General features: G+C 69.4%; 54 protein-coding genes and 1 riboswitch (2 of these 55 cut by a window edge). Of the genes, 39 read left to right on the top strand and 15 right to left on the bottom strand.

Going from position 1 to position 56262, the window contains the following annotated elements:
- From BR31_RS0100575 to cofC, 3 genes are all read right to left on the bottom strand, one after another.
- On the bottom strand, positions 1–503 hold the 5' portion of the coding sequence (locus BR31_RS0100575; protein ID WP_027499222.1) for an NUDIX hydrolase. Its footprint begins 424 nt before the window's first position; the window shows 503 of its 927 coding nt (coding positions 1–503); its start codon is at positions 501–503; its stop codon lies off the left edge, out of view.
- Positions 504–536: 33 nt separating this feature from the next.
- The gene (locus BR31_RS0100580) at positions 537–2672 is read right to left on the bottom strand and encodes an RNA degradosome polyphosphate kinase (protein ID WP_442970182.1); all 2136 of its coding nucleotides are present in this window, start codon (positions 2670–2672) and stop codon (positions 537–539) included.
- A gap of 128 nt (positions 2673–2800) precedes the next feature.
- A complete protein-coding gene (gene cofC / locus BR31_RS0100585; RefSeq protein WP_027499224.1) occupies positions 2801–3508 on the bottom strand; it encodes a 2-phospho-L-lactate guanylyltransferase in 708 nt (235 codons plus the stop codon).
- A gap of 108 nt (positions 3509–3616) precedes the next feature.
- Between cofC and BR31_RS0100590 the strand changes: the two genes are divergently transcribed.
- Positions 3617–4615, top strand: coding sequence for an NAD(P)H-dependent glycerol-3-phosphate dehydrogenase (locus BR31_RS0100590; protein ID WP_027499225.1), 999 nt, complete (start codon positions 3617–3619; stop codon positions 4613–4615).
- Between the two features lie 82 nt (positions 4616–4697).
- On the top strand, positions 4698–5804 hold the full coding sequence (locus BR31_RS0100595; protein ID WP_027499226.1) for a D-alanine--D-alanine ligase family protein: 1107 nt from the start codon (positions 4698–4700) through the stop codon (positions 5802–5804).
- A gap of 22 nt (positions 5805–5826) precedes the next feature.
- Here BR31_RS0100595 and BR31_RS0100600 read toward each other — a convergent pair whose 3' ends face one another.
- Positions 5827–6450 (bottom strand): DUF3515 domain-containing protein, encoded by a 624-nt coding sequence (locus tag BR31_RS0100600; RefSeq protein WP_081830255.1) that lies wholly within the window; start codon positions 6448–6450, stop codon positions 5827–5829.
- Positions 6429–6656, bottom strand: coding sequence for an Lrp/AsnC ligand binding domain-containing protein (locus tag BR31_RS0100605; protein WP_037175158.1), 228 nt, complete (start codon positions 6654–6656; stop codon positions 6429–6431). Before BR31_RS0100605 ends, BR31_RS0100600 begins: the two co-directional genes overlap by 22 nt.
- Positions 6657–6788: 132 nt before the next feature.
- Here BR31_RS0100605 and BR31_RS0100610 point away from each other — a divergent pair, with 132 nt between their 5' ends.
- Genes BR31_RS0100610 through BR31_RS0100620 form a run of 3 tightly spaced genes read left to right on the top strand, consistent with a single transcriptional unit; the run spans position 6789 to position 8987 of the window.
- Positions 6789–7760 carry a thiamine-phosphate kinase gene (locus tag BR31_RS0100610; protein WP_081830256.1) on the top strand — a complete coding sequence of 324 codons (972 nt, stop codon included), beginning with the start codon at positions 6789–6791 and terminating at the stop codon, positions 7758–7760.
- Positions 7761–7773: 13 nt separating this feature from the next.
- The gene (locus tag BR31_RS0100615) at positions 7774–8295 is read left to right on the top strand and encodes a gamma carbonic anhydrase family protein (protein WP_027499230.1); all 522 of its coding nucleotides are present in this window, start codon (positions 7774–7776) and stop codon (positions 8293–8295) included.
- Positions 8295–8987, top strand: coding sequence for a uracil-DNA glycosylase (locus BR31_RS0100620; protein ID WP_027499231.1), 693 nt, complete (start codon positions 8295–8297; stop codon positions 8985–8987). Before BR31_RS0100615 ends, BR31_RS0100620 begins: the two co-directional genes overlap by 1 nt.
- Before the next feature lie 16 nt (positions 8988–9003).
- Here BR31_RS0100620 and BR31_RS27065 read toward each other — a convergent pair whose 3' ends face one another.
- On the bottom strand, positions 9004–10524 hold the full coding sequence (locus BR31_RS27065) for an HNH endonuclease signature motif containing protein (protein WP_051636846.1): 1521 nt from the start codon (positions 10522–10524) through the stop codon (positions 9004–9006).
- Between the two features lie 415 nt (positions 10525–10939).
- On the opposite strand from BR31_RS27065, the gene BR31_RS32065 reads away from it, so the two are divergent.
- A complete protein-coding gene (locus BR31_RS32065) occupies positions 10940–11248 on the top strand; it encodes a hypothetical protein (RefSeq protein ID WP_231496321.1) in 309 nt (102 codons plus the stop codon).
- 65 nt (positions 11249–11313) lie between these two features.
- On the opposite strand, the gene BR31_RS0100635 is transcribed toward BR31_RS32065, so the two are convergent.
- Together BR31_RS0100635 and rpmB are read right to left on the bottom strand one after the other, a co-directional pair.
- Positions 11314–12111, bottom strand: a complete 798-nt coding sequence (locus BR31_RS0100635; protein WP_027499233.1) for an enoyl-CoA hydratase/isomerase family protein — start codon at positions 12109–12111, stop codon at positions 11314–11316.
- Positions 12112–12193: 82 nt separating this feature from the next.
- The gene (rpmB, locus tag BR31_RS30860) at positions 12194–12385 is read right to left on the bottom strand and encodes a 50S ribosomal protein L28 (RefSeq protein WP_072750141.1); all 192 of its coding nucleotides are present in this window, start codon (positions 12383–12385) and stop codon (positions 12194–12196) included.
- Positions 12386–12611: 226 nt separating this feature from the next.
- Here rpmB and BR31_RS0100640 point away from each other — a divergent pair, with 226 nt between their 5' ends.
- The 3 genes from BR31_RS0100640 to BR31_RS0100650 all read left to right on the top strand — a co-directional run bounded on the left by BR31_RS0100640 (position 12612) and on the right by BR31_RS0100650 (position 17193).
- Positions 12612–14246, top strand: a complete 1635-nt coding sequence (locus tag BR31_RS0100640; RefSeq protein ID WP_027499234.1) for a DAK2 domain-containing protein — start codon at positions 12612–12614, stop codon at positions 14244–14246.
- A gap of 9 nt (positions 14247–14255) precedes the next feature.
- The gene (gene recG, locus BR31_RS0100645; RefSeq protein WP_027499235.1) at positions 14256–16496 is read left to right on the top strand and encodes an ATP-dependent DNA helicase RecG; all 2241 of its coding nucleotides are present in this window, start codon (positions 14256–14258) and stop codon (positions 16494–16496) included.
- 187 nt (positions 16497–16683) lie between these two features.
- Entirely contained in the window at positions 16684–17193 is a 510-nt protein-coding gene (locus BR31_RS0100650) for a hypothetical protein (RefSeq protein ID WP_027499236.1), read from the top strand.
- A gap of 363 nt (positions 17194–17556) precedes the next feature.
- On the opposite strand, the gene BR31_RS0100655 is transcribed toward BR31_RS0100650, so the two are convergent.
- On the bottom strand, positions 17557–18522 hold the full coding sequence (locus BR31_RS0100655; protein ID WP_027499237.1) for a M23 family metallopeptidase: 966 nt from the start codon (positions 18520–18522) through the stop codon (positions 17557–17559).
- 139 nt (positions 18523–18661) lie between these two features.
- On the opposite strand from BR31_RS0100655, the gene BR31_RS0100660 reads away from it, so the two are divergent.
- The 7 genes from BR31_RS0100660 to BR31_RS0100690 all read left to right on the top strand — a co-directional run bounded on the left by BR31_RS0100660 (position 18662) and on the right by BR31_RS0100690 (position 24538).
- Positions 18662–19036: a BlaI/MecI/CopY family transcriptional regulator gene (locus BR31_RS0100660; protein WP_027499238.1), complete on the top strand. Its 375-nt coding sequence runs from the start codon at positions 18662–18664 to the stop codon at positions 19034–19036.
- Positions 19036–19980, top strand: a complete 945-nt coding sequence (locus BR31_RS0100665) for a M56 family metallopeptidase (protein ID WP_027499239.1) — start codon at positions 19036–19038, stop codon at positions 19978–19980. Before BR31_RS0100660 ends, BR31_RS0100665 begins: the two co-directional genes overlap by 1 nt.
- Positions 19977–20372 carry a putative copper homeostasis (lipo)protein LpqS gene (locus BR31_RS0100670; protein ID WP_231496322.1) on the top strand — a complete coding sequence of 132 codons (396 nt, stop codon included), beginning with the start codon at positions 19977–19979 and terminating at the stop codon, positions 20370–20372. Before BR31_RS0100665 ends, BR31_RS0100670 begins: the two co-directional genes overlap by 4 nt.
- A 135-nt stretch (positions 20373–20507) precedes the next feature.
- On the top strand, positions 20508–21611 hold the full coding sequence (locus tag BR31_RS0100675; RefSeq protein ID WP_197023536.1) for a PLP-dependent cysteine synthase family protein: 1104 nt from the start codon (positions 20508–20510) through the stop codon (positions 21609–21611).
- On the top strand, positions 21608–22876 hold the full coding sequence (locus BR31_RS0100680; protein ID WP_027499242.1) for an MFS transporter: 1269 nt from the start codon (positions 21608–21610) through the stop codon (positions 22874–22876). The genes BR31_RS0100675 and BR31_RS0100680 overlap by 4 nt, the downstream gene beginning before the upstream one ends.
- Before the next feature lie 68 nt (positions 22877–22944).
- Complete coding sequence (locus BR31_RS0100685; RefSeq protein WP_027499243.1) at positions 22945–23751, top strand: F510_1955 family glycosylhydrolase; 807 nt, start codon at positions 22945–22947, stop codon at positions 23749–23751.
- A gap of 64 nt (positions 23752–23815) precedes the next feature.
- The gene (locus tag BR31_RS0100690) at positions 23816–24538 is read left to right on the top strand and encodes an HNH endonuclease family protein (protein ID WP_051636849.1); all 723 of its coding nucleotides are present in this window, start codon (positions 23816–23818) and stop codon (positions 24536–24538) included.
- Positions 24539–24545: 7 nt separating this feature from the next.
- On the opposite strand, the gene BR31_RS0100695 is transcribed toward BR31_RS0100690, so the two are convergent.
- The 3 genes from BR31_RS0100695 to prpD are packed head-to-tail and all read right to left on the bottom strand — an operon-like array spanning position 24546 to position 28083.
- On the bottom strand, positions 24546–25667 hold the full coding sequence (locus tag BR31_RS0100695; RefSeq protein WP_027499245.1) for a bifunctional 2-methylcitrate synthase/citrate synthase: 1122 nt from the start codon (positions 25665–25667) through the stop codon (positions 24546–24548).
- Positions 25664–26581, bottom strand: a complete 918-nt coding sequence (gene prpB, locus BR31_RS0100700) for a methylisocitrate lyase (RefSeq protein ID WP_027499246.1) — start codon at positions 26579–26581, stop codon at positions 25664–25666. The genes BR31_RS0100695 and prpB overlap by 4 nt, the downstream gene beginning before the upstream one ends.
- On the bottom strand, positions 26581–28083 hold the full coding sequence (gene prpD / locus BR31_RS0100705; RefSeq protein ID WP_027499247.1) for a 2-methylcitrate dehydratase PrpD: 1503 nt from the start codon (positions 28081–28083) through the stop codon (positions 26581–26583). Before prpD ends, prpB begins: the two co-directional genes overlap by 1 nt.
- A 166-nt stretch (positions 28084–28249) precedes the next feature.
- Between prpD and BR31_RS0100710 the strand changes: the two genes are divergently transcribed.
- On the top strand, positions 28250–29671 hold the full coding sequence (locus BR31_RS0100710) for a short-chain fatty acyl-CoA regulator family protein (RefSeq protein WP_027499248.1): 1422 nt from the start codon (positions 28250–28252) through the stop codon (positions 29669–29671).
- A 43-nt stretch (positions 29672–29714) separates the two neighbouring features.
- Here BR31_RS0100710 and metE read toward each other — a convergent pair whose 3' ends face one another.
- The gene (gene metE / locus BR31_RS0100715) at positions 29715–31982 is read right to left on the bottom strand and encodes a 5-methyltetrahydropteroyltriglutamate--homocysteine S-methyltransferase (protein WP_027499249.1); all 2268 of its coding nucleotides are present in this window, start codon (positions 31980–31982) and stop codon (positions 29715–29717) included.
- Positions 31983–32129: 147 nt separating this feature from the next.
- Positions 32130–32340: riboswitch (cobalamin riboswitch) on the bottom strand.
- A 300-nt stretch (positions 32341–32640) separates the two neighbouring features.
- Between metE and BR31_RS0100725 the strand changes: the two genes are divergently transcribed.
- From BR31_RS0100725 to BR31_RS0100760, 9 genes are all read left to right on the top strand, one after another.
- Complete coding sequence (locus BR31_RS0100725; RefSeq protein WP_027499250.1) at positions 32641–36054, top strand: pyruvate carboxylase; 3414 nt, start codon at positions 32641–32643, stop codon at positions 36052–36054.
- Positions 36051–36614, top strand: coding sequence for a 16S rRNA (guanine(966)-N(2))-methyltransferase RsmD (gene rsmD, locus BR31_RS0100730; RefSeq protein WP_027499251.1), 564 nt, complete (start codon positions 36051–36053; stop codon positions 36612–36614). The genes BR31_RS0100725 and rsmD overlap by 4 nt, the downstream gene beginning before the upstream one ends.
- Entirely contained in the window at positions 36611–37108 is a 498-nt protein-coding gene (gene coaD / locus BR31_RS0100735) for a pantetheine-phosphate adenylyltransferase (protein WP_027499252.1), read from the top strand. Before rsmD ends, coaD begins: the two co-directional genes overlap by 4 nt.
- A 97-nt stretch (positions 37109–37205) precedes the next feature.
- Positions 37206–37976 (top strand): DivIVA domain-containing protein, encoded by a 771-nt coding sequence (locus BR31_RS0100740; RefSeq protein ID WP_027499253.1) that lies wholly within the window; start codon positions 37206–37208, stop codon positions 37974–37976.
- Positions 37977–38112: 136 nt separating this feature from the next.
- Positions 38113–38682, top strand: a complete 570-nt coding sequence (locus BR31_RS0100745) for a YceD family protein (protein WP_051636919.1) — start codon at positions 38113–38115, stop codon at positions 38680–38682.
- A gap of 2 nt (positions 38683–38684) precedes the next feature.
- Positions 38685–38867: a 50S ribosomal protein L32 gene (rpmF, locus tag BR31_RS30865; RefSeq protein WP_072750124.1), complete on the top strand. Its 183-nt coding sequence runs from the start codon at positions 38685–38687 to the stop codon at positions 38865–38867.
- Between the two features lie 7 nt (positions 38868–38874).
- Positions 38875–39618: a ribonuclease III gene (gene rnc / locus BR31_RS0100750; protein ID WP_027499255.1), complete on the top strand. Its 744-nt coding sequence runs from the start codon at positions 38875–38877 to the stop codon at positions 39616–39618.
- A gap of 4 nt (positions 39619–39622) precedes the next feature.
- A complete protein-coding gene (gene mutM / locus BR31_RS0100755; protein WP_027499256.1) occupies positions 39623–40483 on the top strand; it encodes a bifunctional DNA-formamidopyrimidine glycosylase/DNA-(apurinic or apyrimidinic site) lyase in 861 nt (286 codons plus the stop codon).
- A gap of 52 nt (positions 40484–40535) precedes the next feature.
- Entirely contained in the window at positions 40536–41036 is a 501-nt protein-coding gene (locus BR31_RS0100760; protein ID WP_027499257.1) for a hypothetical protein, read from the top strand.
- A 7-nt stretch (positions 41037–41043) separates the two neighbouring features.
- Here BR31_RS0100760 and pdxR read toward each other — a convergent pair whose 3' ends face one another.
- A complete protein-coding gene (gene pdxR / locus BR31_RS0100765) occupies positions 41044–42492 on the bottom strand; it encodes a MocR-like pyridoxine biosynthesis transcription factor PdxR (protein ID WP_027499258.1) in 1449 nt (482 codons plus the stop codon).
- Positions 42493–42569: 77 nt separating this feature from the next.
- Here pdxR and BR31_RS0100770 point away from each other — a divergent pair, with 77 nt between their 5' ends.
- The 9 genes from BR31_RS0100770 to BR31_RS0100815 all read left to right on the top strand — a co-directional run bounded on the left by BR31_RS0100770 (position 42570) and on the right by BR31_RS0100815 (position 53298).
- Entirely contained in the window at positions 42570–43223 is a 654-nt protein-coding gene (locus BR31_RS0100770) for a pyridoxamine 5'-phosphate oxidase family protein (RefSeq protein ID WP_027499259.1), read from the top strand.
- Between the two features lie 239 nt (positions 43224–43462).
- A complete protein-coding gene (gene kdpF / locus BR31_RS0100780) occupies positions 43463–43561 on the top strand; it encodes a K(+)-transporting ATPase subunit F (protein ID WP_027499260.1) in 99 nt (32 codons plus the stop codon).
- Positions 43562–43564: 3 nt separating this feature from the next.
- Positions 43565–45265, top strand: coding sequence for a potassium-transporting ATPase subunit KdpA (gene kdpA / locus BR31_RS0100785; RefSeq protein ID WP_027499261.1), 1701 nt, complete (start codon positions 43565–43567; stop codon positions 45263–45265).
- Positions 45262–47373, top strand: coding sequence for a potassium-transporting ATPase subunit KdpB (gene kdpB, locus BR31_RS0100790; RefSeq protein ID WP_027499262.1), 2112 nt, complete (start codon positions 45262–45264; stop codon positions 47371–47373). Before kdpA ends, kdpB begins: the two co-directional genes overlap by 4 nt.
- Positions 47374–47379: 6 nt before the next feature.
- Positions 47380–48012, top strand: a complete 633-nt coding sequence (locus BR31_RS0100795; RefSeq protein WP_027499263.1) for a potassium-transporting ATPase subunit C — start codon at positions 47380–47382, stop codon at positions 48010–48012.
- A gap of 26 nt (positions 48013–48038) precedes the next feature.
- Positions 48039–50564 (top strand): sensor histidine kinase, encoded by a 2526-nt coding sequence (locus BR31_RS0100800; RefSeq protein WP_027499264.1) that lies wholly within the window; start codon positions 48039–48041, stop codon positions 50562–50564.
- Positions 50561–51241, top strand: a complete 681-nt coding sequence (locus tag BR31_RS0100805; RefSeq protein ID WP_027499265.1) for a response regulator — start codon at positions 50561–50563, stop codon at positions 51239–51241. The genes BR31_RS0100800 and BR31_RS0100805 overlap by 4 nt, the downstream gene beginning before the upstream one ends.
- Before the next feature lie 92 nt (positions 51242–51333).
- On the top strand, positions 51334–52800 hold the full coding sequence (locus BR31_RS27070) for an alanine/glycine:cation symporter family protein (protein ID WP_051636920.1): 1467 nt from the start codon (positions 51334–51336) through the stop codon (positions 52798–52800).
- 51 nt (positions 52801–52851) lie between these two features.
- On the top strand, positions 52852–53298 hold the full coding sequence (locus BR31_RS0100815) for an OsmC family protein (protein ID WP_027499266.1): 447 nt from the start codon (positions 52852–52854) through the stop codon (positions 53296–53298).
- A gap of 105 nt (positions 53299–53403) precedes the next feature.
- Here the strand turns inward: BR31_RS0100815 and BR31_RS32070 are convergent, their stop codons facing one another.
- Complete coding sequence (locus tag BR31_RS32070) at positions 53404–53691, bottom strand: hypothetical protein (RefSeq protein WP_231496324.1); 288 nt, start codon at positions 53689–53691, stop codon at positions 53404–53406.
- A gap of 49 nt (positions 53692–53740) precedes the next feature.
- Here BR31_RS32070 and BR31_RS32075 point away from each other — a divergent pair, with 49 nt between their 5' ends.
- The 4 genes from BR31_RS32075 to BR31_RS0100840 all read left to right on the top strand — a co-directional run.
- Positions 53741–54550 carry an SMP-30/gluconolactonase/LRE family protein gene (locus BR31_RS32075; protein ID WP_231496325.1) on the top strand — a complete coding sequence of 270 codons (810 nt, stop codon included), beginning with the start codon at positions 53741–53743 and terminating at the stop codon, positions 54548–54550.
- A 15-nt stretch (positions 54551–54565) separates the two neighbouring features.
- Positions 54566–54850 carry an acylphosphatase gene (locus BR31_RS0100830; RefSeq protein WP_027499268.1) on the top strand — a complete coding sequence of 95 codons (285 nt, stop codon included), beginning with the start codon at positions 54566–54568 and terminating at the stop codon, positions 54848–54850.
- A gap of 148 nt (positions 54851–54998) precedes the next feature.
- Positions 54999–55511 carry a hypothetical protein gene (locus tag BR31_RS0100835; protein WP_027499269.1) on the top strand — a complete coding sequence of 171 codons (513 nt, stop codon included), beginning with the start codon at positions 54999–55001 and terminating at the stop codon, positions 55509–55511.
- 1 nt (position 55512) lies between these two features.
- On the top strand, positions 55513–56262 hold the 5' portion of the coding sequence (locus tag BR31_RS0100840) for a glutathionylspermidine synthase family protein (protein WP_027499270.1). The gene runs 417 nt beyond the window's last position; the window shows 750 of its 1167 coding nt (coding positions 1–750); its start codon is at positions 55513–55515; its stop codon lies beyond the right edge, outside the window.

A 56262-nucleotide genomic window follows, 5' to 3' on the forward strand; every position in this document is an offset into this window, starting at 1 on the left:
GTGTCGTCCGGTGAGTCCTTTCGGCGTCCGGCCTTGCCGTGCCGGACGACCAGCATGGTGGTGGTGTCGGCGGGAATCTTCATGAACCGGCGCATCACCTTGCCGTCCACCGAGTACGAGAGCTCGCCCGCGACGTCCTCGGGCGCCACCCACCGGAGCTCGTCGACCTCGGTGTTCGGTACGAACTCGCCGCCGACTGCCTCGGCGGCCCAGTAGTCGACCCGCTTGCGCTTGCGATGGCCCGGGATCTCGTAGGCGACCCGGGTCACCCGCCGGTCCAGGCGCGCCTGTAGCCCGGTCTCCTCCTGCACCTCTCGCAGCGCCGCGACGATCGGCGTCTCCCCGGGGTCGAGCTTGCCTTTGGGGAAGGACCAGTCGTCGTACTTGGGGCGGTGGATCAGCGCGATCTCGATCTCGTAGGGATTGGTCGGTGACTTACGCCAGAGCACGGCGCCTGCCGCGAAGATATTGGCCTTGATGGGTCGATCCGACTTCGAGCTCACGAGCTGCCTTCCTGTGGTGGCTGGAAAACGTACCTACGAGCCGATCGCACGGCGGCCGCGCATCAGCTCCTGCTGGTGCTCACGGACGCGTTCACCCCTGGCGGGCGAGGCCGCCCAGTGCCCGTCGGACTGGAGTACCCAGCACCGGGTGGTCGGATCAAGAGCGGAGTCGAAGATGTCGCCGAGCTGACGAGCCAGCCGGGGATCCTTCACCTGGGCCATCACCTCCACCCGCCGGTCGAGGTTGCGGTGCATCATGTCGGCGCTGCCGATCCAGAATTCCTCCGCGCCGACGAAATGCAGGATGCGTGAATGCTCGAGGAACCGCCCGAGAATCGAACGGACCCCGATGTTCTCGCTCAGACCTGGCACGCCCGGCTTGAGCGCGCAGATACCGCGGACCACCACCTGTACGGGGACGCCTGCCTGCGAGGCGCGATAGAGCGCGTCGATCACCTGCTCGTCCACCAGGGCGTTGGCCTTGAGCCGGACGCCTGCGGACTTGCCCTCGAGCTGGCGCGCGACCTCCGCGTCGATTCGCTTGATGATGCCGTCGCGGACCCCGTAGGGGGCGACCAGCAGGTTCCGGTACTGCGCCTTGCGCGAGTATCCGGTCAGCGAGTTGAACAGGTCCGTGAGGTCGGCGCCGATCTCCGGCGCGGCGGTGAGCAGGCCGACGTCCTCGTACAGCCGGGCCGTCTTCGGGTTGTAGTTCCCGGTGCCGATGTGGCAGTAACGGCGGATGGCCGAGCCCTCCCTGCGCACGACCAGGCAAGTCTTGCAATGGGTCTTGAGGCCGACCAGTCCGTACACCACGTGCACGCCCGCCTGTTCGAGCTTGCGAGCCCATTTGATGTTCGCCTGCTCGTCGAACCGTGCCTTGATCTCGACGAGCGCCACCACCTGCTTGCCCGCCTCGGCGGCGTCGATCAGCGCGTTGACGATCGGGGAGTCGCCCGAGGTGCGGTACAGCGTCTGCTTGATCGCCAGCACATGGGGATCGGCAGCCGCCTGCTCGATGAACCGCTGCACGCTGGTCGAGAACGAGTCGTAGGGGTGGTGCACGAGGACGTCACCGTCGCGCAGCGTCGAGAACACACTCTTCGGGGTCTCCCGCTCTCCGAACGCCGGATGGGTCGCGGGCACGAAGGGAGCGTCCTTGAGATTGGCGCGGTCGACGCCGTAGACCTGCCACAGGCAGGACAGGTCGAGCAGGCCGGGGACCTGGATCACGTCGCCCGGATCCACGTCGAGCTCGCGCAGCAGCAGTTCGAGCATGTGCTCGGTCATGTCGTCCGCGACCTCGAGCCGCACCGGCGACCCGAACCGCCTGCGGGCCAGCTCACGTTCGAGCGCCTGCAGCAGATCCTCGTCGCGGTCCTCCTCGACCTCGAAGTCCGCGTTGCGGGTGATCCGGAACGCGTGGTGCTCGACGATCTCCATGCCGGGGAACAGCGCGTTCAGGTGCGCCGCGATGAGCGCCTCCATGGGCAGGAAGGCCGGGGTCGTCGCGGGCGAATCGGTGCGGTTGACGCGGACGAACCGGTCGACGTTGTCGGGCACCTTCACCCTCGCGAAGTGCTCGCCACCGGTCGACGAATCCTTCACGGTCACCGCGAGGTTCAGGCTCAGGCCGCTGATGTAGGGGAACGGGTGGGCCGGGTCGACCGCGAGGGGGGTCAGCACGGGGAACACCTGCTCGCGGAAGTGCGCGGACAGGCGCTCCTCCTCGTCGGCATCGAGGTCGGCCCAGCCGATGATGGAGATGCCCTCCTCGGCGAGTTGGGGCAGGACCTTGTCCAGGAAGGTCCTGGCGTGCTTTTCCGCGATCTCCTGGGTACGCCGGTTGATCAGCGCCAACTGTTCGCGCGGGCTCAGCCCGTCGGCGGAACGGACCGAGAGCCCGGTCTCGTCCCTGCGCTTGAGGCCCGCGACCCGGACCATGTAGAACTCGTCGAGGTTCGAGGCGAAGATCGCGAGGAACTTGGCGCGCTCGAGCAGCGAAATCGACGGATCCTCGGCGAGGCTGAGCACCCGGGAGTTGAAGTCGAGCCAGCTCAGTTCGCGGTTGAGGTACCGATCCGCGGGCAGGGGGATGACCGAACCGTCGACCACAACCGGGGTGGCGGCCGGCGGCGCGGTCGGGATCACCGGAAGGTGATTGACGATCGGTGCGCTCCACTCGCGCTCGCCGGTGCCCGACGCCGTCTGCTGCCCGGCGTCCTGTCCGCGTACCTCACCGTTACTCACGCGTAGATCATCCCCCAGATCGCGAGCGGGCGACAATCGATGCGCATTTAATTTCGGCGAATTCGCCTGCCGGTCCCGACCACACCGGGCCAGCCGATCCGGTCGAGCTCCGCGGCGGTCGACCGGCCTGGCCCCAGCATCACCGCGGCGTCGAGGTCGGCCGCGGTGTCGACGTCGAGTCGCAGCCCCGGCCAGTCGCCGGTCAGTTCAGCGGCCCCGGAAAGGCGGTGGCGCCGCGCGGAGTCCGGGCCGAACCCGGGATCGAGGTCGGCCTCCGGATCCCCGACGATCAGCGCGGCGGTCCCGGTGCCGTGGTGGTCGACCACGAACGAGCGGCTTGTCCGCGCGCCCGCGGCCAGCGCCGCCGACAGCTCGTCGGGGCGCAGGCAGGGCAGATCGCCCTGCAGTGCCACGATCGGTCCGCGACCGTGGGTCGATCGCAGGTCCGCGGCGGCGGCCCGCAGGACGGCGTTGAGGCGATCGTCACCCTCGCCTGCGGGATCGGCGTAGTGCCCGGCCCCGCACTCGCGTGCCACGCGGGCCACCGACGGGTCCGGGGTGATGACCGTGATCTCGGCGATCCCCGTCGCGTCCGCGGCCGCCGTCAGGGTGTCGCGCAGCATGGCCAGCACGAGCGCGGTCCGCTCCTGCGGCCCGAGTCGGGCGGCCAGCCTGCTCTTGGCCCGGCCGAGCTCCTTGACCGCGATCAACACGTGCGCCTGCCCCGCGGGCGGCGTGTGATGCGCTTGGTCCATACCGGCAATCCTGCCAGCACGCCGCCGCGGGCGAGCAGACCGCGGTGCCCCGGTGGCCGTCTACTCTTGGGTCCCGGCGGCAGCGGGTGGCGATGGGAAGGACATTCCATGAGCAAGGCAGCGGTACTGGGGGCGGGATCCTGGGGGACGGCGTTCGCGAAGGTTCTGGCCGATGCCGGCACCGACGTCACGATGTGGGCGCGGAGACCCGAAGTGGCCGAGGCGATCTCGGTGGACCACCAGAATCCGTTCTACCTCGAGGGCATCACGTTGCCGCCGTCGCTGAAGGCGACCAGTGACCATCGCCTCGCGCTCGAGGGCGCCGACATCGTGGTCCTGGCCGTGCCCTCGCAGTCGCTGCGCGAGAACCTCGGCGCCTGGACGTCGTCGATCGAGCCCGATTCGACGCTGTTGTCCCTGGCGAAGGGCATCGAGAGCGGGACGTTGATGCGGATGAGCCAGGTCATCAGTCAGGTGACAGGCGCGGATCCGTCGCGGGTGGCGGTGCTGTCGGGCCCGAACCTGGCCAGGGAGATCGCGGCGGAACAGCCTGCCGCCACCGTGATCGCGTGCACCGATTCCGTTCGCGCAGTGGACCTTCAAAAAGCATGCGCCACTGGGTATTTCCGCCCCTACACAAACCCTGACGTGATCGGCTGCGAGGTGGGCGGGGCATGCAAGAACGTGATCGCCCTTGCCTGCGGAATGGCGTCGGGGATCGGTCTAGGGGAGAACACGAACGCCACCATCATCACCCGTGGGCTGGCGGAGATGATCAGGCTCGGGGTGGCGCTCGGCGCGAACCCGGCGACGCTGGCCGGACTGGCTGGCGTCGGCGACCTGGTCGCGACCTGCTCCTCGCCGCTCTCGCGGAACCGGACCTTCGGCCACCATCTCGGTGCGGGCGGCTCCATGGAGAGCGCACAGCGGGCCACGAAGGGGCAGGTGGCCGAGGGTGTGAAGTCCTGCTCCTCGGTGCGGGCGCTGGCAGCGAGTCACGACGTCGAGATGCCGCTCACCGACGCGGTCCATCGGGTCTGCCACGAGGGCATGTCGGTCCCGGATGCGGTCGGATTGCTCCTGGGGCGGCGCACCAAGCCCGAGTGAGCATGCCCGCAGGGTTCGACCGGTCCCGATCAGCGGTGACCTGACGAGGCAGATCGGTTGGTCCAACGGTACGGTTCGGTATGTGAGTAATCCGCGTACGAGGGTGGCTGTGGTCTTCGGTGGCCGTAGCAGTGAGCACTCCGTCTCCTGTGTTTCCGCTGGCAGTGTGCTTCGCAACCTCGATCCCGAGCGCTACGAGGTGGTGCCGATCGGCATCACCCCTGACGGTGCATGGGTACTCGGCCCCACGGACCCCGACGCCCTCACCATCGCGGGCCGCTCGCTGCCCACCGTCGACGCGGCGGGCACCGCACTGACCCTGACCGCCGACCCGACCCGTTCGGGCGCGCTGGTGTCACTGAGCAACGACGAGGCCGGAGCGGTCCTCGCGTCGGTCGATGTGGTGTTCCCGGTCCTGCACGGTGCCTACGGCGAGGACGGCACCATCCAGGGCCTGCTCGAGCTCGCGGGCCTGCCCTACGTCGGCCCCGGCGTGCTGGCCAGCGCGGCGGGCATGGACAAGGAGTTCACCAAGAAGCTGCTCGCGGCCGAGGGGCTGCCGATCGGGCAGCAGGTGGTGCTGCGCGCAGGCACGGCGACCCTGTCCCAGGACGATCGCGAGCGGCTCGGCCTGCCCGTGTTCGTCAAGCCCGCCCGCGGCGGTTCCTCGATCGGTATCTCCCGGGTGGCGTCCTGGGATGATCTCGACGCGGCGATCGCGCTGGCCCGCAGCCATGACCCGAAGGTCATCGTGGAGGCGGGCATCGTCGGCCGCGAGGTCGAGTGCGGTGTGCTCGAATTCGCGGATGGCTCAGTGAAATCCAGTGTCGTGGCGGAGATCCGGATGCCGGAGTTCTCCGGTGACGACGGGGCCTTCTACGACTTCGACACCAAGTACCTCGACGACATCTGTGAGTTCGACGTGCCTGCCAAGCTCGACGACGCGATCAGCGAGGAGATCCGGGCGATCGCCGTGCGGGCCTTCGCCGCGCTCGACTGCCAGGGGCTCGCCCGGGTCGACTTCTTCATCACCGAGGACGGCCCGGTGATCAACGAGATCAACACGATGCCCGGATTCACCTCGATCTCGATGTACCCACGGATGTGGGACGCGGCCGGGATCGACTACCGGACCCTGGTGTCGACTCTGGTCGAGACGGCGCTGGCCCGGGGGACCGGCCTGCGCTGACGGCAGGCCGGTCGGCCCCGGGTCAGGGATTCGGCAGGGGCGCCGGGTCGATCGGGCGCTGCTCCAGCGCGCCGGTGATGGCGCTCGAGGCGTCCTGCAACGGGGTCGGCCCCGATCCGTCCGGCACGGTCAGCGCGACGTAGACCCCACGATCGACCGCGAACCAGGTGCTGGCGTCCAGTCCCTCCTCGCCGGGTACCTGGAACCACTGCACCGCGTCGACCATCTGCAACGCCGACGCCGCATTGAACTCCAGCGGACGGTCCACTCCACAGCGCAGCACGACCTCCTTGAGGTCGTCCGCCTGCCAGGCGGCCGCGCCGACGGGGGCCGGATCCCTCAGTTCGGCCCTCTCGAAGTCGCCGATGTTCTCGGGCAGTGCCGCGATCAGGGCGGCGCACTCGGGGGACTCGGCGGCGGGGGCGGGCACGGTGCCGAGCGCGACAGGTTCCCGGATGGGGTCGCGTCCGGCCATCACGGCGGCGACCAGCACGCCGACCACCAGGGCGACAGGGAGGGCGACCGCGACGGCGATCAGCGCCGGACTGCGCCGGGCGGTGGGGTGGGGTTCTGCGGGATCGGGAGCGTCTGCGGACTCGGGGAGATCGGGGTCGTTCACGGCTACTAGTGTGCCGCAACCTGACATGTGAGGGTCCGGGTGATTCCCGGGACGCGTTGAATCCGCTGCACCACGCCCGGCAGCTCGGTCGTGTCCGCGGCCTCGACCCGGACCACAACGTCGTACGGGCCCAGGACGTCCTCCGCGACCAGAACGCCTGGTAGCACGCTGATCGCCTCGGCGACGAGCAAGGCCTTGCCGACCTCGGTCTGGATCAGAACGAAAGCTTGCATCGCTGACGCCCCTTCTCGGTGCAGTGCCCGCGACCTCGGTAGAGTCGCGGTGGCCCTGGCCTGCCACTTGCACGGTCGGGTCACTCCCGGCTCCGATAAAGGGTACCGGGTCTCATTCCTCGGAGGTGGGTCATCGAATCGACTGATCGCGGCACCGATGCCGGGCGCACGGTCGCCGACATCGGCGAGTTCGCGGTGATCGACCGTGCGGTGTCGGGGCGAGCGCAACCCGAGAGCACGCTGCTCGGTCCCGGTGACGATGCCGCGGTGGTGCGGGCGCCCGACGGCTCGGTGGTCGTCTCGACCGACATGCTGGTCGAGGGCAGGCACTTCCGGCTGGACTGGTCGACTCCCGAACAGGTCGGACGCAAGGCGGTCGCGCAGAACGGCGCGGACATCGTCGCGATGGGGGGCTGGCCGACCTCGTTCCTGGTGGCGATCGGGTGCCCGCCGAGCACCCCGGTGTCCGTCACCGACGCGTTGACCGACGGGATCTGGGCCGAGGTGACAGGGTTCGGTGCGGGCGTGATCGGCGGCGACATGGTGCAGGCGGAGCAACTGGTGGTGTCGATCACGGTGCTCGGAGATCTCGGCGGGCATGCGCCGGTGTTGCGGTCGGGGGCGCGTCCCGGCGATCAGGTGGCCGTCGCCGGTCGGCTCGGCTGGTCGGCGGCGGGGTTGTCCGCGCTGCTCGCCGAATCGGATCGATTCCCCGAACTGGTTGCCGCGCACAAGGTTCCGGTCCCTCCCTATGAGAGCGGTCCGGTGGCGGCGCGCGCAGGCGCCACCGCGATGACGGATGTGTCCGACGGATTGATCGCGGATCTGGGGCACATGTGCACTGCCTCGGGTGTCGCGATGGACCTGGACAGCGCGCTGCTCGAGCCGGGGCCCGAGCTCTCCGCCGCGGCGGCGGCGCTCGGGGCCGATGCGCTCGACTGGGTGCTCACCGGCGGTGAGGACCACGCGCTGGCCGCGGCCTTTCCCGCCGATGCGGTGCTGCCTGCCGGCTGGCGCCGGATCGGCTCGGTCCTGCCAGGCGACGGCGTGCAGGTCGACGGCCGTGCCTGGGCGGGCGGCGGCGGGTGGCAGAGTTTCGATTAGATAGATTGCCCGCATGCCTATCTACGCCCTCGGCGACCGCGTGCCCGACATCCATCCGGACGCGTACGTCCACCCCGACGCCGTCGTGATCGGCGCGGTCACGTTGGCCGCGGGCGCCTCGGTGTGGCCGCAGGCGGTCCTGCGCGGCGACTACGGCACCATCACGATCGGCGCGGACACCAACATCCAGGACGGCACCGTCATCCACTGCACCCCGATCGACCCGACGGTGATCGGCTCGGGCTGCGTGGTGGGGCACAGCGCGCACATCGAGGGTGCGACGATCGGCGACCACTGCCTGATCGCGTCCGGATCGGTCGTGCTGAACGGCTCGAAGGTCGGCAGCGGCGCGATCGTCGGCGCAGGCGCCGTCATCCCGTTCTCGTTCGAGGTGCCCGCGCGCCGGATGGCGCTCGGCGTGCCTGCGAAGATCCGCGAGGGTTACGAGGTGCCCGAGGGTCACCTGGAGATCAACGTGAAGACCTATACCGCGAACGCCGCGTTCTACCGGGACGCGCTCCGGCGCCTCGACTGATGCCGGAGCGACCGCTCGACGAGTCGATGGAGGCCGGCTGGGCGCAGGCGCTGGCGCCGGTCGCCGGGCAGATCTCGGAGATGCAGGCGTTCCTGCGCGACGAGGCCGCGCAGGGCCACGACACCCTGCCCGCCCAGGAGAACGTGCTGCGGGCGTTCCGGCAGCCGTTTCGTGACGTCCGCGTGCTGATCGTGGGCCAGGATCCCTACCCGACACCGGGTCATGCGGTGGGACTGAGCTTCTCGGTGGCGCCCGACGTGCGACCGGTGCCGCGCAGCCTCGGCAACATCTTCACCGAGTACACCGAGGATCTGGGTCTGCCGACGCCCGATACCGGCGACCTGACACCGTGGACCGAGCAGGGGGTGCTGCTGCTCAACAGGGTGCTCACCGTCGAGTCCGGCCGGGCCGCCGCGCATCGAGGTAAAGGCTGGGAGGCCGTAACCGAGCAGGCCATCCGGGCGCTGGTGGCCCGCCCCGAGGCGATGGTGGCGATCCTGTGGGGTCGCGACGCGGGCACCCTGAAGCCGATGCTCGGCGATGTGCCGATGATCGAGTCTGCGCACCCATCGCCGCTGTCTGCCCGGCGTGGATTCTTCGGGTCGCGGCCCTTCAGTCGCGCCAATCGGCTCCTCGACGAACTGGGGGAGAAGCCGGTGGACTGGCGGCTGCCCAGCGGCTCGCTGTTCTAGGTGCCCGTCCACTCGCTCACGGTGAATCGCCACCGTCCTCGGGCAGGGAACGGGGTGGTCGCTGGCGATTGTCTCGTCGCTTCCGTGCGTCGGCTTCTCTGCGGGCGTTGGCCTTTCGTCGGGCTCGGTCGAGGAGTTCTCGCGGGTGGTGGCGGTGGTTGATGCGGGGTGTCTGGTCGGGGTCGAGGTGTGGCGGTGGGATCCATTCGGTGCGTCCGGCGTGTTCGGTGCCGTCGGGTGCGGTGCGGGTGTGCCAGCCGCCGGGTCCGTCGTGGATGAGGGCGTGGCAGGCGTCGCAGCCGAGTGTGAGTCCGCGGATGTCGGTGGCGACGCCCTTGGACCAGTCGCGGACGTGGTGGACGGCGGTCATCGTGGCGGGGGCGTCGCAGCCGGGCCGGGTGCAACCGCGATCGGCGGCGACCAGCGCGAGACGCTGGTCCGCGGTGGCGAGGCGCTTCGAGCGCCCGAGGTGCAGCGGTCGGCCGTTGTGGTCGAAGAGCACCAGTACCGGGTGCGATCGCTCGGCCAGCTTGAGTGCGTCCTTGATGGGGACGATGCCACCAGAGGCGGTGGTGACCACACCGGTGTGCTGTTCGAGTTGGTCGATCGTCATTGTCAGGATCGTGGTCACTGGCAGCCCACGATGGGAACCGAGCGCACCGGAACCGAGGAGTGCGCGCAACGCTTCCTTGATGGCGTCGTGGTTACGTTGCGCGGCGGTGCGGGTGTCGCGGCCTGCTGCGGCGGCGAGCTTGTCGCGGTCGACGTGTGGGTGTTCGGTGTTGCCGGTGGGTGATTCGGGGTCGTCGGGGTTGTTCATTCCCGGCCGCGCCCACTTCGCGAGAATGGGTTCGAGCAAGGCTCTGGTCTCGGGGTCGAGGTGACCGGAGATCGGGGTCATGAGGTTGTGGTCTTGGCGGCCGAGCCGGATTCCGCGAAGACGTTTGCGGTCCTTGTGGTCGGTGAGGTTTCCGTCGGGGTTCAGGTACGCGAGCAGGTCGTGCCCGGCCTTCTCCACGTCCTCCGGGGTCGCCGAACGCGCCAGGTCCGCCAGGATTTCCTCCGCGACGGCGACGTCGGCACTGCTGACCGCGTGTGGGATCTTGCGGATGACTTCGCGTACGGCGCGGGCGTGGTCGGCTCCGATGTCGCCGTCGCGTTGCGCGGCAGCGGTTTCGGGCAGATCCGCGGGAAGCGGCTGACCGGACAACGAATGCCAGGTGCCCAGCGACTTCGCCGCGGTGACCCGGGCGGAGGCGTCCGCGGCGGAGATTCGCAACACCTCGACGAGCAGCTTGTTGACGGTCTTGTGGCCGAGCGTGCCCGGCAGGGAACGCTCGATGGTTTCGACTATCAGGTTGTGGCCGACCGCCGACGCCCGGCGCAGTGATTTCTCCAGCCGGCGCATGGTGTCGGTCAGCTCGCCGTCGGGGAGCCCGCCCAGATCGCTCTCACACAGTCCGTCGACGGCGTCGGCGATCGCGGACAGGTACCCCCGCACCTGCCCCGCAGCCCCGACTCCATCAGTCGAACTCATGTTCGAATTCTATCGCCGGGGTCCGACATGAAAAGTCATCGCCAGGTCGGATCCGGTCGATGAACATCTCGTGGTCGCCGGCCCGCGTTCAGTCGGGTGGTCGGCGCTCGCGAGTATTCTGACGTCGCAGCCGGTCGGGGCAGATCCCACAGTGGAGGGTCGTGTCATGCGATGTGTGGCGATTCATCGTCGGTTGGTCGCCGGGGCCGTTGCGTCCGTGGCCGTCTTGGCACTCCCGCTCGGCCCGTCCACCGCGGCGCGGGCGAACGCGTCGCCCGTTCCGACGTCGGCGACCACGATGTTTCAGGTCCCGGTGACGTTCGTCTCGGCGTGTAGCACGGTTGGATTCAGATGCTGGGTGCCGCACCAGCTGGCAACCGTGACACCGACGGTTACGACAGGTGCACCTGGCGTGGTGACCTTTGCGGCAGATCCTTCAGCGACGACCGCGATCACCATGCTCGACTGCATCGACGTGTCGGTGAACTGGCGAAACCTGACCACCGGCGCGGCTGGTACCACCGTGCTCCTGGCCACGCAGCCCGATAACTTCAGGCCTATCGCGCCTGACGAGTGGTGCCGATACGCCCCTGCGACAGCGGTCGTCGGCAGCGGCACGGTCGCCTCGACCGCCGACGTCAACGCTCGCGTCTTTCCGTACGGGAGCGGCATCTGGCCACAGGTGCCGGTCAATCCTGGGATCGGTATCTTCCAGGTCTCGTAGGCGATCATGAGGCGAAGACCGCAGGGACAGCCCACGCGCTGTCCCTGCGGTCTCCTATGTAAGGGCTACTGGCCGGCGGAGAAGTCGGCGCGGCGCTTCTCGACGAAGGCGTCGACGCCCTCGCGGCCCGTCGGGCCCGCGGCCGCGGCCGAGATCGATGCGGTCTCCGCGTCCAGCTGCTCGGACAGCGAACGCTGACCCGACTGGGCGAGCAGGCGCTTGATGCCCGCGTACGCGGCGGTCGGACCGGCCGCGAGGGTGCGGGCGACCCGCAACGCCTCTTCGCGGATCTCGTCGTCGCCGACCAGCCTGCTCAGGATGCCCAGCCGGACGGCCTCGTCGCCGCCGATGATCGCGTCGGTGAGCAGGATCTCGCGGGCCTTGGCGATGCCGACGATCCGGGGCAGTGTCCAGGACATGCCGCCGTCGGGGGTGTACCCGATCGAGGGGTATGCCGGGCGGAGCTTGGTGGAGGGGCCGCCGATGGAGACGTCGGAGGCGCAGACCAGGCTCATTCCGGCGCCAGCCGCCCAGCCCTGGACCGCCGCGACCACGGGAACCTCGACGGCGTCGATCGCCCGGACGAAGTCGTGCAGGGTGCGCGCGAGGTAGTCGACGAACTCGCCCCGGTTCTCCGCTGCGGCGAAGGCCCGGACGTTGCCGCCCGCGCAGAAGTTGGCGCCCTCGCCGATCAGCAGAACGCTGCGCGCGGCGAGGGTGCCCGCCGTCACGGCTTGCAGGGCCGTGGTGCCCTGGCTCACCCCGTCGAAGTCGAGAGAGGTGCCGTTGTCGGCGGTGGCGATTGCAATTCGGAGTACGTCGCCTTCGAGGCGGACGTGGCTGAGGCCGTCGAGTGAAGTCACCGATGAACCATATCGGGCCGCAAATACGACTGTGCCCCGACACCTGAGGTGTCGGGGCACAGTCGTGAAAGCGTGGAACGCGTCAGCCGCGGACGACCTTGCCCGCCTTGAGGCAGGAGGTGCACACGTTGAGCTTCTGACGGGTACCGGGACCAACCTGGGCCCGGACAGTCTGAATGTTCGGGTTCCAGCGACGGTTGGTACGCCGGTGCGAGTGCGAGACCGACTTACCGAAGCCGGGCCCCTTGGCGCATACGTCGCAGACGGCAGCCATAGTCGCGAACTCCTTGAATTGATGTACGGATATCTTCTTTGGTGCTGGCCTACGAACACGGGACACCGAAGTGACCCTTGCGAGGCAACCCTGCAAGAGTAGCCGTATCCGTGTCGTTTGACCAAACCGGCCTGATCCCGCACGTGGAGCCGGGCAGACCGTCTGTGGAGAAGGATAGTCTGGCCGAGCCGAGCAGTTCCCACTAGGGCAGAGAGGACGAACCGAGTTGCTCATTGCCCTGGACAGCGTGGACGGCGAGGCGTTGCTGCGTTGGTCGCGGCGGTGCGTGGACGGTCTCGTCGCCCGCTGCGAGGAGATCAACAGCCTCAATGTCTTCCCGGTTCCGGACTCGGACACCGGCACGAATCTCCTCTTCACCATGCGCGCGGCCGCTGAAGGCGCGGAGGTCGTCGGCCCGGCAGCTTCGGTTGGCACTGTGGCCGCGGCACTGGCAAGGGGTGCGGTCGCGGGAGCGCGCGGCAACTCCGGCGTGATCCTGTCCCAGGTACTGCGTGGGATCGCCGAGGTCGCAGGCGACGAGCCGCTGGACGCCCGGTTGCTGCGCGGCGCACTGAACGAGGCAGCCGTGCTGGCGACCGAGGCGATCAGCATCCCGGTCGAGGGCACGATCGTGACGGTGCTCCGGCATGCAGCCGCGGCGGCGGACGCGTGCCCGCACGACGCGGCGCTGGCCGTGGTGGCCGTCGAGGCAGCCGACGCCGCCGCCGAGGCGCTCGCGCGCACCCCCTCGCAACTGTCCGTTCTCGGCGCGGCCGGGGTGGTCGACGCGGGTGGGCTCGGGCTGGTCGTCATCCTCGACGCGCTCGCCGGCGTGGTCACGGGGGCGATGCCGCAGCGCGAGGACATCGTGGTCGCGCCGGTCGCGCCTGCGACCCCGGTCGTGGTCGCGCAGCCGTCCGCCTGCGCCGACGAACCGGGCGATCAGGATTACGAGGTGATGTATCTGCTCTCCGGGTCGGACTCGCGTCGGGTGGACACGTTGCGGTCCCGGCTCGGTGAGCTGGGCGATTCGGTGATCATCGTCGGTGACGGCGAGGGTTCCTGGTCGGTGCACGTGCACTGCTCGGATCCCGGCCCGGCGATCGAGGCCGGACTCGCCGCCGGCCGCACCCATGACATCCGGATCTCCTGCTTTGTCCTCGACGAGGCGCGTGCGGGGAGGGTGGTCAGGCGGGCAGGTACGGCCGACCGCGGAGTCCTCGCGATCGTCGCGGGCGATGGCGCCGCCGACCTCTTCGCAGGTGAGGGGGCGACGGTGCTCCGCTGCGACGAACCGGTCACCCCAGATCAGCTGCTCGACGCGATCCGCGCGCTCGATTGCGGCGAGGTGCTGGTGCTCCCGAACGGCGCCCTCTCGGCGCCGGAGCTGGTGACCATCGGTGTCGCCGCCCGCGACGAGAGCCACGAGGTGCTGCTACTGCCCAGCTCGTCGATGGTGCAGGGGCTCGCCGCCCTTGCCGTGCACGATCCGGGCAGGGTCGCCGCCGACGACGTGTTCGCGATGTCCGAGGCGGCCGCGACGACGCGCTGGGGATCGCTGCGCGTCGCCACCGAGCGGGCGCTGACCCTGATGGGCACCTGCGAGGCCGGTGACGGGCTCGGGCTGATCGGACGCGAGGTCGTGGTGATCGCGCCCGACCCGGCCGAGGCGGGCAGGCGCCTGATCGACCAGGTTCTCGGGGTCGGCGGCGAACTGTTGACGTTGTTGTTGGGGGCCGAGATCCCCGCTGGCTTCGCCGACCTCCTCTCGGAGCATGTCGCGGCGAACCACCCGGGCATCGAGGTGTTGATCTACGAGGGCGGGCAGTCGGGAGACCTGCTGCAGCTCGGCGTCGAATAGGCGGATGTCATGGCAACACTGACCGATCGGATCGATCACCTGCTCGGCCGCAAGGTCGCGGAGCCGCTCGCGGAGGCGTTCGGGATCGAGACCGTGCAGGACCTGCTGCGGCACTACCCGCACCGGTACGCGACGCAGGGGGCGGAGCTCGGTGAGAAGGAACCGCCCGAGGGGACGCACCTGACGATCCTGGCGACGGTCACCTCGGCCGCGATCGTCTCGATGAAGTCGCGCAGCGGGAAGATGCTCAAGGTGGTGCTGACGTCCGACAAGCAGAGCGTCGACGCCACCTTCTTCAACCCGCAGAAGGTGGCGCATGCCATCAAACCCGGTGTGCGCGCGATGTTCTCGGGAAATGTGAAGTACTTCCGGGGCAAGCTTGGCCTCACGCATCCCAGCTATCTCATCCTGCCGAACCGCGACGAGGACGACGGTTCGGTGGTTGCCGCCGGCAAGGTCCGCGGCGGTGGGGCGCTGGCCGGGATGGCGCGCAGCGCGCAGGATCCCGGCGCAGGCGTCGACATGTCGATTTTCGAGCGGAACCTCATCCCGCTGTATCCGGCAACCCGCGAGGTCGAGAGCTGGACCCTGCTGCGGTGCGTCCGCCAGGTGCTCGACCAACTCGATGAGGTGCAGGACCCGCTGCCCGAGGAGGTTCGGCGTGAGCGCGGTCTGATCGGTCTCGACGAGGCGCTGCGATCGGTGCACCTGCCGGAGACGAAGGACGAGGTGGACCGCGCCCGCGAGCGGCTGCGGTTCGACGAGGCGGTCGCCCTGCAGTTGGTGCTCGCGCAACGCAGCCACGAGGTGGCGGGACGGGTGGCACCGGCATGCCCGCCGAAACCCGACGGCGTCGCCGCCGCGTTCGAGACCCGGTTGCCCTTCACGCTGACCGAGGGGCAGCACGCGGTCGCCGAAGAGATCTCCGCGGACCTCGGCCGGGCACACCCGATGAACCGGTTGCTGCAGGGTGAGGTCGGTTCGGGCAAGACCGTCGTCGCGCTGCGCGCCATGCTGCAGGTGATCGATGCCGGCTACCAGTGCGCGCTGCTGGCGCCGACGGAGGTGCTCGCCGCGCAGCACGCCCGGTCGCTGCGGCAGATGCTCGGAACCCTCGCCCTGGCAGGCGAACTCGGTGCGGACGAGCTGGCCACGCGGGTGACCCTGCTGACCGGGTCGATGTCGGTCGCGGCACGCCGCGCCGCGTTGCTGGAGGCGGTGACCGGCGATGCCGGGATCGTGATCGGCACCCATGCCCTCATCCAGGACGGCGTCGAGTTCTTCAACCTCGGCATGGTGGTGGTCGACGAGCAGCATCGGTTCGGCGTCGAGCAGCGCGACGAGTTGCGTGGCCGCGCGCGCGAGGGGCTCAGCCCACACCTGCTGGTGATGACGGCGACGCCCATTCCCCGGACGATCGCGATGACCGTGCTCGGCGACCTGGAGACCTCGACGCTGCGGCAGCTGCCCGGCGGACGGTCGCCGATCGTCAGCAAGGTCGTGCCTGCCAGGACTCAGCCGGCCTGGGTGGACCGGGCCTGGGAACGGATCCGCGAGGAGGTCGCCGACGGCAGGCAGGCCTATGTGGTGTGCTCGCGGATCGGCGAGGGCGACGACGCCCCGGACGCGAAGGAGCAGCCGACCACCGCGGCGCTGGCGCTGTTCGAGGAGCTGCGGTTCGGCCCGCTGTCCGACCTACGGGTCGGCCTGCTGCACGGCAGGTTGCCCGCGGACGAGAAGGACGCGGTGATGCGCGATTTCACCGCGGGACTGATCGACGTGCTGGTGTGCACCACCGTCGTCGAGGTCGGCGTCGACGTGCCGAACGCCACCGTGATGGTGCTCAAGGACGCGGACCGCTTCGGCGTCAGCCAGCTCCATCAGCTCCGCGGCCGGGTCGGTCGTGGCGCCCACCAGGGGCTGTGCCTGCTCATCACCGACACGAATCCTGGCTCCCCGCCGTTCGAGCGACTGACCGCCGTGGCCGGCACCAACGACGGCTTCGAGCTCGCCCAACTCGACCTCGCCCAGCGGCGCGAGGGTGACGTCCTCGGTGCCGCGCAGTCCGGCAGCACCACCACCCTCCGGCTGCTCTCACTGCTCGACCACGAGGATGTGATCGTCGCGGCGCGCGAGTTCTCGCGCACCGTGATCGACGCCGATCCGGACCTGGCCCGGCATCCCGGCCTTGCGTCGATGGTGACCGCCGCGATCGATGCCGACCGGATCGAGTACCTGGAGAAGTCGTGACCGCGCGGTGATCGCGCTCGAGTGCCCCGATCAGTTGTCGACTTGCAGCGAAGATTAGCGAAACGCCTGAGGATCCCTGCAGTGTCCGGACACGAACGCGCCGTGTTCCTGGTGGGACTGACGGTCGCCGCCTTCACTCCATCTGGCTCCAGGGACGTGGCTCCGGCAACCCGTCCATAATCGAGTCATGAGTGTCCCCGCGCCTGAGTCCCCCTCGTTCGAGCATGTCGACTTCGAGGCACTCGATTCGTTCCGTTTCCCGGACGGCGGCGGGTACCCCCAGAGCTACGGCGAGTTTGTTCGCTCCTGCGGCTGGGCCCGCACGTTCGGCCTGTGGCTCATCTACCCGCCCGTGCAAACCGGTTTCGCAGACGGGCGGGCCCGTGCAGCGAACCTCTCCGAGCACTTCCACGCGGTCTTCCGCGACGGCGAAGAGGAGGAATTCGACTGGATGATCGAGCCCGACGGTAGCTGGGACCTCGCCGAACGACTCGAAGTCTTCGGCTGGAGCGAGAACGGCGACCTTCTCCTCTGGGACGTCGCAAGCCGCAATGCCGACGAGGAGTTTCCGGTGTGGGAATCGCGCGGCATGAACACCCTCCACCTGCTCGGCTCGAGCCTTGACGAGGCGCTTCTCAAGCTGCGCGAGCGCTCCGAGGCCCAGGTCATTGAGCCGCTGACACCTGCCCGTCTCTGACCCACACCTCTCCGGATCCGCTCGAGGCTGAGATCCGCCGGGACGCCACCGCGACCCGAGGCGCTCCGGTGTCAGGCAGCAGCGCCTGCAAGTCACGGACACGTTCACGTCGCGCTGTCGGCAGCCTTCTTGTCGGAGATACTCACAGGCGCATCGTCTCTCGCCGTGTCGACGCGATGAAATCGGCCAGGAGTGGGATCCATTGCTGTGCGGCCCGTGAAAGAGCCGGTTGTGCGGTCATGGCGTAGCAGATCCGCCACCTTTCGATCCGGCGGTACACCTATATCGACGGGCTTCGCCGACTCTCCCGAGATCCGTCAAAGTAGCGGGGCGCGTCCCGTCAATCTTCGCTGCATCTCGACATCAGTCCTCCGGACCAAGGACCGATGCGCCCCGCGTGGTCAACCACTCCAGGGGATCGACGGTGTCTCCCGACGGCGATTCCACCTCGAAATGCAGGTGCGGACCGGTGGAGTTGCCGCGATTGCCGACCGTCGCGATCCGCTGACCGGCCCTGACCCGCTGGCCGACCGACACCGTGTTGTCGTTGTTGTGGCCGTAGGTGGTCACGGTTCCGTCGTCGTGCCGGATGCGGACCCACAGTCCGAAGCCCTTGGCCGGACCCGCGCTGATCACCTCGCCGTCCGCGACCGCGACGATCGGCGATCCGAGCGTGTTCGCGATGTCGATGCCCGCGTGCTTGCGACCGTCCCCGAAGGTCGAGGTGACGCTGCCCGCGGTCGGTGCCACGACGCGGCGGGTCGACGGGGCGCTCCCCGTCCGGCCCCCGGTGTCGTCCTCGGTCACCGCCGACTCCGAATCTGTTTCGCCGGAAGGACTCTCGTCCGGCAGCGTTGCGGTGTCCGCGTCGTGGCCCGGATGCTCGCCGTCCGTCTGACCGAGCTCGATGGCGGCGAGCAATCGAACGATGAGCATCGGATCGATCGCCGTGAACTCGTCCGAGCAGGCCGCGACCGCAAGCTCCGCATCGGCGGCGGCGTAGGGGCTCAGGCATTCGGAGAGTCCACGCTGTGCCGACACGAGGTCCGCGAGCGATCCGTTCGCCTCCGCGTTCTCCAGGCTGTCGCTGGTGATGTTCGCGATCGTCTGCCAGAGGGCTGGATCGACGAGGGTGTCGGCCGCCTCGTCGGGTGTCGAGGACAGCAGGCCCGCGACCAACCCCACGAGTGAGGGATCTGCGACATCCGGACGTGGTGTTGCGGCGGCCGCGGTCCCTGCGGTCAGTGCCGCCGTGATGGCGGCGGCGAGGACACCGGCCGTCGACCGGGCGATTCGTCGATGGGCGACACGAGTACTCGTCGGGCGCATCTGGTGGCCTTCCGTCTGAGCTGCCGGGCCCGGCGACGGTCGTGCCGGACCGGGTCAGGGTAATCTACTATTTACGTACGTAGGTAGTAGGTGAATTGGTCGTTCCGCCCGTGGCGGCGGATGGCAGAGGGGGACAACGGTGCGGGTGCGGGGGTTCGGCGAGCTCGAGGCGGCCGTGATGGATCGGCTGTGGAGCCGCGAGGGGGCGACGACGGTGCGTGAGGTCTTCGACGACCTCCTGGCGGACCGCGAGATCGCCTACACCACGGTGATGTCCACGATGGACAACCTGCACCGCAAGGGCTGGCTCGAGCGTGAACGCGTAGGCAAGGCCTTCGCCTATTGGCCCACACTGACGCGGGAGCAACACACCGCGCGGCTGATGCGCGAGGCCTTCGAGGGTGGCGGCCGATCCGATGTCGTCCTGACGCACTTCCTGGAGCAGATGAGCGAAGAGGAATCCGCGACGCTGCGCGACGCGCTGCGTCGCCTCGCCGATCCCGGGGGCGCCTGATGGGAATGGGGGCGTTCCTGCTGCTGTACTCGGTGCTGATCGCCGTGTTCGCGCCCTCTCTGCTGATCCGGCTCACGCGCCGGGGCAACGCCCCCCGACTCGGGGTCGCCGCCTGGACGACCGCCATCGCGAGTGCGCTGGCATCGTGGGTCGCCGGAGCGGCACTGCTGGCCGTCGAACTGTCGCATGCGATCCCCGCCTCGGGCGCGGGGATCGTCGGATCCTGCCTTCGGTGGTTGCGCGGGCTCGCCGGCGACGGGGTGGCCGTCGGGGTGCAGATCGGCCTGCTCGCGTCCGCGAGCGCGGCGGCGGCCGTCGTGGGGTGGCGGCTGGTTCGCGGCCTGATCACGATGCGCAGACGGACCCACGCACACGCGCGCGACGCCCGGCTGGTGGCGCGACGCGTCCGGGGGGTCGACGCCCTCGTGCTGGACGCAGGGGAACGGGCGGCCTACTGCGTTCCCGGGCGTCCGAACGTCATCATCGTCACCAGTTCCGCCCTGGAAGCGCTCGGCGCACACGAACTCGACGCCGTTCTCGCGCATGAGCGAGCCCACCTGAACGGGCATCACCCGCAACTGGTCGCGGTGCTCCGGGTGCTGGCCGAGACGCTGCCGCGTGTGGCCCTGTTCAGTGCAGGGGCAGCCGAGGTCTCGCGGCTGCTGGAGATGTGCGCCGACGACGCGGCGACCCGGATCCACGGTAGGAGTGCGCTTCTCGCCGGACTGATCGCCCTTGCCGGGTCGGGTCCTGCCCCCGCCGAGGCGATGGGTGCCACCTCCGTTGCCGTCCTCGACAGGGCCGGTCGGCTGGCGGCGCCCCTGCCCGCGCCGGACCGGGGTCGCGCGCGGGCCCGGCTCGCCGCCGCGAGTGTCCTGCTCGCCCTGGTTCCCGCGCTGATGGCCGCCGCGGGCGTGATGTGGTGCCCGCCGGTGGTCCTGTGATCGGACGGCCCCGCGTGCGGGCGGCGATCCTGGTCGGCGTCGCCTATCTGCTCGCACACACGATCGCGCAGTGCGTGTTCGCGGTCGAACACGGCCGCGAGTCCGGGTCAACGCACGTGCTGTCGGCATCGACCATCGAAACGGAACTCTCACCCGCGCATGCCCACATCGGTGATGCCGCGGGGCACGCGGCGCACGCCGAGCATGCCGTCGCATCGTTGCCGCGTGTCGACAACCCGCTGCGATTGCTCGCCGTCGTGGTGGCGATCGTCGCGGTGGCGGTCGCAACGGTGTTGTGGTCCGCGCCGTCCTCGCGAGCCCCGCCCGCGGTGTCCGAACCCGCGCGCCAGGGGCGCGCCGTCCTGATCGAGCTGTGCATCGACAGGTGCTGATCGGTTCCAGACGGACCCCCGAGTTCTCCTCGGCGTTCCGTCATCGCGACCTCCGATCACACCGACTGCGCGCGGCGCAGCCGACACACAGGGACTTGATGTCACATGAACACGTTCGCGACCACGATCGACACCATGCCGCCGACCGACTCCGTTGCGGCGCCTGCGGCGCAGCTGCTGACCACCGCCGGGCGCTGCCCGAGGCCGAGCACGATGGTGGGGAACACGCCCGTGCTCTGGATCGGCGAACCCTTCGCCGATGCAGGCCGCGGGTTCTGGGCGAAACTCGAGGGTGCCAATCCCGGCGGGATGAAGGACCGGCCCGCGCTGTACATGGTGGAACAGGCGCGGCGCAGGGGCGATCTGGCTCCCGGCGCGATGATCATCGAATCAACAAGCGGCACATTGGGTCTCGGTCTCGCACTGGCCGGGATCGTGCACCGGCACCCGGTCACGCTCGTCACCGACCCGGGAATGGAACCGATCGTGCACCATCTGCTCGCCGCCTACGGGGCGTCGGTGGAGTTGGTCACCGAACCGCACGCGACCGGTGGGTGGCAGCAGGCGCGGCGGGACAGGGTGCGCGAGCTCCTCGAACGACACCCCGGATCCTGGTGCCCGGATCAGTACCAGAACCCCGACAACGTCGACGCTTATGCGTCGCTGGCGCTCGAGCTGATCGCGCAGCTCGGCAGGGTCGACGTGCTGGTCTGTTCGGTGGGGACCGGAGGGCACTCGGCCGGTGTCGCCAGGGTTCTACGCCGGTACTGTCCCGATCTCAGGCTGGTCGGGGTGGACACGGTGGGCTCGACGATCTTCGGGCAGCCTGCGGGCACCCGGATCATGCGCGGCCTCGGGTCGAGCATTTATCCGGCGAACGTCGACTACCCGGCGTTCGATGAGGTCCATTGGGTGGCGCCGTCGGAGGCGGTGTGGTCGTGCCGGACCCTCGCCGCGACCCATCACGCGAGTGGTGGGTGGAGCGTCGGAGCCGTCGCACTGACCGCGGGCTGGGTGGCGCGGAACTCGGCCCCCGACGTCCGCGTGGCCGCGATCTTCCCGGACGGGCCGCAGCGATACTTCGACACCGTCTACAACGACGAATTCTGCGCGTCGAACGGACTGTTCGGCGGCCCCCCTTCTGCGGAGCCGGTGACGATCCACCGACCCGATGACCAGGTCGTGGACCGATGGACGCGCTGCGCCACCGTCGTCGATCCGAGCGGGCCGGACGCATGAGGCGGCTCGTCGACCGGTTCCGGAGCTTCGACCGGCCGAGCCGGGTCCTGATGGTCAACCAGTTCTCGATCAACATCGGCTTCTACATGCTGATGCCGTACCTCGCGGGGTACCTCGCGGGCCCGCTCGGGCTGGCGGCCTGGGCCGTCGGGCTCGTGCTCGGGGTCCGCAACTTCTCCCAGCAGGGCATGTTCCTGGTCGGCGGCACGCTGGCCGATCGATGGGGGTACAAGCCGCTGATCGTCGCCGGATGCCTGTTGCGCACCGGCGGTTTCCTCCTGCTCGCGATGGTGGACTCGTTGCCAGCGGTCCTCGTGGCCGCGGTCGCGACCGGATTCGCCGGGGCATTGTTCAATCCCGCGGTGCGCGCGTACCTCGCCGCGGACTCGGGGCCACGCCGCATCGAGGCCTTCGCGGTGTTCAACGTCTTCTATCAGGCGGGGATTCTGCTCGGGCCCCTCGTGGGACTCGCACTGACGGCCTTGGACTTCCGCGTCACCGCCATGGTCGCGGCGGCGGTGTTCGCGGTCCTGACCGTTGTGCAGATCTGGGCCCTGCCGACGCGCAGGGGCGAGTCGGTGGTGGCTCGAACGTCCGTGCTCGACGACTGGCGGGTGGTCGTGTCGAATCGTCCGTTCGTGCTGTTCGCGGTCGCAATGATCGGGTCGTATGTGCTCTCGTTCCAGGTCTACCTCGCACTGCCGTTGCAGGCGGCGGTCGTGGCGGGGGAACCCCGTGCCGAGACCGCGTTGGTGACCGCGATGTTCGTCCTGTCGGGGACCGTGGCGATCGCGGGTCAGCTGCGGATCACGTCGTGGTTCGCCCGCCGATGGGGTTCGGGCCGAAGCCTGGTCGTCGGGATGGCCGTCATGGCAGCGGCGTTCGTTCCGTTGATCGTGGTGCCGGGGACCGGCCTCGGATGGTGGTCCGCGGCGGGCGCGGTGCTGCTGACGGCGGTCCTGCTGGCGGTCGGGACGGCGGCGGTGTTCCCCTTCGAGATGGACACGATCGTCGCGCTGTCGGGCAATCGACTCGTCGCGACGCACTACGGCTTCTACAACACGGTTGTGGGGGTGGGCATCCTGCTCGGGAATCTCGGCACCGGCGCGGTGTTCGGGCGGGCCCGCGAGGCCGGGCTGGGGGCGCTGACGTGGGTGGCGCTCACGCTCATCGGCATCGCCTGTGTCGGTTTCCTGTATCTGCTCGAGCGTTCGGGTCGGCTGGACCCGGAGCGCTCGCCGAGGTCCGAAGAGGAGTTCGTGTGATCGATCCAATCCGCGGTGGGCAGCGACCGCGCCCGACCGAAACAGTCAGATCGGCTCGTCGGCGCAGGCTGGGTGGGATCGCCGCCGCCACACTGCTCGTCGGGGGATGCTCGGGCGGTGCCGACAACACGCGCGACGCGTCGGCCGAACCACCACCGAACATCGCCTCGGTGCAGATGACGGCGCCGCTCGATCATCTGCACGGACTGCACGTCGCCACCCGATGGACGGTGCTCGCGGGCACCCACACCGGCCTGTACGCCATCGACCCTTCGGGCCAGACGGTGCGCGTGGGCGAATCGGACGACGACCTGATGGGTCTGGCGGGCGTCGCGCTGACCGATACCCTCTACTCGTCGGGGCACCCCGGTCCGTCCAGTTCGGCCCCGAACCCCCTTGGCCTCAACGAGAGCGCCGACGGCGGCCGGACCTGGCACAACAGATCGCTGGCGGGTGAGGTCGACTTCCACGCCCTCGCGTCGGACGGTGCGCTGCTGGTCGGATTCGACGGCATCGACGGACTCCGGGTGTCGACCGACGGGGGTACGAATTGGACCGCAGGCGCGTCGGTGCCGGTCGCCTCGCTCGCGATCGCCGCGGACGGCGTCTGGGCCGTGACACCGGACGGCCTGCAACGCAGCGTCGACGCGGCGGCGTCGTTCGCGGTCGTGGCGGACGCCCCAGACCTGGTGATCATCTCGGCGGGCGCGGACGGCTCGCTGTGGGGTATCGACTCCGGGGGCACGGCCTGGCGAAGCGATCTGGCGCGGAGTTGGCAGCGGGTCGCAGCCGTCGGCGAGGTGGAGGCGCTCGCCGCGGCCGACTACGAGCGGGCATACGCCGCGACCTCCCGGGTCCTGCACACGCTGGGCTGACATCGAGTCCGGGCCCGCTGCGATGTGACGGTCCGCGGCCACGCCGCCGCGCATACTGAACGCCATGCGGCGTCTGGGGTTTCGCGGCCGACTCGGGCTGGTGGTGGTGCTCGCCGTCGCGGTCCTGGTCGCGGTGGGGTTGTTGCAGTCTCGCGGGACAGACACCGACCCGGCCGCCGCCGGAACCGGGGCGGTGAGCACTGCACCAGCAGGCGATCCGGCGCCCGACCCGCTGGCGGGCATCGCGGTCGTGGCCAAGCGCACCAAGGTGCCCGGCTACGACCGCGACCGCTTCGGCCCCGCGTGGACCGACGACACCGACGCGCCGCTGGGCCGCAACGGCTGCGACACCCGCAACGACATCCTCGAGCGCGACCTGGTCGACAGGGTGAACTTCGACATCTGGCGCTGTCCGTGGGCGGTCAGGAGCGGGACCCTGCACGACCCGTACAGCGGCGCCGTGATCGCCTTCCAGCACGGCGACGACACCAGTAGCGCGGTTCAGATCGACCACATCGTCTCGCTCGCTCTCGCCTGGGACATGGGCGCGAGTGCCTGGACTCCGGAGCGCCGCATCAGGTTCGCGAACGACCCCGTGAACCTGATCGCCGTGGCGGGGGAGGCCAACTTCGCCAAGGCCTCGCACACCCCCTCCGGCTGGATGCCTCCCAACGAGGCGTTCCGCTGCGACTACGCGCACCGTTTCACCTCGGTGCTCCTGGAGTACGGGCTGCCGATCGACAGGGCGTCCGCCGAGGCACTGCGCGGTGCCATGCGAGTCTGCTGACCCGGGCTCAGGCCACGACCGTGCGCTGCGGCACCCCCGAGTACTGACTCAGCGGTCGGATCAGCGCGTTGGAGCCGCCCTGCTCGATGATGTGCGCGGTCCAGCCGGTGATGCGGCTCATCACGAAGATCGGTGTGAACATCTCGACGTCGAAACCCATCAGGTAGTACGCGGGCCCGGTCGGGAAGTCGAGGTTCGGCTTGATGCCCGTCGCGCCCACCATCGTCTTCTCGAGGATCTCGTAGATCCGCACCCAGTTCTCGCCGCCGGTGTGCTCGGCGACATCGGCCAGCGCTGACCTCATCGTCGGCACCCGCGAATCGCCGTTCTTGTAGACCCGGTGGCCGAAGCCCATCACCTTCTCCCTGGCGGCGAGCTTGGCAAGCATCCAGTCCTCGGCACGGTCGGGGGTGGCGATCTCGAGCATGTCGTGCATGACGGCCTCGTTCGCGCCGCCGTGCAGCGGGCCCTTGAGCGCGCCGATCGCGGCGGTCACCGCGCTGTAGATGTCCGAGAGTGTCGAGGTCACCACCCGCGCCGCGAAGGTCGAGGCGTTGAAGCTGTGCTCCGCGTACAGGATCAGCGACACCTCGAAGGCCCGCACGATCGCCGGGTCGGGGACCGTGCCGAAGCACATGTTGAGGAAGTTGTCCGCGAACCCCCGGTGCGAGTGTGGCGCGATCGGATCGAGCCCGCGCCTGCGCCGGAAGTCGGCCGCGACGATGGTCGGGAGCACCGCCGTCATCCGCAGCGCCTTCGCGAGGTTCTCCTCGCGCGAGTTGTCTTCTTCCGCCGGGTCTTCCGCGCCGAGATAGCTGATCGCGGTGCGGACGACGTCCATCGGGTGACAGTTGTCGGGCATCTTGGCCAGCAGCGACAGCAGCGAACGGTCCGCCCGGCGCGCCGCGCGTTCGCGCTGGCACATCAGCTCCAACTGTGCGGGCGTGGGAAGCTCGCCGTACCAGAGCAGGTACGCGACCTCCTCGAAGCTGCAGTGCGCCGCGAGGTCCTGCACCGCGTACCCGCGGTAGGTCAGCGAGTTGGTCTCGGGGACCACCTTGGAGATCGCGGTGGTGTCGACCACGACACCCGCGAGGCCCTTGTAGATCGTCGGGATCGCCTCGGTCATGAGCCACTCTCCTCAATGCGGAAGTTGAAGATGCCGCTGTCGAATTCGTTGTAGCGCTCGTACTCGAGCAGTTCGTAGAGCCGGCTGCGGTGCTGCATCTTCTCGAGCAGCCCGGACTGGGTTCCCTGGGCATGGATCTCGCGGAGACCCTGCTCGGCCGCGTACATCGCCAGCCGCAGCGTGGTCACCGGGTAGATCACGGCGTTGAAGCCGATGTCCTCGAGCGTCTTCGCCGAGATGAGGTCGGACTTGCCGAACTCGGTCATGTTCGCCAGCAACGGGATGTCCACGGCCGCGCGGAACTTCTCGAACTCGGCCTCGGTGTGCAGGGCCTCGGTGAAGATCAGGTCGGCGCCCGCGTCCGCGTAGGCCTTGGCCCGTTCGATCGCATCGTCGATCCCGTTGATGCCCGCCGCGTCCGTGCGGGCGCAGATCACGAAGGTGGGGTCCCGGCGAGCCGAGACCGCCGCGCGCAAGCGCCGCACCATCTCGGCCGTCGGCACCACGGCCTTGCCGTCGAGGTGGCCGCACCGCTTGGGGTTGACCTGGTCCTCGAGGTGGCAGCCCGCGATCCCGGCGTCCTCGAGCACGGTGACGGTGCGGGCCGCACTCATCGGCTCGCCGAATCCGGTGTCCGCGTCGATCAGCACGGGCAGGTCGGTGACGCGGGCGATCTGCCTGCCGCGCTCGGCCACCTCGGTCAGGGTGGTCAGCCCGATGTCGGGCAGCGCGAGGTCGGCGGAGACGACGGCGCCGGAGACGTAGACGCCCTCGAAGCCGATCTCCTGGATCAGCTTGGCGACCAGGGGATTGAACGCCCCCGGCAGGCGCTGGATCGAACCCGACGTGAGGCCGCGCCGAAACGCGATCCGTTTGTCGGACGCGGAGGTGGCGGCGGCGAGCAGGCCCGACATCAGAACAGCCCCTTCGGCGACTTCGGTGCACGGGCGAGCACGTCGTCCGCGACGGTGAACGTGAGCTGGTTCAGCTCACCGGACCCCAGTTCGGGGGTGCGCTGCGCGGCCTCCAGGAAGCGGTCCTGCTCGGCCGGGGCGACGATGCCCTCGGCGATCGTGCGGAACTTGGCGATGTACTGGTCCCGCGCGAAGGGGCGCGCGCCCAACGGATGTGCGTCGGCGATCGCGAGCTCGTCGACGATCACCTCGCCGCTCTTGAGCGTCACCTCGGCGCGGGCGCCGAACGCCTTCTCGTCCGGGTCGGTCGAGTGGTAGCGGCGGGTCCACTCCGGGTCCTCTGCCGTGGAGATCTTCTGCCACAGCTCGATCGTGTCCGCGCGTTGCGCGCGCTCGGGCGCGTACGAGCGCTCGTGATGCCAGGTGCCGTCCTGCAGAGCGACGGCGAAGATGTACATCACCGAGTGGTCGAGGGTCTCCCGGGACGCGGTGGGGTCGAACTTCTGCGGATCGTTCGAGCCGGTGCCGATCACCACGTGCGTGTGGTGGCTCGTGTGCAGGACGATCGAGGCGATCTGGTCCAGATCGCCGATCCGGCCACGCATCCGGCGGGCCAGGTCGATCGGGGCCTGGCTCTGGTATTCCGCCGAGTGTTCCTTGGTGTAGGTGTCCAGGATCGCGCGCTTGGCCTCGCCGGGACCGGGCAGCGGAACCCGGTACTCGACCTTCGGCCCGCCGAGCAGCCAGGCGATGACGCCGTCCTCACCCTCCCAGATCGGCGACGGCGCGCCCTCGCCACGCATCGCGCGGTCCACGGCCTCGACGGCCATCTTCCCGGCGAACGCCGGTGCGTAGGCCTTCCAGCTGGAGATCTCGCCCTTGCGGGACTGACGCGTCGCGGTGGTGGTGTGCAGCGCCTGACCGACGGCCTGGTACACCGTCTCGGTGTCCAGGCCCAGCAGGGTCCCGATGCCGGCGGCGGCGGAGGGGCCGAGGTGGGCGACGTGGTCGATCTTGTGCTCGTGCAGGCAGATCGCGCGCACCAGGTCGACCTGGATCTCGTAGCCCGTTGCCAGCCCGCGGATGAGATCGGCGCCGCTACGACCCGCGTGCTGGGCGACGGCGAGGATCGGCGGGATGTTGTCGCCGGGGTGTGAGTACTCGGCGGCAAGGAAGGTGTCGTGGAAGTCGAGCTCGCGGACGGCGACGCCGTTGGCCCAGGCGGCCCACTCGGGCGAGTAGGTACCGGCCACCCCGAACACGGTCGACCCGGGGCTGTACGGGTGCGACAGCGCCTGGGCGCGCGCGTTCGCGACGGGGCGGCGCACGAGCGAGGCGGCCGCGACGGCCGCGTTGTCGATGATCCGGTTGACGATCATCTCGGAGGTGGCGGTGGGGACCTCGACCGCGTCGGTGGCGACCTCGGCGATCCTCCAGGCCAGGTGCTCCGGCCTGGGGAACTCCTCCGCGGACCGGTGTGTGCGTACGAGATGTGTCTTCATCAAATCCTCCGTCGTGATGCCTGCTGCTTCCCATTCGCACGCTACGCATGGCACAAGGCGCATGAAATACGTTGCACTTGCCTATTTCTGCGTGAGATGACCGCAGTTCTTGCGAATCTTGTGAATTCGTGCGCGGTAGTCTCAGGGGCCAGTGAGGAGTGGTCCGATGAAGAAGATGTACGCAGGAGCCCGGTTGCGACGGCTCCGCGAGGAGCGGCACCTGTCGCAGCTCGCGCTGGCGAAGACGCTCGGGCTCTCGCCGAGCTACGTCAATCAGCTCGAGAACGACCAGCGCCCGCTCACGGTGCCGGTGCTCCTCAAGCTCAACTCCGAGTTCGATCTCGACGTCCAGTTCTTCGCGGCGGATTCCGACGCCCGCCTGGTCGCCGATGTCCACCAGGCGCTGGCGGAGACGTCCGAGTCCGGCGACGTCTCGCTCGCGGAGCTCGACGAGCTGGTCGCCCGGATGCCCGCGGTTGGCCGAACCCTGGTGACGCTGCATCGCCGCCTGCATGCGGCGAACGACCAACTGGACCAGTTCTCGGCGCAGCTGTCAGGGGAGGCGCAGGCCGGGTCCGCCCGTGTTCCGATGCCGTACGAGGAGGTTCGCGACTTCTTCTACGATCGCCGCAACCACATCGCCCGGCTCGATGACGCCGCGGAGCAGATGTTCACCCGCAACGAGCTGACCATCGGTGCGCTCGATCTGCAGCTCGCGAGGCTGATGCGCGATCGGCACGGCGTCACGGTCCGGATCCGGACCGATGAACCGGATCAATTGGGCCCGAAGCGTTTCTATGACCCAGAAAGGTCGACCCTCACGCTCGCGAGGCGGCTCACGGCGGGTCAGCGCGCCTTCCAGATCGCGATGCAGTTGGCCTTTCTGACGCAGGCCGAGACGATCGACTCCATTGTGGCGGAGGATGATTCGCTGAGCGCCGAATCCGCGGCGCTCACACGGATCGGGTTGGCGCACTACTTCGCGGGAGCGCTGGTCTTGCCGTACAGCCTGTTCCTGGACGCGGCGGAATCGCTGCGATACGACATCGACCTGCTCGGCATGAAGTTCGAGGTCGGCTTCGAGACGATCTGTCACCGGTTGTCCACGCTGCAGCGGCACCGTCAGCGCGGGGTGCCGTTCTTCCTCGTCCGCACCGATCGCGCAGGGAACATCTCCAAACGGCAGTCCGCCACCGCCTTTCACTTCTCCCGGGTTGGCGGGAGTTGCCCGCTGTGGGTGGTCCACGAGGCCTTCGCCAATCCCGGCCGAATTCACACGCAGGTGGCGAAGATGCCCGACGGGCGGACATATCTGTGGGTGGCCAGGACCACGCACAGCGGCGGCCTGGGATACCTGGCGCCCGAACGCAACTTCGCGATCGGGCTCGGCTGCGACATCGCCTACGCCGATCGGATGGTGTACTCGCGCGGCATCCAGACCGACGATCCGGCGACGATCGTGCCGATCGGCGCCGGGTGCAAGGTGTGCGACCGCCCCGCGTGCGCGCAACGCGCGTTCCCGCAGTTGGGGCGGTCGGTCCTGGTGAACGAGAACAGCAGCGGCCACCTGCCGTACCCGCACACGTAGCCGCACCCGCGCCGCCGTGGCGAGCGCGGGTGCGGCTCGGTGCTTACAACTCGGCCCGGACCAACTCGGTCGCGGCGACCAGGTTGTGCAGGGACGCCTCGACCTCGGCCCGGCCGCGGGTTTTCAGGCCGCAGTCGGGGTTGACCCAGAGGCGTTCCGCAGGAACCGCCTTCAGCGCGGCCCGCAACGAGTCGGCGATCTCGTCGACCGAGGGCACCCTGGGGGAGTGGATGTCGTAGACGCCAGGGCCGACGCCGAGATCGAACCCGACGGCGTTGAGATCGTCGAGGACCTCCATGTGCGAGCGCGCCGCCTCGATGGAGGTGACGTCTGCGTCCAAGCCGGCGATCGCCCCGATCACCTCGCCGAACTCCGAGTAGCACAGGTGGGTGTGGACCGCGGTCGCATCGGCGACCCCGGAGGTGGCCAGCCGGAATGCGCCGACCGACCAGTCCAGGTAGGCGGGTTGATCCGCCGTCCGCAGCGGCAACAGCTCACGCAGTGCGGGTTCGTCCACCTGCACCACCTGCGCTCCCGCCGCCTCCAGGTCGACGGTCTCCTCGCGGATCGCGAGAGCCACCTGGTCGGCCGACTCGGACAGCGGCTGGTCGTCGCGGACGAACGACCACGCCAGGATGGTGACCGGTCCGGTGAGCATGCCCTTGACCGGCTTGGCCGTCAGTGACTGGGCATACGAGGTCCACTCGACCGTCATCGGGCGCGGCCTGCGGACGTCGCCGAACAGGATCGGCGGTCGTACGCAGCGGGTCCCGTAGGACTGCACCCAGCCGTTGGCAGTGGCGAAGAATCCGTCGAGCTGTTCGGCGAAGTACTGCACCATGTCGTTGCGTTCGGGCTCGCCGTGCACCAGCACGTCCAGACCCAGCCGTTCCTGGAGGGCGATGACATCGGCCACCTCGCCGCGCATCCGGCGCAGGTACTCGGCCTCGTCGATCTCGCCCTTCCGCAGCGCGGCCCTGGCCACCCGGATCGCGGTCGTCTGCGGGTAGGAGCCGATCGTGGTGGTGGGCAGCAGCGGCAGCGGCAGGACGGCCGCCTGCACCTCGCGACGCTCCGCGGCGGGACGCCGTCCGCCGTCGGACGCCTTCAGGGCGGCGAGCCGCTCGCGGATCGCCCGGTCGTGCAGCCGTGGATCGGCCGCCCGGGAGGCCAGGGCGGCCGCCGCCCGCGCCAGTTCCGCGGCGACGGCATCGCGACCGGACCGCAGGCCGGTCGCGAGGGTGGTCACCTCGCGCACCTTCTCGAATCCGAAGGCCAGCCAGGATCGCAGCGAGTCGTCGAGTCCGGTCTCGCCCTCGAGCGAGTACGGCACGTGCAGCAGGGAGCAGGAGGTGGAGACCGCGATCGAACGAGCATTCCCGCGCAGGGTTTCGAGGGTCGCCAGCGACTCGGTCAGGTCGTTGCGCCAGACGTTCCTGCCGTCCACGATCCCGGCGACGAGGTGCTTGCCCGCGAGTTCGGGGATCGCGGCCAGTGCCTCCGGATCGCCCGCGACGAGGTCGACCGCAAGTCCCTCGACGCCGGTCCACGCCAGCATGGGTAGCGCGGCGCCGAGGTCGCCGAAGTAGGAGGCGAGCAGTATCGCGGGCCGGTGCTCGATCGCGGACAGCGCCCGGTAGACCTCGCCAGCGGTCGCGATCTCGGACTCCGTGCGATCGGCGACCAGCGCCGGCTCGTCGATCTGGACCCATTCGACGCCTGCGTCCGCCAGCCGCCCGAGCAGCTCGGCGTACAGCGGGAGCAGTTCCCCGACCCGCGAGAGGAGCGACGACTCGGAGTCGATCGCCTTCGACAGGAGCAGGAAGGTGACCGGTCCGATCAGCACCGGTCGCGCCGCGATGCCGAGGGCCTGCGCCTCCTCCACCTCGGCGAGCACCTTCGACGGGTCGAGGGTGAACCGGGTCGAGGGGCTGATCTCCGGGACCAGGTAGTGGTAGTTGGTGTCGAACCACTTCGTCATCTCGAGCGGGGTGACGGTGGCGGTGCCGCGAGCGGCAGCGAAATAGCGATCGAGCGCTGTCGACTCGCCTGCGACCCGATCCGGCAGGGCGCCGAGCATCGCGGCGGTGTCGAGCATCTGGTCGTAGTACGAGAAGACATTGACGGGGACGGAATCGATCCCGGCGTCGCGCAGATCGGTCCAGCTCTGTCTGCGCAGCTCTCGCGCGACGGCGCCGAGCGCGGCAGCGTCGAGTGTGCCGGCCCAGAAGGCTTCGACGGCCTTCTTGAGTTCGCGGCGGGGACCGATGCGCGGGGAGCCCAGCACGGTTGCGGTGAAGATGGATGTCACGGTGTTCTCCAGTTGCTGACAGCGTGGGTGGCCACCACCGGCAGACGAGACCACGGACCGAGCCCTTGTGTCGCCCGCATGTGGGCAGCAGTGAGCACTGATCCGATCTACTCGCCCATTCCACGAGGCGGTGGACCGTCGGGCACGGCGTGCCCGACGCAGTCGGCAGGTCTTCGGACTCGCAGGCGCCCGGTGATCGACACCGGTCCTAGTGGCCGTCGCTTCCCAGACGTGAGTCCAGTGCATGGTGACGGCGGTCGTTCCTGCATACCGCTGCGGGACAGTCCCGGATTCTCACCGGGTTCCCTCTCACACCTCTCTCCTCATAGACAGGGAGACGTGCTTCGACGCCGGGCGGGGACTTCGGGGCTCCTCACGACCACACCGGGCGGACCGATTGCACCACCGAGTATAGGGGCGGACGGGACCGGCCGAGCGGCTCGCTGCGGGGGTATTCGCCCGCCGTTCGGCCCGTCTGCGAACCCTGCGAAAGGGGTCGCGAATCAGACGAATCCGCAGTTCACGGCGGGTACCGTGTCGCTGTGAGGTGGGTGCCGGTAGCGTACTGCATCGTTACAGCGGGTCGAGTATGCGGGAATTTCCCGGATGCTAGGACACCGTCCGGCGAGCGGTACGAGAGCAAGGGTAATTTTCAGCAATGTTCTCTAAAGTTTTGGTTGCCAATCGCGGGGAAATCGCGATCAGGGCGTTCCGTGCCTCCTACGAGCTGGGCGCGGGGACCGTAGCTGTCTTTCCGTACGAGGACCGCAACTCGGTCCACCGTCTGAAGGCCGACGAGAGTTACCAGATCGGGGAGGAGGGGCACCCGGTCCGGGCCTACCTGTCGATCGCGGAGATCGTCGCGGCGGCGAAGAAGGCAGGCGCCGACGCCATCTACCCCGGTTACGGTTTCCTCTCCGAGAACCCGGACCTGGCCGCGGCCTGCGCCGCCGAGGGCATCACCTTCGTCGGACCGTCCGCGGAGGTGCTCGAGCTCACCGGCAACAAGGCCCGCGCGATCGCCGCCGCGAAGGCGGCAGGCCTCCCCGTGCTCGCCTCGTCGGAGCCGTCCGCCGACGTGGACGAGCTGCTCGTGGCCGCCGAGTCCATGCAGTTCCCGCTGTTCGTCAAGGCGGTCGCCGGTGGCGGTGGTCGCGGCATGCGCCGGGTCGCCGAGCCAGCCCAGTTGCGTGAGGCGATCGAGGCCGCGGCCCGCGAGGCGGAGTCCGCGTTCGGTGACGCCACCGTGTTCCTGGAGCAGGCCGTCGTCGACCCGCGGCACATCGAGGTGCAGATCCTGGCCGACGGTCAGGGCAACGTGATCCACCTCTTCGAGCGCGACTGCAGCGTGCAGCGACGGCACCAGAAGGTGATCGAGCTGGCGCCCGCGCCGAACCTGCCGGAGGAGCTGCGCGCGCGGATCTGCGCGGACGCGGTCGCCTTCGCCAAGGAGATCAACTACAGCTGCGCGGGCACGGTGGAGTTCCTCCTCGACACCCGCGGCAACCACGTGTTCATCGAGATGAACCCGCGCATCCAGGTCGAGCACACCGTCACCGAGGAGGTGACGGACGTGGACCTGGTGCAGGCGCAGCTCCGAATCGCCTCCGGCGAGACCCTGGCCGACCTGTGTCTGGCCCAGGAGTCGATCAAGCTCCGCGGCGCGGCGCTGCAGCTCCGCATCACCACGGAGGACCCGGCCAACGGATTCCGTCCCGACACCGGCCGGATCACCGCCTACCGCACGCCCGGCGGTGCCGGGGTGCGCCTCGACGGCGGCGCGAACCTGGGCGCCGAGGTCGGCGCCTACTTCGACTCGATGCTCGTCAAGCTCACCTGTCGCGGCCGGGATCTGCCCGCGGCCGTGGCCAGGGCGCGCAGGGCGGTGACCGAGTTCCGGATCCGCGGCGTTGCCACGAACATCCCGTTCCTGCAGGCCGTCCTCGACGACCCCGACTTCCGCGCGGGCAACGTGACGACCTCGTTCATCGAGGAGCGCCCGGCGCTGCTGACCTCGAGGGCGTCAGCCGACCGCGGCACCAAGATCCTGACCTACCTCGCCGACGTGACCGTGAACAAGCCGCACGGCGAGCGCCCCACCACCGTCTACGCACGCGACAAGCTGCCCAAGATCGATCTGACCACGCCGCCGCCCGCCGGCTCGAAGCAGCGACTGGTCGAGCTCGGACCCGAGGGCTTCGCCGCCGCGCTGCGAGCGCAGGAAGCGCTCGGTGTCACCGACACCACCTTCCGCGACGCGCACCAGTCCCTGCTCGCGACCCGGGTGCGCACCGGCGGCCTGCTCGACGTCGCCGGTCACGTCGCCCGGATGACGCCCGAACTGCTGTCGGTGGAGGCATGGGGCGGCGCGACCTACGACGTCGCGCTCCGCTTCCTGCACGAGGACCCGTGGGAGCGGCTGGCCGCACTGCGCGAGGCGATGCCGAACATCTGCCTGCAGATGCTGCTGCGTGGCCGCAACACCGTCGGCTACACGCCCTACCCCGAGTCGGTCACTCGCGCGTTCGTGCGCGAGGCCACCTCGACGGGCGTCGACATCTTCCGGATCTTCGACGCGCTCAACAACGTCGACCAGATGCGGCCTGCCATCGACGCGGTCCGCGAGACGGGCACCGCGGTCGCCGAGGTCGCGATGAGCTACACCGGTGACCTGTCGAACCCGAACGAGGACCTCTACACCCTCGACTACTACCTGAAGCTGGCCGAGCAGATCGTGGACGCGGGCGCCCACGTGCTGGCCATCAAGGACATGGCCGGGCTGCTGCGCGCCCCGGCGGCCGCCACCCTGGTGTCGGCGCTGCGCAGCAACTTCGACCTGCCCGTGCACGTGCACACCCACGACACCCCTGGCGGCCAGCTGGCCACCTACCTGGCGGCGTGGCAGGCGGGAGCCGACGCCGTCGACGGCGCGAGCGCGGCGCTGGCTGGCACCACCAGTCAGCCCGCGTTGTCGGCGATCGTCGCGGCCACCGCCCACTCGTCGCGGGACACGGGCCTGGATCTGCAGGCCGTGTGCGACCTCGAGCCGTACTGGGAGGCGCTGCGAAAGGTGTACGCGCCGTTCGAGTCCGGGCTACCTGCACCCACCGGCCGCGTCTACACGCACGAGATCCCCGGCGGTCAGCTGTCGAACCTGCGTCAGCAGGCCATCGCACTCGGGCTGGGGGACCAGTTCGAGGAGGTCGAGGCGAAGTACGCGGCTGCGGACCGGATGCTCGGCCGCCTGGTGAAGGTGACCCCGTCCTCCAAGGTGGTCGGCGACCTGGCACTGCACCTCGTCGGCTCGGGTGTGTCGACGGACGAGTTCGCGGAAAATCCCGCCGGATACGACATCCCGGAGTCGGTGATCGGGTTCCTGCGCGGCGAGCTGGGCAGCCCGGCGGGCGGCTGGCCGGAGCCGTTCCGGACCAGGGCGCTCGAGGGCCGCGGCGACGCGAAGCCCGAGACGCCCCTGACCGCGGATGACCAGGCCGGACTCGACGGTTCTCCGGCCGAGCGCCGCGGCACCCTGAACCGGCTGCTGTTCCCCGGACCGACCCGCGAGTTCCTCGAGCACCGCGAGAAGTACGGCGACACCTCGCGGCTGTCGGCGAACCAGTTCTTCTACGGCCTGCGGCGCGGCGAGGAGCACCGGGTCGCGCTGGCTCCCGGTGTCGAGCTGCTCATCGGACTCGAGGCGATCTCCGAGCCCGACGAGCGCGGCATGCGCACGGTGATGTGCATCCTCAACGGCCAGCTGCGGCCGGTGTCGGTGCGCGACCGCTCGATCGCCAGCGAGATCCCCGCCGCCGAGAAGGCGGACAGGGGCAACCCGGGCCACGTGGCCGCGCCGTTCGCGGGCGTCGTCACCCTCGTCGTGTCGGAGGGACAGAAGGTCGCCGCCGGCGACACCGTCGCGACGATCGAGGCGATGAAGATGGAGGCGGCGATCACCGCCACCCGCGGTGGCGTCGTGAGCAGGCTCGCGATCACACCCGTGCAGCAGGTCGAGGGTGGCGACCTGCTGGCCGTGATCTCCGTGGTGTCGACGGAGGAGGACGGGCCGCAGTGACCCGGATCGTTGCCGGCGCCGCGGGTGGGCGCCGGCTCCGGGTCCCGCCCAAGGGCACCCGGCCCACCTCGGAGCGGGTGCGCGAGGCGCTGTTCAGTTCGCTCGACGCCAGGATGGACCTCGACGGCGCCGCCGTGCTCGACCTGTTCGCGGGATCGGGAGCGCTTGGCCTCGAGGCGCTCTCGCGGGGCGCCGAGCACGTGGTGCTGGTCGAGTCGGACGCGAAGGCGGCCGCGGTTGCGCGCGAGAACGTGGCGACGCTCGGGTTGCCCGGCGCCGTCGTGCGGTCGGCGCCGGTGGCCGCGGTCGTCGCGGGCAGCCCCGACCGCGAGTACGACCTCGTCTTCCTCGACCCGCCGTACGCGATGGGCGAGGACGAGGTCGAGTCGGTGCTCGGCGCGCTCGTCGGCGGGGGTTGGATCGGGGAGGACTCGCTGGTCGTGCTCGAGCGGTCGTCGCGATCGCCGGAGACGGTGTGGCCTGCAGGCCTGTCGGTGGACCGGGTGCGCAAGTACGGCGAGACCCGGATCGAGATCGCCTGTTACGGTCTGCAGTCATGAGCAGTGCGGTCTGCCCCGGGTCCTTCGATCCCATCACCAACGGCCATCTCGACGTGATCAGCCGGGTGGCGGTTCAGTTCGACGAGGTCATCGTCACGGTGATGATCAACAAGAACAAGAAGGGGCTGTTCAGCATCGACGAACGCCTCGAGATGCTGCGCGAGGCCGTCGCGGACCTGCCGAACGTCCGGGTCGACTCCTGGCAGGGACTCCTCGTCGACTACGCAAAGGCCAACGGGGCCAGCGCGATCGTCAAGGGCCTGCGCGGCGCCAACGACTTCGACTACGAGCTGCAGATGGCACAGATGAACCACAAGCTCACCGGCGTCGACACCCTCTTCATCGCGACGAACCCGCGCTACAGCTACCTCTCCAGCTCGCTGGTCAAGGAGGTGGCGACCTACGGCGGCGATGTCGCGGACATGCTGCCCGCGAAGGTGCACGAGCGGCTGCTGGCCCGGCTGGCGGAACGCGCCGCGGAGCCGACCGCGTAGCGGTTGATCCTCGACACACTGGGCGTGGCGGCGCGCCGGTGAGCGGCGTGGCGGGCAGACTGGTCCCGTAAGCCGTCGTCGACGATTGGGGTTTGGCGTGTACCGGGTATTCGAGGCGCTCGACGAGCTCGTCGCGATCGTGGAAGAGGCGCGCGGGGTCCCGATGACGGCGGGATGCGTCGTGCCCCGCGGCGACGTCCTCGAACTCCTCGACGACGTCCGGGAGGCGATTCCCGGCGAGCTCGACGACGCGCAGGACGTGCTCGACCACCGCGACAAGCTCGTCGGGGACGCCCGCGCGCACGCCGAGCAGGCGGTCTCGAGCGCGGACGCCGAGGCCGCGGCGACCCTTGCCGAGTCGCGCGCCGACGCCGACCGGATCCTTGCCGACGCCAAGGCGAAGGCCGACCGGATGGTCTCCGAGGCGCAGGCACACGCCGATGAACTGGTCGCCGACGCGCGCGAGGAGGCCGACCGGACCGTCGCGGAGGGTCAGCACGAGTACGACACCCTCACCGGACGGGCCGCGGCGGAGGCGGAGCGCCTTGTCGAATCGGGCCGCGCCGCGCACGAGCGGTCGGTCGCGGACGGCCGCGCCGAGCAGGAGCGGCTGGTGTCGCAGACCGAGGTCGTGCAGGCCGCGCACGCCGAGTCGGCGCGGGTGATCGACTCCGCGCACGCCGAGTCGGACCGGCTGCGGGGCGAATGCGACCTGTACGTCGACGGCAAGCTCGCGGAGTTCGAGGAGTTCCTCAGCGGGACCATCCGCTCCGTGGGGCGGGGCCGCCAGCAGCTGCGGACCGGCTCCGGGATCCCCGACTACGACGAGCCCGACGAGCGGCCGAGCCGGTCGAGCCGGCACCGGTAGCCAGCACGTGGATTTTCGCTTGGGGCATGCCGTCGCGTATCGTGGAGTGGTTGCCCATTCCCTTCTTCGCTGACGAAAGAGTATTCGCGTGTCCTCGCATCGTTCCGGTTCACCCCGTCGCCACGACGGCGGCTTCGTGCTGGACACCCTCAGCCTCGGGCGTCGTCCCGGGTCGATGAGCACCGTCACCCGCACGGTGCCGACGGCCTCCCGGATCGGCCTCGACATGATCGCGGTACCGGTCGGCGGTGAGGTCGAACTCGACCTGCGTCTGGAGTCCGTCTCCGAGGGCGTGCTGGTCACCGGCACCGTCCGAGCGGCAACCGAGGGGGAGTGCTCGCGCTGCCTCGAGCCGTTCGACGGCGCGCTCGACCTGTACCTCACCGAGCTGTTCGCGTACCCGAACAGCACCACCGAGGCGACCACCGAAGAAGACGAGATCTACCGCATCATCGACGACCTGATCGATCTCGAACCGGTCATCGTGAATGCGGCTGGGCTGGAACTTCCGCTGCAGCCGTTGTGCAGCGAAGATTGCCAGGGACTGTGCCCCGAATGTGGGGTTCGCCTGGCGATTGCAGAATCTGGGCATGGGCATGAGATACTTGATCCTCGCTGGGCTGCCCTCGCGGGGAAGTTCGACGCTGAGGATGCATCATCCCAGCCCAGCACGAGTCGTGTGAACACCGAAGCCGAGGAGAAGTAGAAGTGGCTGTCCCCAAGCGCAGAATGTCGCGATCCAACACCAGGTCGCGTCGTAGCCAGTGGAAGACCACTGTGCCCACCCTCATCACCTGCCCGAACCGTGGCTGTGGCGAGAAGACCCTGCCCCACATTGCGTGCCCGTCCTGCGGCACCTACAAGGGTCGTCAGGTCACCGCTGCGGTCTAGTCGCGCAGTGACAAGCAGTAGCAAAGCAGCACCCGCCGGCGGCGAGGGGGAGCATGATTCCCTCCTCGCCGCTCTTGGCGTTGTCCTGGACGAACCGCTACTCACGCTGGCGCTGACCCACCGCTCGTACGCGTACGAGAACGGCGGGTTGCCGACCAACGAGCGGCTCGAGTTCCTGGGCGACTCGGTGCTCGGTCTGACCATCACCGAGAAGCTCTACGTCGCGCATCCGGACAAGTCCGAGGGTGAGCTGGCCAAGATCAGGGCCAGCATCGTCAACATGCACGCCCTTGCGGAGGTCGCCCGCGATCTCGGTGAGGGTGGCCTCGGCGCCCATCTGCTGCTCGGCAAGGGCGAGGAGATGACCGGGGGCCGCGGCAAGGCGAGCATCCTGGCCGACGGGATGGAGTCGCTGCTCGGCGCCGTACACCTGCAGCACGGCATCGACACCGCGCGGACCGTCGTGCTCTCGCTGTTCGGTGATCTCCTCGAGCGCGCGCCCAAGCTGGGCGCGGGTCTCGACTGGAAGACCAGCCTCCAGGAGCTGACCGCGGAGCGCGGCCAGGGCGTGCCGGTCTACGAGATCAGCGCGACCGGGCCCGACCACGACAAGGAGTTCACCGCGACCGTGATGGTCGCGGGGGACGCGCTCGGAGTCGGCGTCGGACGGTCGAAGAAGGAAGCCGAGCAGAAGGCGGCCAGTACCGCCTGGAAGTCCCTCTCAGAGGGCGACTCCGACCAGGTCGGCTGACACCGTGCCGGAGCTGCCCGAGGTCGAGGTGGTCCGGCGCGGGCTCGAGGCCCACGTCGTCGGTTCCCGGATCGATGCCGTCGAGGTCCTGCACCCCCGTGCGGTCCGCAGGCACGTCCTCGGTGGTCACGATCTGGCGGCGCAGCTCGCCGGTCTGGATGTCACGGGTGCCCGGCGCCGCGGAAAGTACCTCTGGCTCGAGTTGGCGCCCGGTGACCTCGCCGTTGTCGTCCATCTCGGGATGAGCGGGCAGATGCTGGTCCAGCCGCCGAGTGCCACCCGCGAGAAGCACCTGCGGATCCTGGCCGCGCTGGACAACGGCACCGAACTCCGCTTCGTCGATCAGCGCACCTTCGGTGGCTGGGCGCTCGCCCCCATGGTGGAGGTGGATGGCGCGGCGTTGCCCGAGCCGGTCGCCCACATCGCGCGGGACCCGCTCGACCCCGGGTTCGACGGCGAGGCGGTGGTCGCGGCGATCCGCGGCAAGCGGAGCGAGATCAAGCGGATCCTGCTCGATCAGACGGTGGTGTCGGGGGTCGGCAACATCTATGCCGACGAGGCGCTGTGGCGCACCGGGATTCACGGGAACAGGCCGGCGGACCGGCTGACCCGCCCGCAGGTGCGCCTGCTGCTCGCCTCGGTCACCGAGGTGATGAGCGAGGCGCTGGCGCAGGGCGGTACCTCGTTCGATGCGCTGTACGTCAACGTGAACGGGGAGTCCGGCTACTTCGACCGGTCGCTGTCCGCCTACGGCCGCGAGGATCGTCCGTGCCCGCGCTGTGGCGCGCCCATCCGGCGGGAGAAGTTCATGAACAGGTCCTCCTACAGCTGCCCGAAGTGCCAGCCGAGGCCCCGAGGCTTGTAGGCCCCCACAGGCGACGCGCACACTGGCGAGTGTCCTTCGACGAGGAGGTCCCGTGGCCGACTACGACGACATGCTCATCGTGCGCCAGCTCGTCGACGATGTCCTGCTGGTGTTGCGCTGGTCGGCGCAGCCGGATGCGACCCTTGGCGACGACCGCGGCGTGGAGACAGCCGTGGTGCCCGACGAGGGTCTCCGGAGCCAGTTCGCTTCGGCCGTCGAACAACTCGTGGCGAACCAGGGGGCGGAGGCGCTCCGCACCCTCAGCGGCCAGAACGCGGAGTTCCCCGCCGACGCCGTGATCGCCGCGTTGGGGTCGGCGGGCTGGGACGGCGCCATGCGCGATTTCAAACTCGCGGTGATCGAGCTGGCAGGCCGCGGCGAGGTGATGGGGGTCGTCCGCGGCGGCGGGACGATCAGACGGCGGATCTTTCGCACCCTCCTGGCTGCGCTGAACGCGGCGCTGGCCAGCCTCAGCGCCATCCCGGGGGCGTCGGCGATCCAGGAGCTGAAGGACTTCCTGGAGAAGGTTCTCGAGCGGGAACCGGATGAGTAGGCGTGAGTCAGCGGGCGAGATGCCTGCCGACCACATCCGCGATCGCCCCCGCGACGGCGTCGGCCTGGGACTCGGGCAACTGCGCGTACCCGCACATCAGGCCCCGCGGGCCCGCGGCGTCGGTACGGTACCGACCCAGGCCGGGCACCGCGATGCCCCTGGTGCCGAGCTCCGCGGCGATGGCGTCGTCGTCGGCGCGGTCGGGGAGGCGCAGCACCATGTGCAGCCCGGCCTCGATGCCCGCCAGGTGGACCCCCGGCCGGTCCATCAGGGCGGGTCGGCTCCTGAGCGCGTCGACCAGGGCCGCCCGCCGTGCCGAATAGGTGCGCGACGCCCGGGCGAGGTGCCGGGTGAGCGCCCCGGATTCGATGAAGTGGGCAAGCGCGAGGCCGGTGACCCCGCAACAGTTCTCGCCGGTGCGGCGCAACGAATCGTGCACCCGCGGGAGCAGGGCTGGCGGGGGGAGCAGCCAGGCCAGGCGGATCGACGGCGAGATGATCTTCGAGGCGGTGCCGATGTACGCGACGTGCTCCCGGCCGCCCTCGACGCTACGCAGGGCGGGCAGCGCGGAGACGTCGTAGCGGAACTCGCCGTCGTAGTCGTCCTCGATGATCAGTGTTCCCGACTCGGCCGCCCGGGCCAGCAGATCGGCGCGACGGGTCACCGGCATCCGAGCACCGAGCGGATATTGATGTGCCGGAGTGCAATACACGGCCGCATCGGTATCGCGGAGCGCCGCCGGGTCCAGGCCATCGGTGTCGATCCCGACAGGTCGCAGCCGGGCGCCCGACATCTCGAGCGCCCGACGGGCATTGCGGTACCCCGGCTCCTCGAAGGCGATGTCGCGTCCGGCCAGGTCCGCGGCCGCGGCGAGGGTGCGCAGCGCGGAGTCGACTCCTGGGACGAGCACCAGCTCGTCCGGGTGCGCGAGGATCCCGCGGGTGCGGCGCAGGTGCACGGCCAGCGCGTGGCGCAGCTCCGGATGGCCGGTCGGGCCTGCCGAGCGCGGGTGGATCGGCGCCGCCGCAGCTGCGCGCCAGGCGCGCCGCCAGTCCTCGGGGGAGACGAGGCCGGTGTCCGGGCAGCCCGGGGTCAGGTCCCAGGTCGGGGCCGCCGTTGTCGGTTCGGTGTCAGGGACCGTTGTCGGCCGGTCCGACACGTGGGACCCGGCGCCCGCCGCGGCCGCGGCGTCGGCACCTGGCGCGATCAGGGTCCCGGATCCCGGTCGCGCGCAGGCATATCCGGCCGCGCAGAGTTCGTCATAGGCCTCGACCACGCCTGACCGGGCCACGCCCAGCTCGGCCGCGAGCACCCTGGTCGGCGGCAGTGCATCGCCGGGGTGCAGCCAGCCGAGCCGGATCGCGTCGATGATCGCCTCGGCGATGCGGTGCCGGAGCGCCTCGCCGGTGGTCGGCAGCGTCAGCGTCAGTTGGGCGTCGCGGGGGTGGCGGGCCATGGGCCGATGATACTGGTCTGTATGAATTGAGGATTCTGGACCTGTTGGATGCGCCAGAATTGTCCGAGGCTGGTGGTGTGGACAAGATCAACAGACACCCCGAACGCTCGATGCTCGAACGAAGCCAGCTCGACGAGGTGCTCGACGCCGCGGCGGTGGGCACCCTCGCCACCGTCGTCGACGGCATGCCGTGGGCGGTTCCGATGCTCTACGCCAGGGACGGCGACCGGATCATCCTGCACGGCTCCACCGGCGCCGGGGCACTGCGCCAAGTCGCCGCGGGCGCACCCGCCGCGCTGTGCGTCGCCATGCTCGACGGAATCGTGGTGGCGGACAACCTCTTCAACTCCTCGGCCAACTACCGATCCGCGGTGGTCCGCGGGCACCTGACCGCGCTGACGCGGGACGAGTCCGCCGACGCGCTGAACGTGCTCTCGGACGCCCTGATCCCGGGACGGAGTGCCGAGGTGCGCGGCCACACGAAGAAGGAGCTCGCGGCCACGTTGACCATCGCGCTGCCGATCATCGAGGGCGGGTGGACCGTCAAGGTGCGCAACGCCCCGCCGAGTGCTCCCGACGCCGACGGCGGTGCCTGGGCGGGCGTGGTGCCGCTCCGGGCCGTTGCGGGCACACCGATCCCGGCGCCATGGGTGGACGGGGACACTCCGGTGCCCGCATCGGTGCTGCGGCTCGCGCACTCCGGCTCCGTGATCGCGATCGCACCCGCGTAAAGAACGCGTCAACAGCCCAGGTAGCGGCGTTAGCGAGCCGTAAGGAAGTCCCAATTCGTCCCGGTCCGGGAGCACGCTGCACTGTGCCCGAAATCAGGGACGGCGCACGCCGATGGACGGCGCGCGTGTGACTTTCGAAAAGGAACTGTCATGGCTGATCTGGCCTACGTGGCGCTCATCATCGGCACCTTCGGCTTCTGCGCGCTGCTGCTGCGCGGGCTGCAGACAAAGCGTGCGCAGTGACCGCCGCCGGGACGCTCAGCGTCATCCTGATCGCCATCGCGGCGGCCCTCGTGATCTACCTGCTTGTCGCGCTGCTTGACCCCGAGAGGTTCTGACACATGAATCCCGCGCTTGCTGCGGGACTGCAGATAGCACTGGTGATCGCCGTGCTAGCGATTCTGTATGTCCCCGTCGGTGACTACATGGCCAAGGTCTACACCACCGACACCGATCTCCGTTCCGGGGATCTGCGCATCGAGACGGTCCTGTACCGGCTCTGCCGCATCAACGCCCGCACGGACCAGACCTGGTACGGCTACGCCGGGAGCCTGCTCGGCTTCTCGGCCGCGAGCGTGCTGTTCCTCTACTTCCTGCAGCGAATCCAGGGCGTGCTGCCGCTCAGCGGTGACCTGTCCGGGGTGAGCCCGGCGATGGCCTTCAACACCGCCGCATCGTTCGTGGCGAACACCAACTGGCAGTCCTACGCGCCCGAGACCACGATGTCCAACCTGACCCAGCCGATCGGCCTCGCGGTGCAGAACTTCGTGTCCGCGGCTGTCGGGATGGCGGTCGCCGCCGCGCTGATCCGCGGCTTCGTCCGGGTCTCCCGCGGCGGCGAGATCGGCAATTTCTGGGTGGACCTGACCCGTGGCTGCATTCGGATCCTGCTCCCCATCTCGTTCGTCATCGCGCTGATCCTGTTGAGCCAGGGAGTGATCCAGTCCTTCGACTCCGGGTTCACCTCGACCGGCCTCGACGGGAACTCCGTGACCAACGCGCTCGCGCCGGTGGCCTCGCAGGAGGCCATCAAGGAGCTCGGCACCAACGGTGGCGGCATCCTCGCGGCGAACTCGGCGCACCCCTTCGAGAATCCGACCCCGCTGAGCAATATCGTCGAGATCATCGCGATCCTGCTCATCCCGGTGTCGCTGACCCGCACCTTCGGCACCATGATCGGCGACCGCAAGCAGGGCCTGACCCTGCTGGCCGTCATGGGCATCCTCTGGTCCGGGCTGCTCGCCGTGACCCTCGCAGCCGAATCCGGTCAGCGCGGCGTGGCGGCCACCGCGGCAGGCGGCATGATGGAGGGCAAGGAGGTCCGATTCGGGATCCCCGGCAGCGCCCTGTTCGCGGTCAGCACCACCGGAACCTCCACCGGCGCGGTCAACTCCGCGCACGACAGCATGTCGCCGCTCGGCGGCGGCGCGGTGATGCTGAACATGCTGCTCGGAGAGATCGCGCCCGGCGGCGTCGGCACCGGCCTGTACGGCATCCTCGTGTTGGCGCTGATCGCCGTGTTCGTCGGAGGGCTGCTCGTCGGCCGCACCCCCGAGTACCTCGGCAAGAAGCTGGGGCAGCGGGAGATCACCCTTGCGGCGCTCTCGGTGCTCGTGATGCCGGCACTGGTGCTCATCGGCACCGGCATCACGGTCATCCTGTCGTCCACCACCGGATATCAGGGCAACAGCGGAGATCCGGGCACGCCCGGTTCCATCCACGGTTTCTCCGAGGTGCTCTATGCGTTCGCCTCGGCCTCGAACAACAACGGCAGCGCCTTCGGCGGCCTGACCGTGACGAGCGACTGGTTCCAGTCCTCGCTCGGCGTCTGCATGCTGCTCGGACGATTCCTGCCGATCATCTTCGTGCTCGCGCTCGCCGGATCGTTGGCGTCGCAGAAGAAGACGGCGCCCGGCGCAGGCACCCTGCCCACCGCAGGCCCGATGTTCGCCGGACTCCTCACCGGAACCGTCGTCCTGGTCGCGGCGCTGACATTCTTCCCGGCCCTGGCTCTGGGCCCGATCGCGGAGGCTCTGCAATGAGTGTGAACACAACCGAACGACTCGACGTCGCCCCGCGATCCGGGGAAGGCGTGGGGGACGAGCAGCACCACCAGAACCGGGTGCAGGGCGGGATCTTCAGCCCGAGGCAGCTGCTCACGTCGCTGCCAGGGGCGGTCCGCAAGCTCGACCCGCGGCACCTCGCGCGCAACCCCGTCATGTTCGTCGTCCTCATCGGCTCGGTCGTCACCACCGTGATGGCGATCGCCGACCCGTCGGTGTTCTCCTGGGTGGTCGCGGCTTGGCTGTGGTTCACGGTGCTCTTCGCGAACCTGGCCGAGTCCGTCGCCGAGGGGCGCGGCAAGGCCCAGGCGGCAAGCCTGCGGAAGGTCAAGCAGGACACCACCGCTCACCGCATCACCGCCGGAGGTGCGATCGAGTCGATCCCTGGCGCGGAGCTGGTGGTCGGTGATCGGGTGGTCGTGGTCGCTGGAGAGGTGATCCCCGGCGACGGCGACGTCGTCGAGGGCATCGCCACCGTGGACGAGTCGGCCATCACCGGCGAATCCGCGCCCGTGGTCCGCGAGTCCGGAGGCGACCGCTGTGCGGTGACCGGCGGCACCATCGTGCTGTCCGACCGGATCGTCGTCGAGATCACGGCGGCGCCGGGGCACTCCTTCGTGGACCGGATGATCGCCCTCGTCGAGGGCGCCGCACGGCAGAAGACGCCCAACGAGATCGCCCTGAACATCCTGCTGGCCTCGCTGACGATCATCTTCATGCTGGCCGTTGTCGCCATCGGACCGATGGGCATGTACGCGGGCCAGGAGCAGGACCCGATCAAGCTGATCGCGCTGCTCGTCTGCCTCATCCCGACGACCATCGGCGCGTTGCTCTCGGCCATCGGCATCGCGGGCATGGATCGACTGGTGCAGCGCAACGTGCTTGCCATGTCGGGCCGTGCGGTCGAGGCGGCTGGCGACATCGACACGCTGCTGATGGACAAGACCGGCACCATCACCTACGGCAACCGCAGGGCCACCGCCCTGCACCCCGCTCCCGGTGCCACCGCGGGGGAGCTGGCGGAAGCCGCCCGGCTGTCAAGCCTTGCGGACGGCACGCCCGAGGGCCGTAGCATCGTGGAGTTGTGCGCCAAGGACTTCGGGCTCGCCCTCGATCCGTCCGAGGCGGAGAAGAACGGCGAATTCGTGCCGTTCACCGCACAGACCAGGATGAGCGGTCTCGACCTCAACGGAATGCAGATCCGCAAGGGGGCCAGCGACGCCACGTTGTCGTGGGTGCGGGAGCAGGGGGGCGGTGTGGCCCCCGCGGTGACCGACACCGTCAACGAGATCGCCCAGGTCGGTGGCACGCCGCTCGTGGTGGCCGTGGTCGAGGCCGGGAGTCCGAGGGTCCTCGGTGTCATCCAGCTCTCCGACGTGGTCAAGCCCGGAATCGCCGAGCGGTTCGCCGAGCTGCGGGCCATGGGCATCCGCACCGTCATGATCACCGGCGACAACCCGTTGACCGCCAAGGCGATCGCCGCCGAGGCCGGGGTGGACGACTTCATGGCGGAGGCGACCCCGGAGGACAAGCTCGAGCTGATCCGCAAGGAGCAGCGGGGTGGCCGTCTGGTCGCGATGACCGGTGACGGCACCAACGACGCGCCCGCACTGGCCCAGGCCGACGTGGGCGTGGCGATGAACACCGGCACCTCCGCGGCCAAGGAGGCCGGGAACATGGTGGATCTGGATTCGGATCCCACCAAGCTCATCGAGGTCGTGGAGATCGGCAAGCAGCTGCTCATCACCCGCGGCGCGTTAACCACCTTCTCCCTGGCCAACGACCTGGCGAAGTACTTCGCCATCCTGCCCGCGCTGTTCAGCGGGATCTACCCGCAGCTCGACACGCTGAACATCATGCGTCTGGCGACGCCGCAGTCGGCGATCGTGTCGGCGGTGATCTTCAACGCGCTGGTGATCGTGGCGCTGATCCCGTTGGCGCTCAAGGGTGTGCGCTACCGACCGTCCTCGGCCTCGCAGCTGCTGGGCCGAAACCTCTTGATCTACGGGCTCGGCGGCGTGATCACGCCGTTCATCGGCATCTGGCTGATCGACCTCGTCGTACGACTTATTCCTGGAATTGGGTGAGCTTGAATGCGATTCACTATCGGTTTCGTGAAGCAGGTGTGGGCCGGCCTGCTGGTCCTGCTCGCGCTCACCGTGATCCTCGGGGTGATCTACCCCGCCGCGGTGTGGGGGGTGGGCCGGATCAGCTCCGGATCCGCGGAGGGCTCGCCGGTGCGCGACACCAACGGATGCGTGGTCGGCAGCCGCTGGGTCGGGGTGGACCCGCAGGTGGAGTCCGGTGCGCCGGATCCGTTCTTCCACAACAGGGTCACCGGTTCGGTCTCCGATGACGACGCGTTCGCGCCGGGCGACCCGGCGACCGCCCTGCCCACCAACCAGGGTCCCAGCAGCGAGATCCTGGCGGCGTTCGTCACCGAGCGCCGCACGGTGATCGCCGAGCGGGAGGGCGTGCGCCCCGATCAGGTTCCCGTCGACGCGGTAACCGGATCCGGTTCCGGCATCGACCCGCACATCAGTCCCGCGTACGCCGCGATCCAGGTGCCAAGGGTCGCCGCGGTGAACGGGCTCGGTGAGGAGCGGGTCCGCCAGCTCGTCGACGAACACACCGAGGGCCGCCAGCTCGGCCTGCTCGGCGCGGAACGGGTGAACGTGCTCGAGCTGAACCTCGCACTGGGCCTGACCGCGCCTTCCTGCGACTGAAGTGCCAACTGGTGGATGATGACGGAGTGAGCGGTACCGGTTCCGGGGGCGAGGGCAAGCGCGGTGAACTGCGCATCTACCTGGGCGCTGCCCCCGGGGTGGGCAAGACGTTCGCGATGCTCGGCGAGGCCCATCGCCGTCGGGAACGGGGGACCGATGTGGTCGCGGCCGTGGTGGAAACCCACGGCCGCGCCCGCACGGCCGCGCAGATCGGCGACCTCGAGGTGGTGGCGCCGAAGCTGATCGAGTACCGCGGCACCACGATGCCCGAACTGGACGTGGACGCGGTGCTCCGCCGCAGGCCGGCGCTGGTGCTGGTCGACGAGCTCGCCCACACCAACACCCCCGGCAGCCGGAACGAGAAGCGGTGGCAGGACGTCGAGGAGGTCCTCGCCGCCGGCATCGACGTGCTCACCACGCTCAACGTGCAACACCTCGAGAGCCTCAACGACGTGGTCCAGCAGATCACCGGGGTGACGCAGCGGGAAACCGTCCCCGACGAGGTGGTGCGTGCCGCGACCCAGGTCGAGCTCGTGGACGTCACCCCGGAGGCACTGCGCCGCAGGCTCTCCCACGGAAACATCTACGCCGCGGAGAAGGTCGACGCGGCGCTGAGCAACTACTTCCGCCGCGGCAACCTCACCGCGCTGCGCGAGCTCGCGCTGCTGTGGGTAGCCGATCAGGTGGACGCGGCGCTGGCGAAGTACCGCGCGGAGAACGAGATCACCGATACCTGGGAGGCCAGGGAGCGCGTGGTGGTGGCCGTCACCGGGGGTCCGGAGTCGGAGACCCTCGTGCGCCGGGCAGGCCGGATCGCCTCGAAGTCCAGTGCCGAGCTGATCGTCGTGCACGTGGTGCGCGGCGACGGATTGGCCGGGGTGTCCGCGCCGGAGATGGGCAAGGTGCGCAAGCTGGCGACCAGCATCGGCGCGAGCCTGCACAGCGTGGTCGGCGACGACGTGCCGTCGACCCTGCTCGAGTTCGCGCGAGCCGCCAACGCGACCCAGCTGGTGCTGGGGACCTCGAGGCGGTCGCGCTGGGCCCGCATCTTCGACGAGGGCATCGGTGCGGCCGTCGTGCAGGAGTCCGGATCGATCGACGTGCACATGGTCACGCACGGTGAGTCGAGCACTCCCCGCAGGCTGACCCCGGTCGGCACCCGTTCGCGAAAGATCCTGGCCTGGGTCGCCGCGGTCCTGGTGCCCTCGGCCGCCGCGCTGGTCATGGGCGTGGTCAACCGGTCCTTCGGGTGGGGCGGGGAGGGCGCACTGTTCTTCATCGTGGTGCTCCTCGTCGCCCTGCTCGGCGGCGTCGCGCCCGCCGCCCTGTCCGCGCTGATCTCGGGCCTGCTCCTCAACTATTTCTTCACCCCGCCGCTGCGCAGCTTCACGATCGCCGAGCCGGACAACTTCATCACCACGGTGGTGCTGCTGGTGATCGCGGTCGCGGTGGCCGTCCTGGTGGACGCCGCGGCCAAGCGGGCAAGGGAGGCGCGCCGGGCGTCGAAGGAGGCGGAACTGCTCGCCCTGTTCGCGGGGTCGGTGTTGCGCGGGGCCGACCTGCCCGCGTTGCTGGAGAAGGTTCGCGAGACGTACGCCCAACAGTCGGTGAGCATGATCCGTCGCGGGCACGGGGCGGTGAGCTCGGTGGGACCGAATCCGCCCGCGGAGGTCGACCAGGCCGACACCGTGTGTGAGGTCAGCGACGGCGCGTACGCGTTGGCGCTGCGCGGCGATGAACTGCACGCCCGCGACCGGCGGGTGCTGCTGGCCGTCGCGAATCAGGCGGTGGGACTGATCCGGCAAAGCGAGCTCGCTGAGGAGGCCAGCAAGGCGCAGGCCCTCGCGGAGGCGGACCGGCTACGGCGGTCGCTCCTGTCCGCGGTGAGCCACGACCTGCGGACGCCCCTCGCCGCGGTGAAGGCCGCGGTCTCGAGCCTGCGCAGCGACGACGTGGAGTTCTCGCCGGAGGACACGGCGGAACTGCTTGCCACCGTGGAGGAATCGGCCGACCAGCTGACCAATCTGGTGGGCAACCTGCTCGACTCGTCGCGGCTGGCCGCGGGCGTGGTGCGACCGACCCTACGCCCGGTCTACCTGGAAGAGGTGGTTCATCGCGCACTGGTCGGCGTCGGGGTGGGTGCGCCCGGATTCGGCCGGGCAGGCCCGGACCGGGTGAAGGTCGAGGTCGGGGGCAACGCGGTGATGGCGGACAGCGGACTGCTGGAGCGGGTGCTCGCGAATCTGGTGGACAACGCGCTCCGCTACGCACCGGACTCGATGGTGCGGATCGCGGCCGCGCCGGTGAAGGATCGGGTGCTGATCACGGTCGCGGACACCGGCCCCGGGATCGCCCGAGGCGCGGAGGAACAGATCTTCGATTCGTTCCAACGCCTCGGTGACCGCGACATGTCCACCGGGGTCGGCCTGGGATTGTCGGTGGTGCGCGGGTTCGTCGAGGCGATGGGGGGAAGTGTCAGTGCCACGGACACTCCGGGCGGCGGGCTGACAATGGTGGTGGACTTGGCTGGGATCGGGAAGGTGACTGCGTGACACGGGTGCTGGTGATCGACGACGAGCCGCAGATCCTGCGGGCACTGCGGATCAATCTGAGCGTGCGGGGCTACGAGGTGACCACCGCGGCGACAGGGGCGGCAGCGCTGCGGGCCGCCGCCGAGAAGCACCCCGAGGTGATCGTGCTCGACCTGGGTCTGCCGGACATGGACGGCATCGAGGTGCTGGCCGGCCTGCGCGGCTGGTCGACCGCCCCGGTGATCGTGCTCTCCGCGCGCACCGATTCGGCGGACAAGGTCGAGGCGCTCGACGCGGGCGCCGACGACTACGTCACCAAGCCCTTCGGCATGGACGAGTTCCTGGCACGGCTGCGGGCCGCGGTGCGGCGGCACTCCGCGGCAACCGATGTGGGCGAGCCGGTGGTGGTGACCGAGTCGTTCACCGTCGACCTGGCCGCGAAGCGGGTGATCAAGGACGAGCGCGAGGTGCACCTGACGCCGACCGAGTGGGGGATGCTGGAGATGCTGGTGCGCAACAAGGGCAAGCTGGTCGGGCAGAAGGAGCTGCTGCGCGAGGTGTGGGGTCCGTCGTATGCCACCGAAACCCACTATCTGCGTGTGTATCTCGCGCAGCTGCGCCGCAAATTGGAGCGTGATCCGTCGCAGCCCAAGCATCTGATCACCGAATCGGGGATGGGGTACCGCTTCCAGGTGTAGCCGATCGGCCCTCGCGTGTTGGCCCTCATCCGGGCCGTGCACGGGAGATGATCGTCGCTGTCACGATCGACTCCGACGGCAGAGGATCCACCATGGACACCGCGATCGATCTCGTCAACGCAGTCAACGACAAGTTCTGGTACCTGATCATCGTGCTGTTGGTCGGTCTCGGCCTGTACTTCTCGATCCGGTCCAGGTTCGTCCAGGTTCGCCTGCTGCGGGAGATGTTCCGGGTCATCACCGACAAGCCTGCCGACCTCGCGGACGGCCGCCCTGGCATCTCCTCGTTCCGGGCGTTCGCGATCTCGGCGGCGTCGCGGGTCGGTACCGGCAACATCGCGGGCGTCGCGATCGCGATCAGTGTCGGCGGGCCCGGTGCGGTCTTCTGGATGTGGGCGATGGCGATCGTCGGCGGCGCGACCGCCTTCGTCGAGTCCACCCTCGGGCAGCTCTACAAGGTCCGCGACCGGGACAGCTTCCGCGGCGGACCGGCGTACTACATGCAGTACGGACTCGGCAGACGGTGGATGGGCGCCGTCTTCGCGGTGGTCATCACCGTCACCTACGGGTTCGTGTTCGTTGCCGTGCAGTCCAATTCGATCGCGGATGCCGTCGACACCTCGGTTGGCGGGTCTTCGGACACCGTGAACGTGATCGTCGGCGTCGTGGTCGCGGCGCTGACCGCCGCCGTGATCTTCGGTGGCGTGCGACGGATCTCGTCCGTCTCGCAGGTCGTGGTGCCCGTCGTGGCGGGCATCTACCTGCTGCTCGGTCTCATCGTGGTGCTAATGAACATCGGTCGGGTGCCCGAGATGTTGACGCTGATCGTGGAGAACGCGTTCGGGATCGAGGAGGTCGTCGGCGGCGGCGTCGGCGCGGCCATCATGCAGGGTGTCCGGCGGGGACTGTTCTCCAACGAGGCGGGAATGGGCTCGGCGCCGAACGCCGGGGCAACGGCGTCGATCTCCCATCCGGCCAAGCAGGGCCTGGTGCAGAGCCTCGGCGTGTACTTCGACACCTTGCTCGTGTGCACCACGACCGCGTTCATCATCCTGCTGGCCAACCCCGATTACGGCACCGAGTCCGGCGCCTCGCTCACCCAGGTCGCTTTGGCGGAGCATCTGGGGGAGTGGACGATCCACTTCCTGACCGTTGCGCTCTTCTTCCTCGCCTTCACCTCGGTGATCGGCAACTACTACTACGGCGAGTCCAACATCGGGTTCCTGACGCCGTCGAAGGGCGCGCTGCAGGGCTTCCGCGCGCTCGTGGTGCTGTGCGCCTTCGGTGGCGCGGTCGGCTCGCTCCCGCTGATCTGGAGCCTGGCGGACCTGTCGATGGGGGTGATGGCGACGATCAACCTGGTCGCGATCGCGCCGCTGTCGGTGCTGGCCTTCCGGCTCATGCGGCACTACACCGATCAGCGCAGGAGGGGCATGGACCCGGTCTTCAACCGGTCGGACATGCCGGACATCAGGGGCATCCAGGCCTGGGACGACACGCCCTCGTGGGCGGAACGGGCGACCGCCGATCACAGTCCGACCCCGGCGAGGGAGGGCTGAGGTCGCACGTCGGCTGCGGGACCGTCGGTGGCGAGTGGCAGGATTCGGGGTATGGCTGATCAGAGTTCCGCTCCCGTCCCCGCCGCGTCCACCGAGCTGTGGGTCGAGCGCACCGGCACGCGCCGTTACACGGGCCGCAGCTCCCGCGGCGCCGAGGTGCTGATCGGTTCGGAGAGCGTCGAGGGCGTGTTCACCCCCGGTGAGCTGCTCAAGATCGCGCTGGCCGCGTGCAGCGGCATGAGCTCGGACCTGCCGCTCTCGCGCAGGCTCGGGGACAACTACGACGCGACCATCCGGGTGTCGGGCGCGGCGGACCGTGAGAACGAGGTGTACCCCCGGCTGGACGAGGTCCTCCAGGTCGATCTCAGCGAACTCGACGCCGAGGCGCAGGAGCGTCTGCTCACCGTTGTGCTCAAATCCGTGGACAAGGTGTGCACCGTCGGACGTACCCTGAAAAATGGCACCGTGGTGAACCTGACGGTTGAAACTGATTCGTGATCAAATAGGCGCCATGTTGCTCTCTCGTGTTGCGATGGTCGGTGCCCTGGTGGCCACCGGCGCGATCGTGGGTGCCCCGATCGCCGTCGCCCAGCCCGCTCCCACTCAGCCAGCTCCCACCCCGACGGAGCCGGCGGCCACGACGACGACCGCTGTCGCGCCGCCCTTCTCGCTGCCCGGCCTGACCTCGCCGTTGCCGGAACAGGCCGCGCCGTCGTCCGCAGCGCCGACCACCACGGCCGCCGCGCCGACCACCACGGCCGCCGCGCCGACGACGACGGCCGCCGTGTCGACCCCTGCGACCACCGCGCCGTCGACCGTGGCGCCCGCGACGTCGACGCCCGCGAGCTCGGCGCCCGCGCCTGCCGCCGCGACCACGACGCCGACCGCCACCACGACCACCGCTGTCGCGCAGTCGTGTACGCCGTGGACGGCGAGCGAGGTGGCCGATGGTTTCGGGATGCTGGAGAACCTGGCGTTCGACGGCCGCGGAAAGATGCTGCTGTCCGAGGGCACCCTGTTCGGCGACGGAGCCATCCGCACGTTGACCCCCGCGGGCAAGACCGGCACGCTGGTCTCGGACTTCACCGGTCCGGGCGGCATCGTCCTCAGCGGTGACAACATCCTGTTCACCACCGGGAACACCGCGATGGCCGGCCTGTCGAACAGCAAGAACGGCACCGTCGAGTCCGTCAATCTGGACACCGGCGAGAAGACCACGGTGGCCAAGGGGCTGACCATGCCGAACGGCCTTGCCCGGCTGGCGAACGGTGACCTGCTGGTCACCAGGAACCTCGGGTCCGATCAGGGTCTGACCCGCATTCCGGCCGCGCAGCCGCGCACCCCGGCGTCGGTGCGCACCGACCTGGGCTCCGCCAACGGCCTCGCCGTGTCAGCGGACGGCGCAACCGTGTACGTCGGCAACACCTTTGACTCGAACACCGAGATCCGGGAGCTGAACGCGACCGATCTCAAGGGCTCGGTCCGCACTGTGAAGGTCGCGGGATCCGGTGCGACCAACGCGGGCGACGACCTCACCGTGGGAGCCGACGGCAACGTCTACATGGCGCTCAACGGCGCGGGCAAGGTCGTTCGGGTCGACCCCGCCACCGGATCCACCTGCGAGATCGGCTCCGGTCTGCCGCTGACGAGCTCCGTCCGGTTCGGATCCGGCCCCGGCTGGGATCCGGCGGCGTTGTACACCACCAGCTTTGACGGCAGCGTGCACAAGCTCACGCCGCCGAAGAAGTAGCTGAGCGAGCCCCCGATGCGCCCACCGGAGCAGGTGCGCCTGACCGCCTGGGTGCACGGGTTCGTTCAGGGCGTGGGTTTTCGGTGGTGGACGCGGTCGAGGGCACTCGAACTCGGCCTCGTGGGGCATGCCACCAATCGCCCGGATGGCCGCGTGCTGGTGATCGCCGAGGGGCCCCGGCCGCAGTGCGAGCTGCTGCTGGAGCTGCTCCGGTCCGGTTCGACACCGGGGCAGGTCGATCTGGTGGTAGAGAGCTGGTCGGGGGCAACAGGAAATCTCACCGGTTTCGACGAACGCTGACGTCGGTGCGATGACGTCACAGGATGGGGAGGGACGAGTGGGACCGGATCAGGGCGAGCCGGACGACCGCAGCGGCGCAGGCGAGGCCGGCGGCGCGGACGGGGCCGGTGCCGGCGACGAGGCCGCGCAGGCCCCGAGCGGCGGCCGGATACGGCGTCAGGAACCCGGCACCACCGTGCCCCGTCCGCCGACCGTCGGCGAGGCGCGAGCCAGGGACAAGGCCCGCAAGGAACGCGCCGAGCAGGAGCGGCTGGCGGCCGAGGCCGAGGCGAAGGCCGAGGAACGCCGTCGTAAGCGGCGCAAGGGCCTGATCGGCGGCGCCGCGGTGGTCGGCGTGGTCGGGCTGGTCGCGCTCGGATACACCGCGCTGTCCTCGGACGAGGTCCAGGCCACCTGCATCGACCCGAACACCGAGGTCGAGGTCGACGAGTCGTACTGCACGACGGGGTCTCCCGGTTCGGGCGCCATGGCGGGCATGTTCATCTACGCGGGCTCGCCGTACCGCTACTACTACGGCGGGAGCGCAGGCGGCGTTGGCACCAAGGTGACCGGCGGCACGGTCGTCACGCCCAAGGGGTCAACCACCGTCGTGACCAAGTCCGGTACGACGGTTCAACGAGGCGGGTTCGGCAGCAAGTCGACCGGCAGCGGCGGGAGCTGACGTGCGCAGAGTTCGTTCCACCCCGCGTCAGGGGTGGCAGAAGATCGTCGAGTCCCAGGGGCTGGTCTACGGCACCCCTGCCCGGCTCGGGGACGGCACCGCACGGCCCTACTGGGACGAGTCGGTGCACTACGAGTTCGACATGGACGAGATCCTGGCGATCGAGGCCGATGTCGAACTGCTGCACTCGATGTGTCTCAACGCGGTCGAGCAGGTGATCCTCACCGAGCGGTTCGCGGACTTCGGCCTGCCGGAATGGACCTGGGGTCCGATCGCCGAGTCCTGGCGTCGCGGCGACCCGCACGTCTACGGTCGCTTCGACCTCCGCTACGACGGTCGGCGTCCCGCGAAGCTGCTCGAGTACAACGCGGACACACCGACCACCCTGCTCGAAGCGTCCATCCTGCAATGGCATTGGCTCAAGGACACCCATCCCGACGACGACCAGTGGAACTCACTGCACGAGTCGCTGGTCGAGCGCTGGGGAGAGATCCGCGACCGGCTGCCCGGCGACGAGGCGCATTTCTCGTGGTCGTCCGCGGATGCCAGCGGCGAGGACAACATCACCGTCGCCTACCTCCAGGAGACCGCGGCGGAGGCGGGACTGAACACCGTGGCGCTGGCGATCGAGGAGATCGGCTACGACGAGGACCTGCACCGGTTCGTCGATCTCGAAGAGGCGCCGATCTCGACCCTGTTCAAGCTCTACCCGTGGGAGTGGGTGCTCGACGACGACTTCGGGAAGAAGGCC

Source organism: Rhodococcus sp. UNC363MFTsu5.1 (assembly GCF_000686785.1).
GTDB classification, from domain to species: Bacteria; Actinomycetota; Actinomycetes; order Mycobacteriales; family Mycobacteriaceae; genus Rhodococcus_G; species Rhodococcus_G maanshanensis.

What these genes read in the sequence shown, in the direction of transcription:
- cofC (WP_027499224.1), bottom strand. Translation starts at nt 3,508, where the DNA reads ATGGACCAAGCGCATCACACGCCGCCCGCGGGGCAGGCGCACGTGTTG.
- BR31_RS0100590 (WP_027499225.1), top strand. Translation starts at nt 3,617, where the DNA reads ATGAGCAAGGCAGCGGTACTGGGGGCGGGATCCTGGGGGACGGCGTTC.
- BR31_RS0100600 (WP_081830255.1), bottom strand. Translation starts at nt 6,450, where the DNA reads ATGTCAGGTTGCGGCACACTAGTAGCCGTGAACGACCCCGATCTCCCC.
- BR31_RS0100605 (WP_037175158.1), bottom strand. Translation starts at nt 6,656, where the DNA reads ATGCAAGCTTTCGTTCTGATCCAGACCGAGGTCGGCAAGGCCTTGCTC.
- BR31_RS0100615 (WP_027499230.1), top strand. Translation starts at nt 7,774, where the DNA reads ATGCCTATCTACGCCCTCGGCGACCGCGTGCCCGACATCCATCCGGAC.
- BR31_RS0100620 (WP_027499231.1), top strand. Translation starts at nt 8,295, where the DNA reads ATGCCGGAGCGACCGCTCGACGAGTCGATGGAGGCCGGCTGGGCGCAG.
- BR31_RS27065 (WP_051636846.1), bottom strand. Translation starts at nt 10,524, where the DNA reads ATGAGTTCGACTGATGGAGTCGGGGCTGCGGGGCAGGTGCGGGGGTAC.
- rpmB (WP_072750141.1), bottom strand. Translation starts at nt 12,385, where the DNA reads ATGGCTGCCGTCTGCGACGTATGCGCCAAGGGGCCCGGCTTCGGTAAG.
- recG (WP_027499235.1), top strand. Translation starts at nt 14,256, where the DNA reads ATGGCAACACTGACCGATCGGATCGATCACCTGCTCGGCCGCAAGGTC.
- BR31_RS0100650 (WP_027499236.1), top strand. Translation starts at nt 16,684, where the DNA reads ATGAGTGTCCCCGCGCCTGAGTCCCCCTCGTTCGAGCATGTCGACTTC.
- BR31_RS0100655 (WP_027499237.1), bottom strand. Translation starts at nt 18,522, where the DNA reads ATGCGCCCGACGAGTACTCGTGTCGCCCATCGACGAATCGCCCGGTCG.
- BR31_RS0100665 (WP_027499239.1), top strand. Translation starts at nt 19,036, where the DNA reads ATGGGAATGGGGGCGTTCCTGCTGCTGTACTCGGTGCTGATCGCCGTG.
- BR31_RS0100675 (WP_197023536.1), top strand. Translation starts at nt 20,508, where the DNA reads ATGCCGCCGACCGACTCCGTTGCGGCGCCTGCGGCGCAGCTGCTGACC.
- BR31_RS0100680 (WP_027499242.1), top strand. Translation starts at nt 21,608, where the DNA reads ATGAGGCGGCTCGTCGACCGGTTCCGGAGCTTCGACCGGCCGAGCCGG.
- BR31_RS0100690 (WP_051636849.1), top strand. Translation starts at nt 23,816, where the DNA reads ATGCGGCGTCTGGGGTTTCGCGGCCGACTCGGGCTGGTGGTGGTGCTC.
- BR31_RS0100695 (WP_027499245.1), bottom strand. Translation starts at nt 25,667, where the DNA reads ATGACCGAGGCGATCCCGACGATCTACAAGGGCCTCGCGGGTGTCGTG.
- prpB (WP_027499246.1), bottom strand. Translation starts at nt 26,581, where the DNA reads ATGTCGGGCCTGCTCGCCGCCGCCACCTCCGCGTCCGACAAACGGATC.
- prpD (WP_027499247.1), bottom strand. Translation starts at nt 28,083, where the DNA reads ATGAAGACACATCTCGTACGCACACACCGGTCCGCGGAGGAGTTCCCC.
- BR31_RS0100710 (WP_027499248.1), top strand. Translation starts at nt 28,250, where the DNA reads ATGAAGAAGATGTACGCAGGAGCCCGGTTGCGACGGCTCCGCGAGGAG.
- BR31_RS0100725 (WP_027499250.1), top strand. Translation starts at nt 32,641, where the DNA reads ATGTTCTCTAAAGTTTTGGTTGCCAATCGCGGGGAAATCGCGATCAGG.
- coaD (WP_027499252.1), top strand. Translation starts at nt 36,611, where the DNA reads ATGAGCAGTGCGGTCTGCCCCGGGTCCTTCGATCCCATCACCAACGGC.
- pdxR (WP_027499258.1), bottom strand. Translation starts at nt 42,492, where the DNA reads ATGGCCCGCCACCCCCGCGACGCCCAACTGACGCTGACGCTGCCGACC.
- kdpA (WP_027499261.1), top strand. Translation starts at nt 43,565, where the DNA reads ATGAATCCCGCGCTTGCTGCGGGACTGCAGATAGCACTGGTGATCGCC.
- kdpB (WP_027499262.1), top strand. Translation starts at nt 45,262, where the DNA reads ATGAGTGTGAACACAACCGAACGACTCGACGTCGCCCCGCGATCCGGG.
- BR31_RS0100795 (WP_027499263.1), top strand. Translation starts at nt 47,380, where the DNA reads ATGCGATTCACTATCGGTTTCGTGAAGCAGGTGTGGGCCGGCCTGCTG.
- BR31_RS27070 (WP_051636920.1), top strand. Translation starts at nt 51,334, where the DNA reads ATGGACACCGCGATCGATCTCGTCAACGCAGTCAACGACAAGTTCTGG.
- BR31_RS0100815 (WP_027499266.1), top strand. Translation starts at nt 52,852, where the DNA reads ATGGCTGATCAGAGTTCCGCTCCCGTCCCCGCCGCGTCCACCGAGCTG.
- BR31_RS0100830 (WP_027499268.1), top strand. Translation starts at nt 54,566, where the DNA reads ATGCGCCCACCGGAGCAGGTGCGCCTGACCGCCTGGGTGCACGGGTTC.